The organism is Pseudomonas sp. GNP014, assembly GCF_054344005.1.
Genome location: NZ_JBTGUS010000001.1, coordinates 2,999,534 through 3,055,446, shown reverse-complemented (window position 1 = coordinate 3,055,446; position 55,913 = coordinate 2,999,534). Strand labels below are relative to the sequence as shown.

The window sequence follows — 55,913 nt, the reverse complement described above, 5'->3', positions numbered from 1 at the left end:
CCCGTTGTGAGCGAACAGGCCGTGCCACTGGTCGTAGCCAATGCCCGGATTCGCTGCAAGGTATCCGATCAGGAAAATGAAATAAGCCGCGAGAACAACCGCAGACACACGTTGCGCCATCCAGTCATAGAGGCCCGAACGCGAAAGGTTCGTAACGCTGGTTACCATATCCAAACTCCTGCCAGAACGATCAGCACCACGGAAATGGCGATGATGATTTTCGAGCCCAGGCGGCCGCCTTCCAGCGTCTCACCGATGCCCATATCCATGATCAAGTGGCGCACACCGGCTACCAGGTGATACAGCAGAGCGGACAGGAGGCCCCATGCTACGAACTTGGCCAGCGGGCTGGTCAAGCATGCCTTCACTTCGGCAAAACCTTCCTCGGAACCCAGGGATTTGCCCAATGCATAAAGCATGAAGCCGAGGCCCAGGAAGAGGATGATGCCGGAAACACGGTGAAGAAACGACGTAACGCCGGTGATGGGGAGTTTGATGGTCCTTAGGTCTAGGTTTACAGGTCGTTGGCTTTTCACGGCTTTTTTTTCACACTGAAGAGCCCCTAACAATCAGGGCAAAGTTGTTGGGGAGTGCACTGGTCAGGTAACCACCACCCAGGGATGCGACCCCCAATAAAGCAGGCCCAAAAGCCCTTGGCGGTCGGTGGCCGAGTATAGACAGTTAGGCTACTAATGACAACGCAATCACCTACCCCAAATAGCTGATTGCACAAGTCGTATAAAAGGCGTAAATGGCAGTCAATTTCGAGGAAAAAGTACGCTTAAAGCCTTCTGGAGCAAGACTTTAGGCAAATTGACATTCGAATTTATCTCACTATAGTGGTGCGGGCCCTGCGTGGGGGGTCTGTCTGATGGTTCAAGCATAAATAGGAGGCCACATGGCTGACAAAAAAGCGCAGTTGATCATCGAGGGCGCAGCCCCCGTCGAGCTGCCCATTTTAACCGGCACCGTTGGTCCCGATGTAATCGATGTTCGGGGCCTGACGGCCACGGGCCGCTTCACTTTCGACCCAGGCTTCATGTCGACCGCCTCGTGCGAGTCGAAGATCACCTATATCGACGGCGACAACGGCATTCTGTTGCACCGCGGCTACCCGATCGAACAACTGGCTGAAAAGTCGGACTACCTGGAAACCTGCTACCTGCTGCTCAATGGCGAACTGCCAACCGCAGAACAGAAGGCCCAGTTCGTCAGCACCGTGAAAAACCACACCATGGTTCACGAGCAGTTGAAAACCTTCTTCAACGGTTTCCGTCGCGACGCCCACCCGATGGCCGTCATGTGCGGTGTAGTCGGCGCCCTCTCGGCCTTCTACCACGACTCCCTGGACATCAATAACCCGCAGCATCGTGAAATCTCCGCGATCCGTCTGGTTGCCAAGATGCCGACCCTGGCAGCGATGGTTTACAAGTACTCCATGGGGCAACCCATGATGTACCCGCGCAACGACCTGACGTACGCGGAAAACTTCCTGCACATGATGTTCAACACCCCGTGCGAGATCAAACCGATCAGCCCGGTGCTCGCCAAGGCCATGGACCGGATCTTCATCCTCCACGCCGACCACGAGCAGAACGCCTCGACTTCCACCGTGCGTCTGGCCGGCTCCTCGGGTGCCAACCCGTTCGCCTGTATCGCCGCCGGTATCGCCGCACTGTGGGGCCCTGCCCACGGCGGTGCGAACGAAGCCGTATTGACCATGCTCGACGAAATTGGTGATGTGTCCAACATCGACAAGTTCATCGCCAAGGCCAAGGACAAGAACGATCCGTTCAAGCTGATGGGCTTCGGTCACCGCGTTTACAAGAACCGCGACCCTCGCGCGACTGTAATGAAGCAGACCTGCGACGAAGTACTGAAGGAACTGGGCATCAACAACGATCCGCAACTCGAACTGGCCATGCGCCTGGAAGAGATCGCGCTGACCGACCCGTACTTCATCGAGCGCTCGCTGTATCCGAACGTCGACTTCTACTCGGGGATCATCCTCAAGGCGATCGGCATTCCGACCAGCATGTTCACCGTGATCTTTGCACTGGCACGTACTGTCGGCTGGATCTCCCACTGGAAAGAAATGCTCTCCAGCCCGTACAAGATTGGCCGTCCGCGCCAGCTGTACACCGGCTACGAGTCGCGTGACATTACCAAGCTGGAAGACCGCAAATAAGGCTTGTCTTGCGATAACGTCTTGAAGTTGTACCGGGAACGGCCTCTATTTATATAGGGGCCGTTTTTGTTTGTTTGGTCTCAGCGGCCTGCGGTCCGACTGTGACTGTGGTTAGGGGGCATATCCGTTTCTGCGGGTGTTGCCGCTGGCGGTTTCGCTCTTACAGCGAGTCACTTTTTCCAAACGCCGGAATGCCGGCCCAGCGAAAAAATAACCCAAAAGGCTTTGCCCCGACGTACGGCACCTCGCTGAGGCTCAGTGTTCCCTCGCTAAGGTGTCCATCCGGGGGCATCGCCTACGGTTTGCTTCGCTGCACCTCCTCTCGATGTATGCGGCTTCGCCGCACGGCGCTGCGCGCCTACCCCCGGATGAACACCTTCGCTCGGCCTGCCGATGGGGCAAAAGATCAAAAGCCAAAGCCAGATCAAGAGCCCCTCACCCTAGCCCTCTCCCGGAGGGAGAGGGGACTGACCGTGGTGTTTGGGGGAGCTGCGCCGACGTGCGATACCGCGTTGAACTCAGGCTCTAAAAAGCAAACAAATCAGCCCCCTCCCATGAGGAAAAGGAGACTGACCGAGGTGTTTGGGAGAGCTACTTCGATGTGAAATACCGAGTCGAACTCAGATTTTGACAAGCCCAAAAATCGGCTCCCTCTCCCTCGGGAGAGGGCTGGGGTGAGGGGCAGTTCCAACACAAATCCAAAGCCGAGCACGCTGCGCTCCTCACCACTCAATAGGCCGAGTGTCAGCTCGCCTGCTTTTGATCTTGATCTGTAAGGCGACATCGGAAGGCTGAGTGGAGGGATTGATCCGGGGGTGGGAGCGCAGCGACCGTTTGGCGAAGCCAAACACAGCGAGAGGAGGTGCAGCGAAGCAAACCGGAGGCGCTGCGCCCGGATCGATCCCGGAGCGAAGGAACCCCGAGCCCCAGCGAGCGGGCCGTACGTAGGAGCAAGCGTTTTTTGCTTACTTTTTTTGGCGTTTGAAAAAAAGTGAGTCGCCGTAAGGGCGAAACCCTAAGAAGCCGTTACCGCAGCAATGGATATGTACACAGCTCGAGCCGATAACCGCCCACAAAAAATGCCCCGATCTCTCAACCGGGGCATTCAGCACAACATTACAAAACCATCAAACCATCAATGCGAAACCGCCCCACTCGCCCCCAACCCAGTCTGCGAACGCACAAACTGCGGGAAGAACAGCGCCCGCTCGTTATCCGCAGCCGCCGACTTGTCGGTAATCGAGAAGAACCAGATCCCGATGAAAGCAATGATCATCGAAAACAGCGCCGGATACTCGTAAGGGAAAATCGCCTTCTCGTGATGCAGAATCTGCACCCAGATGGTCGGGCCAAGCACCATCAGGCCTACCGCACTGATCAGCCCCAGCCAGCCGCCAATCATCGCACCGCGGGTAGTCAGCTTCTTCCAGTACATCGAAAGCAGCAGCACCGGGAAGTTGCAGCTCGCCGCGATGGAGAACGCCAGGCCGACCATGAACGCAATGTTCTGGCTTTCGAACAGGATGCCCAGGCCGATGGCCAGCACGCCCAGTGCGATAGTGGTGATCTTCGAGACGCGGATTTCATCCTTGTCGTTGGCCTTGCCCTTCTTGATCACGCTGGCATACAGGTCGTGAGACACCGCAGAAGCACCGGCCAGGGTCAGACCGGCCACCACCGCCAGAATGGTCGCAAACGCTACCGCCGAGATGAAGCCGAGGAAGATACTGCCGCCCACCGCGTCCGCCAGGTGCACCGCCGCCATATTGTTGCCGCCGAGCAGAGCGCCCGCCGCATCTTTGAAGGTCGGGTTGGTGCTGACCAAAAGGATTGCGCCGAAGCCGATGATGAAGGTCAGGATGTAGAAGTAGCCAATGAAGCCAGTGGCGTACAGCACGCTCTTACGGGCTTCTTTTGCGTCGCTGACGGTGAAGAAGCGCATCAGGATGTGCGGCAGGCCAGCGGTACCGAACATCAGTGCCAGGCCGAGGGAGAACGCCGATACCGGATCCTTCACCAGACCGCCCGGACTCATGATCGCTTCACCTTTGGGGTGAACCTTAATCGCCTCGGAGAACAGCATGTTGAAGTCGAAGTTGACGTGCTTCATCACCATCAGCGCCATGAACGAAGCACCGGAGAGCAACAGCACCGCCTTGATGATCTGCACCCAGGTGGTCGCCAGCATGCCGCCGAACAGCACGTACAGGCACATCAGGATACCGACCAGAATCACCGCGACGTAGTAGTCGAGACCGAACAGCAGCTGAATCAGCTTGCCGGCACCGACCATCTGCGCGATCAGGTAGAACGCCACCACCACCAGCGAACCGCAAGCGGACAGCGTGCGGATCTGGGTTTGCCCGAGGCGGTAGGACGCTACGTCGGCAAAGGTGTATTTGCCCAGGTTACGCAGGCGCTCGGCGATCAGGAACAGAATGATCGGCCAGCCCACCAGAAAGCCGATCGAGTAGATCAGGCCATCGTAGCCGGAGGTGAACACCAGCGCGGAAATCCCCAGGAAGGATGCCGCCGACATATAGTCACCGGCAATCGCCAGACCGTTCTGGAAACCGGTGATCTTGCCGCCAGCAGCATAGTAGTCAGCCGCCGACTTGTTGCGCTTGGAAGCCCAGTAGGTGATGCACAGCGTTGCCCCGACGAACACCACGAACATGGCGATTGCCGAAACGTTGAGCGGTTGTTTGTGAACTTCGCCGGTCAAGGCATCGGCAGCCCATACGGCCGGAGCGAAGGCTGCGATGCTCAGAAGAGCCAGTAGACGCCGGATCATTGCTGAGCCTCCTTGAGAATCGCATTGTTCAGGTCGTCGAACTCGCCATTGGCGCGGCGCACGTAGATAGCGGTGAGGATGAATGCAGAAAGAATGAGTCCGACACCGATTGGAATTCCCCAGGTAATCGAGGATTCCGGACTGAGTTTCGCGCCCAGAACATGCGGCCCGTAAGCGATCAACAGGATGAAGCCAGAGTAAAGCCCGAGCATGATCGCCGAGAGTATCCAGGCGAACTTTTCCCTTTTTCGCACCAGCTCCTTGAATCGGGGACTGTTTTGAATCGAGAGGTAAATGCTGTCGTTCATTGTTTTTATCCTCGCAGCACAAATTATTGTTGGAACATAGCTAATGTATGCGGCTGCGAGCGCGGTAACAGACGACCTTAGTAGTAGAACGCCATGACGTAATCGCCATTCTTGAGCACACGTAAAAAACTGTGGGAGCTGGCTTGCCAGCGATGGCGTCGTGTCAGCCAACTATTAGTCAACTGACAGACCGCTATCGCGGGCAAGCCCGCTCCCACAGGGTTCGTGGTGAAAGATGCTATTTCGGGTTATTTAGTCCAGTCAGCCACGCGATCCGGGTGCTTGGCGACCCAATCCTTGGCCGCCGCTTCAGGTTTGGCACCGTCCTGAATCGCCAGCATCACTTCGCCGATCTCGTCTTTCGACGCCCACTGGAAGTTTTTCAGGAACTTGGCCACTTCCGGAGCTTTGGTGGCGAGTTCCTTACTGCCGATGCTGTTCACGGTTTCAGCCGCGCCGTACACGCCTTTCGGGTCGTCGAGGAAGCGCAGTTTCCACTTGGCGAACATCCAGTGCGGCACCCAACCGGTAACCGCAATCGACTCGTTCTTCTTCTCGGCACGGGTCAGCTCGGCAATCATGCCGGCGCCGGAACTGGCCTTGAGGGTGTAACCGGTCAGGTCGTAATCCTTGATCGCCTGATCCGTCTTGAGCATCACGCCGGAACCGGCGTCGATGCCAACAATACGTTTTTTGAAGCTGTCGTCGGTTTTCAGGTCTTCGATGGATTTGGCTTTCACGTATTCCGGCACGATCAGGCCGATTTTCGCGTCCTTGAAGTTCGGGCCGTAATCGACCACCTGGTCCTTGTTCTTCGTCCAGTATTCACCGTGGGTCACTGGCAGCCAGGCCGAGAGCATGGCGTCGAGTTTGCCGGTGGCCACGCCTTGCCACATGATCCCGGTGGCGACGGCTTGCAGTTTCACGTCGTAGCCGAGTTTCTGCTTGATCACTTCGGCCGCCACGTGGGTGGTCGCGACGCTGTCGGACCAGCCGTCAACGTAACCGATGTTAAGGGTCTGTTTTTCAGCGCTGGCGAATGTGGAACTCATCGCAAGCACCAGAGCGGCACCTGCGCCTAAAAGTCGTCGCATCTTCATCGTTACTTCCCCGAAATGCTGCGCCCGACGGATGCCGGGCATCGTCAACGTATTGTTATGGTGCACAGCGCCCCCATCACGCCTGACCGCAAACTCGCCCGACCGTCAGTGGAGTACTGACGCTTTCGATCATCGGCCTGACGCCCGCAGCGACCTGCTCTGTCAGCGACCTCAATACACCGAGAAACGACATCAGAAAGCCATTAATTGCAGCTGAATAAATGACGCCAGATAATCCGCCCGAACTTTGCATGGCAAATCATGCCGGCCACCAACGCGTGGATAAATGCAGGTAACATGCGTCGCTTTGCAGCCACTCGGCCTGACCATGTCCGCGACGTCCCGCTTCCCGTTTATTCCTTATCTCTTCGCTTGCCTGCTCGGCCTGCTGGCCCTTGGCGGCTTCTGGTACAACCTCGGCAAGCCGGTGATCCTCCCGGACGCCGCGACCCCGACGCATAAATTGCAGTGCGCCTCATACACGCCTTTCGACAAGGATCAGTCGCCGTTCGACGTGCCGTTCAAACTGCGTCCGGAACGCATGGATGCCGACCTTGCCCTGCTGGCGACGCGCTTCGAATGCATCCGCACCTATTCGATGACCGGCCTCGAAGCCCTGCCGGAACTGGCGCGCAAGCACGGTTTGAAGTTGATGATCGGCGCCTGGGTCAACAGCAACCCGGTGGACACCGAAAAAGAAGTCGATCTGCTGATCAAGTCGGCCAACGCCAACCCTGACGTGGTCAACGCAGTGATCGTCGGCAACGAAGCCTTGCTGCGCAAGGAAGTCACCGGCGCACAATTGACCAAACTGATCAACAAAGTCAAAAGCCAGGTCAAGCAACCGGTCACGTATGCCGATGTCTGGGAGTTCTGGCTCAAGCACCCGGAAGTCGCGCCGGCGGTGGATTTCCTGACCATTCACCTGCTGCCGTACTGGGAAGACGACCCGTCGAACATCGACGTCGCCCTGCAACACGTGGCGGATGTGCGTCAGGTGTTCGGCAACAAGTTTGCGCCCAAGGACGTGATGATCGGCGAGACCGGCTGGCCCAGCGAAGGCCGCCAGCGCGAGACCGCCCTGCCGAGCCGAGTCAATGAAGCCAAGTTCATTCGTGGTTTTGTCGCGATGGCCGAAAAGGAAGGCTGGCACTACAACCTGATCGAAGCGTTCGACCAGCCATGGAAGCGTGGCAGCGAAGGCGCGGTTGGCGGTTACTGGGGTCTGTTCGACGCGGATCGTCAGGACAAAGGCGTACTCGCCGGGCCGGTGACCAATGTGCCGTACTGGAAGGAATGGCTGGGCCTCGGCGGGCTGATTTTCCTCGGTACGCTGCTGCTCGGCGGCCGGGTGCGCAGCACGCAATCGGCATTGATCCTGCCGCTGCTCGGTGCGGTGGCTGCCTGCTCGATCGGCGCCTGGGGCGATCTGGCGCGGGTGACCACACGGTTTGCCAGCGAATGGCTGTGGGTCGGCTTGCTGACCGTGTTGAATCTGTCGGTGCTGGTGCACGCTGCGTTGACCTTGAGCGCCCGCCAGGGCTGGCGTGAACGCGCGTTCAATTGGCTGGAGCGCCGCGCCGGGTGGCTGGTCGCTGTGGCCGGTTTTGCCGCTGCGGTGATGATGCTGGAGATGGTGTTCGACGCACGTTATCGCAGCTTCGCTAGCATGGCGTTCATTCTGCCGGCGCTGGTGTACGTGTGCCGCCCGGTCAGTGTGCCGCGCCGGGAAATCGCCCTGCTGACCTTCATCATCGGCGCAGGGATTGCCCCGCAGCTGTATGAAGAGGGATTGTTGAATCAGCAGGCGTGGGGCTGGGCGCTGGTCAGTGGCTTGATGGTGGCGGCGCTTTGGCGTTGCCTGCGGGTTCGCAAGGGCTGATCTTCAGCGTCTGAACCGGCCTCATCGCTGGCAAGCCAGCTCCCACAGGTTTTCGGGGCGTACACACATGCTGTGTTCACCCACGCCCTTGTGGGAGCGGGCTTGCCCGCGATGACTGACTGTCAGGCGCTACGGGTCGCCCGGACCAGGCGCAACCCGGCAATCACCAGCGCAAACACCGCCAACGTGGTGTTGTACAACGCCAGCGCCGGCAGGCCGAACGCCAGCGCGAGCACCGCCAGCCACCACCCTGCCCGCCCGGGCAACACAAACCCCAGCAACGCCGCAACCAGCGCGGTCCAGCCCAACACCTTGAAGTGAATCATCAGCCCCAGGTTCGAGCGCACCGTACATTCCCAGCGGCTTGCCTCGTCGACGCAGATGCCGACCCACCGTCCATCCTCCATGAAGCCGTAACGCGCGCCATAGCTGGCAGCCAGCCACAACGGCAACAGGACGAGCAACAGCACCACGGGCAAGCGGCGAGACATGAAACACTCCAATCTACGGAAATCGGCGGCCAGCTTAATCGGACTTGTACCGTTGGCAAGTACTAACAACTGTTAACTGTTCATTCGACCGCTGCAAAGTGTATCGTCCAGCTACTATTACTCCGAATTCTGCCTGTTTGGTGCCGAGGCATGGCACTTTGGCGCAAGCCCGGTGGTCATAGCCTGCGAACTTCATTCGGCACCTTCCTTTAAGGGATCCAGTCATGCTCCGTTCCTTGCGCTTCGCCGCGCTGTTCAGCGGCCTTATTCTGAGTGCGTCCGCACTGGCGGTGGATATCGATGCCGCCAGTTATGGCTATCCCCTGACCAACCCGTTCGAGGCAACCATCGCCACGACGCCACCGGACCTGCGCCCGGAATTGCCGTCCAACGACGACATCAACCAGTCCGACCACAGCATCACCTTGCGCCCGGAGCGGGCCTTCATCCTCCCGGACAACTTCTGGGCGGTGAAGAAGCTCACCTACCGCATCGCCGAGCAGGACAAACCGGCGCCGCTGATCTTCCTGATCGCCGGCACCGGCGCACGCTATGACAGCACGCTCAACGAATACTTGAAGAAGCTCTACTACAAGGCCGGCTATCACGTCGTGCAGTTGTCCTCGCCGACCAGTTTCGATTTCATCAGTGCCGCTTCACGCTTCGCCACGCCCGGTATCACCAAGGAAGACGCCGAAGACATGTACCGGGTGATGCAGGCCGTACGCGCGCAGCACCCGAAACTGCCGGTCACCGAGTATTACCTGACCGGCTACAGCCTCGGCGCCCTCGATGCCGCGTTTGTCGCGCACCTGGACGAAACCCGGCGCAGCTTCAACTTCAAGAAAGTCCTGCTGCTCAACCCGCCAGTCAACCTCTACACCTCGATCAGCAACCTCGACAAGCTGGTTCAGACCGAAGTGAAAGGCATCAACAACAGCACCACGTTCTATGAACTGGTACTGGGCAAGCTGACCCGTTACTTCCAGCAGAAAGGCTACATCGACCTCAACGACGCCCTGCTCTATGACTTCCAGCAGTCCAAGCAGCACCTGACCAACGAGCAGATGGCGATGCTGATCGGCACGTCGTTCCGCTTCTCGGCCGCCGACATCGCCTTTACTTCGGACCTGATCAACCGTCGTGGCCTGATCACCCCGCCGAAATTCCCGATCACCGAAGGCACCAGCCTCACGCCGTTCCTCAAGCGTGCGCTGCAATGCGACTTCGATTGCTACCTGACCGAACAGGTGATTCCAATGTGGCGCGCGCGCACCGACGGCGGCAGCCTGCTGCAACTGATCGACCAGGTCAGCCTGTATGCGCTCAAGGATTACCTGCACGACAGCCCGAAAATCGCCGTGATGCACAACGCCGACGACGTGATCCTCGGCCCGGGCGACCTGGGCTTCCTGCGCAAGACGTTCGGCGATCGCCTGACCGTTTATCCACTGGGCGGCCATTGCGGCAACCTTAACTACCGCGTCAACAGCGACGCCATGCTGGAGTTTTTCCGTGGCTAAATATCTCCTGCTGATTGCAGCGCTCCTCAGCGCAGGCGTGGCCCAGGCCGACAACAGCAAAGCCAACGCGCCGGTGGTGGTCGACAGCGACGGCTTCAAGGAGCCGTTGTCCAAACTCAAGTTCAACCCGGGTCTGGACCAGCGTGAGTTCGAGCGCTCGACGCTCAACGCGCTCAACGTGTATGACCCGCTGGAGTCGTGGAACCGTCGCGTCTACCACTTCAACTACCGCTTCGACCAATGGGTGTTCCTGCCGGTGGTCGACGGTTACCGTTACGTGACCCCTGGCTTCCTGCGCACCGGGGTCAGCAACTTCTTCAACAACCTCGGCGACGTGCCGAACCTGGTCAACAGCCTGCTGCAGTTCAAGGGCAAGCGTTCGATGGAAACCACCGCACGCCTGTTGCTCAACACCACCATCGGCATTGCCGGCCTGTGGGACCCGGCGACCGCCATGGGCCTGCCGCGCCAGAGCGAAGACTTCGGCCAGACCCTGGGCTTCTACGGTGTACCGGGCGGCGCCTACTTCGTGCTGCCAATTCTCGGCCCGTCGAACATCCGCGATACCGCCGGGCTCGCGGTGGACTACACCGCCGAATCGGCGATCAACTATCTGAACGTCTCGGAAGTCAGCTCCAACCATCCTGAGGTCTGGGCCCTGCGCGCCGTCGACAAGCGCTACCAGACCAACTTCCGCTACGGCCAGATGAACTCGCCGTTCGAGTACGAGAAAGTGCGCTACGTGTACACCGAGTCACGCAAGTTGCAGATTGCCGAGTAAAAACGGCTGCCACAAAACAGTGTGGGAGCGAGCTTGCTCGCGAATGCGGTAGTCCAGTCAACGTTTAAGTCGACTGATACTCCGCTTTCGCGAGCAAGCTCGCTCCCACATTTGTTTTGTGTCGCTGGTTAGCTCTTCAAGGCGCGCCAGATTTTGCCGACCACCGAAACCACCGCCAGCACCACCGCGCCCGCGATGATCCCCGCCACACCGTTGAGCAGCACCGGCACCGCAAACCCGGCACCGCCCGCCGCTGCGCCAACACCTTCAATCCAGTGATGCACCACAGGAATGCCGTGGGTGAGGATGCCACCGCCGACCAGAAACATCGCCGCCGTACCGATCACCGACAGGCCTTTCATCATGTACGGCGCGGCGCGCAGGATCGCGTTGCCGATGCTTTTTGCTGCCGAGCCGGATTTCTGCGTCAGCCACAGGCCCAGGTCGTCGAGTTTGACGATGCCGGCCACCAGACCGTAAACGCCAACGGTCATGACAATCGCGATGCCGGACATCACGATCACTTGCTGGGTCAACGAGGCATCGGCCACGGTACCGAGGGTGATGGCGATGATTTCCGCCGAGAGGATGAAGTCGGTGCGGATCGCGCCTTTGATCTTGTCCTTCTCGTAGGCCACCAGATCGGTGGTCGGGTCAGCGACCGCCTCGGTGAGTTGCGCATGCTCGGCGTCATCTTCGGCCTTGCTGTGCAGGAACTTGTGCGCGAGCTTTTCAAAACCCTCAAAACACAGATAGGCGCCGCCAACCATCAGCAGCGGCGTCACCAGCCACGGCACGAACGCACTGATCGCCAGCGCCGACGGCACCAGAATCAACTTGTTGAGGAACGAACCCTTGGCCACCGCCCAGACCACTGGAATTTCCCGCTCGGCGCGCACCCCGGAGACCTGCTGGGCATTGAGCGCCAGATCGTCGCCGAGCACCCCGGCGGTCTTCTTCGCGGCCATCTTGCTCATCAACGCCACGTCATCCAGAACGGTGGCAATATCGTCGATCAGCACCAGCAAACTGCTTCCTGCCATGAATCTTGTTTCCTTATGTGAATAATGCCGTGCAGCATACCGCGACTGCAGGCCACACGGGCATTCTTGAGCCACGCGCGAGGCCGGTGCTACCATGCGCAACCGCCAGAACAGGCAAGGAACCACCGGGTTTATGAGCACAATCCGCGAGCGCAACAAAGAACTGATCCTGCGTGCCGCCAGCGAGGAATTCGCCGACAAGGGCTTCGCGGCGACCAAAACCAGCGACATCGCCGCCAAGGCAGGATTGCCCAAACCCAACGTCTACTACTACTTCAAGTCCAAGGAAAACCTCTACCGCGAGGTGCTGGAAAGCATCATCGTGCCGATCCTGCAGGCTTCGACCCCGTTCAACCCGGACGGCGTGCCGAGCGAAGTGCTCAGCGGCTACATCCGCTCGAAGATCCGCATCTCCCGCGACCTGCCCTTTGCCTCGAAAGTGTTCGCCAGCGAAATCATGCACGGCGCCCCGCACTTGAGCGCCGACCTGGTCGAGCAACTCAACGGCCAGGCCAAGCACAACATCGACTGCATCCAGACCTGGATCGACCGCGGCCAGATCGCCCCGATCGACCCCAACCACCTGATGTTCAGCATCTGGGCCGCGACCCAGACCTACGCCGACTTCGACTGGCAGATCTCTGCGGTCACCGGCAAGGACAAGCTCGACGAGGCGGATTATGAAGCGGCAGCGCAGACGATTATCCGATTGGTGTTGAAGGGGTGTGAGCCGGATCAGTAAGACTGCGGTGACTGCTTCGCGAGCAGGCTCGCTCCTACAGGGATTTGTGAACGCCACAAATCCAATGTGGGAGCGAGCTTGCTCGCGAATGGAGCGACTCGGTTAGCCTGTCAGACCCAAATCGCATCCCACAGCGGATAGTCGCCAAACTTTTGTACTAAACCTGCCCGCAATGGGTTAGCCACGACATAACGTGCCATTTTCACCAAATCGTCTTCCCGCCTGATCGCGCGATCATGAAATCCCTGCTGCCATAAACGGCCCTTTCTACCCGCATGCATATTCACCGCCCGCGCGCTCAGGGATTTGGTCCTTTGCATCAGCTCACTAAGTGAACCCCGCTTCAAGTCAATCAACCAATGGAAATGATCGGGCATGACCACCCACGCCAACGAGTCAGCAAAGTCCTGATCCTGGGCGCTGCGAAATTGGTCAACGACCAACCTGCCCAACGCAAAATCGTGGAAAACAGGTTCGCGATATAGGGTATTGGTAGTCAGCAGATAAATTCGGTTGGGCTCGTCGTAACGACCAAAGCGCAAGCGATGTGAAGCGGACAGTTTCGGCATTCCTTTGCCCCTTTCAAGCGATGACCTGAAAGGTTAGATCTGCAAACGGGGAGGAATCGTCAAGACTGTTAGCCAGATGTGTCCGTTGAATCGCCTTCGCGAGCAAGCTCGCTCCCACAGGGGATTTGAGGTGTTCACACTTTATGTGTCAGAACACAAACCTGTGGAAGCGAGCTTGCTCGCAAAGACTTTTGGTCAGCCGCTAAAGATCAAGCAGCCACCCCAGCATCCGCCTTCAACTCCAGCGCCTCCACTGCCCTGATCGCCACCTGCTCATCAATATCCGACAGATCGCCGCTGATGCCGATCGCTCCCAGCACGTTCCCCGCCTGATCCCGAACCAACACCCCGCCCGGGGCCGGGACGACGCTGCCCTGGCCCATGCTGTTGAGTGCGGCGATAAAGGCCGGGCGTTGTTGGGCGTCCAGCGCCAGCAGGCGTGAGCCCTTGCCCAAGGCGATAGCGCCCCAGGCTTTGCCGATGGCGATCTGCGGGCGCAGCAGACTGGCGCCGTCTTCGCGTTGCAGGGTGATCAGGTGGCCGCCGGTATCGAGTACCGCAATGGTCAGCGGCGCAGCGTTGATAGCGCGCCCGGCGCTGATGGCTTCGTTGACCAGGTTGACTGCGACTTTCAAGGTTAAAGCGCTCATGGTGCCGTCCTCATTTTGTTATTGGGAAAGTCGGGGGGCTGCGGTTTTGTGCCGCAGCTCGATGCAACAAATAGAACACAATGAGTTATTTTTTTGTATACAATAATTCTCGAAAAGCGCCACATGCGACGAAAAGCCACAGTAGATACGGCTTCCGACGAATGAAACAGGCGCTTGAGAAAATGGATTGACCTGCGCCGTCCGCCGTGAATACACTCTGCGCAAAGCCACTTGTATACAATTACAAAACGTAAAGAGGCACAAAACCATGAGCAAAATGAGAGCAATCGAAGCCGCCGTTCTGGTGATGCGCCGTGAAGGGGTTGATACCGCCTTTGGCATTCCCGGCGCTGCGATCAACCCGCTGTACTCCGCCTTGCAGAAAGTCGGTGGCATCGATCACGTCCTCGCTCGCCACGTCGAAGGCGCGTCGCACATGGCCGAGGGTTACACCCGCACCAAGGCCGGCAACATCGGCGTGTGCATCGGCACTTCCGGCCCTGCCGGTACCGACATGGTCACCGGGCTCTACAGCGCCTCGGCCGACTCGATCCCCATCCTCTGCATTACCGGCCAGGCACCCCGCGCCCGTATGCACAAGGAAGACTTCCAGGCGGTCGACATCACCAGCATCGTCAAGCCCGTCACCAAGTGGGCGACCACCGTTCTGGAGCCGGGCCAGGTGCCTTACGCGTTCCAGAAAGCTTTCTATGAAATGCGCTCCGGCCGTCCAGGCCCAGTGCTGATCGACCTGCCGTTCGACGTGCAGATGGCCGAGATCGAATTCGACATCGACGCTTACCAGCCGCTGCCGCTGGCCAAGCCGACTGCGACCCGCGTTCAGGTTGAAAAAGCTTTGGCGTTGCTGGATCAGGCCGAGCGTCCATTGCTGGTGGCCGGTGGCGGCATCATCAACGCCGATGCCAGCGATCTGCTGGTTGAATTCGCTGAACTGACCGGGATCCCGGTGATCCCGACTCTGATGGGCTGGGGCACCATCCCGGACGATCACCCGCTGATGGTCGGCATGGTCGGTCTGCAGACGTCGCACCGTTACGGCAACGCGACGATGCTGAAATCCGACGTGGTACTGGGCATCGGTAACCGCTGGGCCAACCGTCACACCGGTTCGGTCGATGTGTACACCGAAGGTCGCAAGTTCATTCACGTCGACATCGAAGGCACGCAGATCGGCCGCGTGTTCACCCCGGACCTGGGCATCGTGTCCGACGCTGCTGCCGCGCTGACCGTGTTCATCGAAGTGGCGCGTGAATGGCAAGCCGCCGGCAAGCTGAAAAACCGCTCTGCCTGGCTGCAGGATTGCCAGCAGCGCAAGTCCAGCCTGCACCGCAAGACCCACTTCGACAACGTGCCGGTCAAGCCGCAGCGCGTTTACGAAGAGATGAACCAGGTGTTCGGCAAAGACACCTGCTACGTCAGCACCATTGGTCTGTCGCAGATTGCCGGCGCGCAGTTCCTGCACGTCTACAAGCCGCGTCACTGGATCAACTGCGGTCAGGCCGGCCCGTTGGGCTGGACCATTCCGGCAGCACTGGGCGTGGTCAAGGCCGATCCGAGCCGTAAAGTCGTGGCCCTGTCGGGGGACTATGACTTCCAGTTCATGATCGAGGAGCTGGCAGTCGGCGCTCAGTTCAAACTGCCGTACATCCACGTTGTGGTGAACAACTCGTACTTGGGCCTGATCCGCCAGGCCCAGCGCGGGTTCGAAATGGACTACTGCGTGCAGCTGTCCTTCGATAACCTGAACGCGCCGGAACTCAACGGTTACGGGGTTGACCACATCGCAGTCGCCGAAGGCCTGGGCTGCAAGGCGCTGCGTGTGTTCGAACCCTCGGAAATCGCCCCTGCCCTGCGCAAGGCCGAACAGATGATCGAAGAGTTCAAGGTGCCGGTGATCGTCGAAATCATCCTGGAGCGTGTGACCAACATCTCCATGGGGACCGAGATCAACGCCGTCAATGAATTCGAAGACTTGGCGCTGGTCGGCAACGATGCGCCAACGGCGATTTCGCTGCTCGACTAAACGTAATTGGCCCCCTCTTCCTCCGGGAGAGGACTGGGGTGAGGGAAAGGTTTTGCGGTGATCGCAAAATTCGGATTCCCCTCACCCTAACCCTCTCCCCCAGGAGAGGGGACTTGATCGCGTTCAGTCTGATCAACCGTGTCACATGCGTTTTTAGGAGACCACCATGCCGCGTTTCGCAGCCAACCTGTCCATGCTGTTCACCGAACAGGATTTCCTTGCCCGTTTCGACGCCGCCGCCAAGGCCGGTTTCAGTGGTGTGGAATACCTGTTCCCGTACGACTTCAGCTCCGCCGAAATCAAGGCCAGGCTCGACGCCAACGGTCTGACCCAAGTGCTGTTCAACCTGCCGGCCGGTGACTGGGCCAAGGGCGAGCGCGGTATCGCCTGCCTGCCGGACCGGGTTGAAGAATTCCGCGCCGGTGTCGATCTGGCGATCGCCTACGCGCAAGTGCTGGGCAACACTCAGGTCAACTGCCTGGCCGGTATCCGCCCGCAAGGCGTCGACGATGCCACCGTGGAAAGAACCTTCGTCGCCAACCTGAAATACGCCGCCGACAAGTTGCAGGCAGCGGGCATCAAACTGGTGATGGAAGCGATCAACACCCGCGACATTCCGGGCTTCTACCTGAACAACACGGCGCAAGCCCTGTCGATCCGCGAGCAGGTCGGCGGCGCCAATCTGTTCCTGCAATACGACATCTACCACATGCAAATCATGGAGGGCGATCTGGCCCGCACCCTGCAATCGCACCTGGGCGAGATCAACCACGTGCAGCTCGCGGACAACCCGGGGCGCAACGAGCCGGGCACTGGCGAGATCAACTACCGCTTCCTGTTCGAACACCTCGATCGCATCGGCTATCAGGGTTGGGTGGGTTGCGAGTACAAGCCGCTGACCACCACTGAAGCGGGCCTCGGCTGGCTGAAAACCCACAACGCAATCTGATTGACCACGCATAGCCCATGTGGCGAGGGGATTTAGCGAATCGTCGCACCGCCCCGTTCGGCTGCGCAGCAGTCGTAATAGCTACACCCGCGCATTGCAAAAAATCTGGGGCAGCTTCGCTGCCCATCGGGGATAAATCCCCTCGCCACAAAAGCTCACCGACTCGGTGTTGGGAGCAAGACAAAAACAAGAGGATTTTCTCATGGCTAAAATCGGATTTATCGGCACCGGCATCATGGGCCACCCAATGGCGGCGAACCTGCAGAAAGCCGGTCACAGCCTGTTCCTGTCGGCGCACCACGACGCCGCGCCTGCCGATCTGGTGGCTGCGGGCGCCGTCGCCCTGGCCAACCCGCGCGAAGTGGCGCAGGAAGCTGAATTCATCATCGTCATGGTGCCGGACACCCCGCAGGTCGATGACGTGCTGTTCCGCGCCGACGGCGTCGCGGCAGGCATCGGCAAAGGCAAAGTGGTGATCGACATGAGCTCGATCTCGCCGACCGCCACCAAAGCCTTCGCGGCAAAGATCAACGAAAAAGGCGCGCAGTACCTCGACGCCCCGGTATCCGGTGGTGAAGTCGGCGCCAAGGCCGCGACCCTGAGCATCATGGTCGGCGGCGATGCCGATGCCTTCGATCGCGCCCTGCCGCTGTTCCAGGCCATGGGCAAGAACATCACCCTGGTCGGCGGCAATGGCGACGGTCAGACCGCGAAAGTGGCGAACCAGATCATCGTCGCACTGAACATCCAGGCCGTGGCCGAAGCGCTGTTGTTCGCCGCGAAAAACGGTGCCGATCCAGCCAAGGTGCGTGAAGCGCTGATGGGCGGTTTCGCGTCCTCGAAGATCCTCGAAGTGCACGGCGAGCGCATGATCAAAGGCACCTTCGACCCAGGCTTCCGCATCAGCCTGCACCAGAAGGACCTGAACCTGGCCCTGCAAGGTGCCAAGGAACTGAACATCAACCTGCCAAACACCGCCAACGCCCAGCAAGTGTTCAGCACCTGCGCGGCCATCGGTGGCAGCAACTGGGACCACTCGGCGCTGATCAAGGGTCTGGAACACATGGCCAACTTCTCGATTCGCGACAACAAATAAGCCACTGCCCCACCGCTTAAAACCTGTGGGAGCGAGCTTGCTCGCGAAGAGGGCGTGTCAGTCGACATGGATATTGACTGATCCATCGCTTTCGCGAGCAAGCTCGCTCCCACAGGGATCTCTACCGCCCTTTCGAATAACAAGAATTCCGGGAGCCCGCCATGTCGGTCGATCCGCAACAACTGCTGCGCGAGCTGTTTGCCACAGCCATCGACGCGGCCCATCCGAACCAGGTCCTCGAAGCTCATCTGCCTGCCGATCGCACTGGCCGAGTCATCGTCATCGGCGCCGGCAAAGCGGCCGCCGCGATGGCGCAAGTGGTCGAGCGCTGTTGGCAGGGTGACGTCTCGGGCCTCGTGGTGACCCGTTACGGTCACGGCGCCCCGTGCGAAAAAATCGAAGTGGTCGAAGCCGCGCATCCGGTGCCGGACGCTGCCGGTCTGGCCGTGGCCAAACGCGTGCTGGAACTGGTCAGTAACCTGACCGAAGACGACCGTGTGATCTTCCTGCTCTCCGGTGGCGGCTCTGCCCTCCTCGCCTTGCCGGCCGAAGGCATCACCCTCGCCGACAAGCAGTCGATCAACAAAGCCCTGCTCAAATCCGGCGCAACCATCGGCGAGATGAACTGCGTGCGCAAGCACCTCTCGGCGATCAAGGGCGGGCGTCTGGGCAAGGCCTGCTGGCCAGCCACGGTGTATACCTATGCGATTTCCGATGTGCCGGGCGACCTCGCCACGGTCATCGCGTCCGGCCCGACCGTGGCCGATCCAAGCACCTCTGCCGAAGCACTGGCGATCATCAAACGCTACGGCATCGAGATTCCCGCTTCCGTGCGTAACTGGCTGCAAAGCCCTGAGTCGGAAACGGTCAAACCCGGCGATCCGAGTCTGGCGCGCAGCCACTTCCAGTTGATCGCCCGCCCTCAGCAATCGCTGGATGCCGCTGCGGTGAAATGCCGCCAGGCCGGTTTCAGTACGCTGATCCTCGGCGACCTCGAAGGCGAGTCGCGCGAAGTGGCCAAGGTCCACGCCGGCATCGCCCGCCAGATCATCAACCACGGCCAGCCATTGGCGGCGCCGTGCGTGATTCTCTCCGGCGGCGAAACCACCGTGACCGTGCGCGGCAATGGCCGTGGCGGACGCAACGCCGAATTCCTCCTCAGCCTCACCGACAGCCTCAAGGGCCAACCCGGCGTCTACGCCCTGGCCGGTGACACCGACGGCATCGACGGCTCGGAAGACAACGCTGGCGCGATCATGACCCCGGACAGCTACGCCCGCGCCGCCGCCCTCGGTTTGAGCGCCAGCGACGAGCTGGATAACAACAACGGTTACGGCTACTTCGAGGCGCTCGATGCGCTGATTGTCACCGAGCCGACCCGCACCAACGTCAACGACTTCCGCGCCATTCTGATCCTCGAGAGCTCTAAATCATGACGCCTGATAAAAAGGTCAAAATCCTCGCCACCCTCGGCCCTGCCGTCGATGGCATCGAAGACATCCGTGAGCTGGTCGAGGCCGGGGTCAATATCTTCCGCCTGAACTTCAGCCACGGCGATCACGCCGACCACGCCAAGCGCTATCAGTGGATCCGCGAAGTCGAGCGCCAGCTCAACTATCCGCTGGGTATTCTGATGGACCTGCAAGGGCCAAAACTGCGCGTCGGCAAATTCGCGGAGGGCAAAGTGCAGCTGCATCGCGGCCAGGCGTTCCGCCTCGATCTGGACGCCACGCCCGGTGACGAACGCCGAGTGAATCTGCCGCACCCGGAGATCATCGCCGCGCTCGAAGCCGGTATGGATCTGCTGCTCGATGACGGCAAACTGCGCCTGCGGGTGGTCAGCAAATACACCGACGCGATCGACACCACCGTGCTCAACGGCGGTGAGCTCTCCGACCGCAAAGGCGTGAACGTGCCGCAAGCGGTGCTCGACCTGAGCCCGCTGACCGCCAAGGATCGCCGCGACCTGAGCTTCGGCCTCGAGCTGGGGGTGGACTGGGTGGCACTGTCGTTCGTGCAACGTCCGCAGGACATCATCGAAGCCCGCGAACTGATCGGTGACAAGGCCTTTTTGATGGCGAAAATCGAGAAGCCGTCGGCGGTTGAGCAACTGCGTGAAATCGCCGAGCTGAGCGATGCGATCATGGTCGCCCGTGGTGACCTTGGCGTGGAAGTGCCGGCGGAAAGCGTGCCGCAGATCCAGAAAAACATCATCAGCACCTGCCGCGAACTGGGTAAACCGGTAGTGGTGGCGACGCAGATGCTGGAGTCGATGCGCTTCTCCCCGGCGCCGACCCGCGCCGAGGTCACCGACGTCGCCAACGCCGTGGCCGAGGGTGCCGATGCGGTGATGTTGTCGGCGGAAACCGCGTCCGGTGAATACCCGCTGGAAGCCGTGCAGATGATGAGCAAGATCATCCGTCAGGTGGAAAACGGCCCGGACTATCAGACGCAGCTCGACGTCAGCCGACCAAAGGCTGAAGCGACCGTATCCGACGCGATCAGCTGTGCGATCCGCCGCATCAGCAACGTGCTGCCGGTGGCGGTGCTGGTCAACTACAGCGAGTCGGGCGCATCGACCCTGCGTGCGGCCCGGGAACGGCCGAAAGCGCCGATCCTCAACCTGACGCCAAACCTGCAGACCGCACGCCGCTTGAGTGTCGCGTGGGGGATTCACTCGGTGGTCAACGATCGCCTGCGTCAGGTCGACGAAGTCTGCTCGACCGCGCTTGAGATCGCCCAGGCCCAAGGCATGGCCGAGCGCGGCGACACGCTGCTGATCACCGCTGGTGTGCCATTCGGGCAGCCGGGCTCGACTAACTCGCTGCGTATCGAAACCTTGATCTAAAGAAAGCTACACAACCTGTGGCGAGGGGATTTATCCCCGTTCGGCTGCGCAGCAGTCGTCGCTTTTAGGGGTGTGACGGTTTCCACAGAGAAACCGCATTCTCCGATGGGGGCCGCTTCGCAGCCCGACGGGGATAAATCCCCTCGCCACAGTGACTTGCAAGACCTTTTGATTTTCCAACTGCCCAGATTTTCTCGACATGCCTGCCAATCATTTCAACACCCACTGCCCCGACTGGGCCGAGGCTTTGCTCAACGGTTTCAGTCAGATATTCCTCCAGCGCCATCCGCTGTGCGGCCTGTTGTGCCTGTTGGCGATCCTGCTGACGGCACCGGTGCTGTTCGCCGGCGCGCTGCTCGGTGCCGTCGCCGGGTTGCTCACTGCACAGCGGCGCAACTACGCCAAGGCGGATCGCCAGGCCGGATTGTTCAGTTACAACGGCGTGCTGCTCGGTTTGTTGCTAAGCCTGTATTTCCCCTGGTCGCCGCTGCTGCCGCCACTGATTCTGGCGGCTGGCGGCCTGAGCGCGATGCTCACTCAGCAGTGGCTCAAACATGTGTACCGCAGCCGGTCGATACCGGCCTACACCTCGCCGTTCGTGGCGATGAGCTGGATGTTGCTCCTGTTCGCCGAACCGTCCGCGCCAATGGCACACATCGAGATGAACACGCTGAACCTGCTCGCCGCTGAACTGCGTGGATTGGGTCAGGTGATGTTCCTCGGTCATCCGCTGGCCGGCGCATTGGTCGCCGCCGGTCTGCTGGTCGCGGATCGCCGTGCGTTTGCCTGGGCGCTATTGGCTTCAGCCATCGGCCTCGGTTCCAGTCTGCTGCACCATGAAACCCACGCGGCGTTGCTCGGCCTCGGCAGCTACAACGCCGTGCTCGCCGCCCTCGCCTTCAGTGGTCAGCGCCAACAACCGTGGTTGCCGCTGCTCGGTATCGTGCTGGCATTGCTGGTGACGCCGCTGTTCGCCGCCATCGGCCTGGCGACGCTGACGGCGCCGTTCATCCTCGCCGGCTGGCTGATCCGCGCCGGGATCCAGGTGCTCGGCAAAGCGGCCGTGGACGGCACGCCTTGCGTACAGGGGGAGAATCAACCTAGGCTGCGCTGATCTTTAATTCAGGCGTTATCCATGGACAGCAACAACAGTTGGCGTGAACGGCTTTACGTCATGATTTTCCAGAGTGACACCCTCGCCGGGCGGCGCTTCGACGGCACCTTGCTGTTGATCATCCTCGCCAGCCTGGTGGTGGTGATGCTCGACAGTATCGACAGCATTCACCAGAACTACGCCGATGTGCTGGCCTACATCGAGTGGGGCTTCACCATCATTTTTCTCGGGGAGTACATCCTGCGGTTGTACTGCTCACCGAAACCGTTGCGCTACGCCTTCAGTTTCTACGGCCTGGTGGATCTGCTGGCGATCGTGCCGGGGATTCTCGCGCTGTACTACAGCGATGCGCAGTACCTGCTGATCATCCGGATCATTCGCATGCTGCGGATCTTCCGCGTGCTCAAACTCAGCCCGTACCTCAAGCAAGCCAACTACCTGATGTCGGCGCTGCGTGGCAGCAAGCAGAAGATCGTGGTGTTTCTGGTCAGCGTCTGCACTCTGGTGACAGTGTTCGGCACCCTGATGTACGTGATCGAAGGCCCGGAACACGGCTTCACCAGCATCCCCAAGGGCATCTATTGGGCTATCGTGACCCTGACCACCGTCGGCTTCGGCGACATTGTGCCGAAGACCCCGTTGGGCCAGGTGATTTCGTCGCTGGTGATGATCACCGGTTACTCGATCATCGCCGTGCCGACCGGGATTTTCACCGCAGAGCTGGCCAACGCCATGCGCGGCGAACAGCTGCAACACGACTGCCCGGTGTGCAAGAAAAACAGCCATGAACATGGCGCGGCGTTCTGCTCCCGTTGCGGCAATGCACTGTTCAAGAAAATGGAATAAGCACAGAGCTTTTTAATCTTTAAGCGACTATGCGTGCCCCGTTATAGTCGCTGGCAAAACGGTATCACCCCCGACCGCTATCACCGACACAACAAGGAATGCGCAGTGAAAAAACTCTTTGGCGCCTCACTTCTCGCCGCCGGTCTTGCCTTTGGCAGTGTGGCGCAAGCCGCACCGCCCCTGCTCAACGTCTCCTACGACGTGATGCGCGATTTCTACAAGGACTACAACACTGCCTTTCAGAAACACTGGCAAGCCGAGCACAACGAGAACATCACCGTGCAGATGTCTTTCGGTGGCTCGAGCAAACAGGCACGTTCGGTGATTGATGGCTTGCCGGCTGACGTCATCACCATGAACATGGCGACCGACATCAATGCCCTCGCCGACAACGGCAAACTGGTCCCGGAAAACTGGGTCACCCGCCTGCCGAACAACAGTGCGCCGTTCACCTCGGCCACCGTGTTTATCGTGCGCAAAGGTAACCCGAAAGCCCTGAAAGACTGGCCGGACCTGCTCAAGGACGGCGTGCAGGTAATCGTGCCGAACCCGAAAACCTCCGGTAATGGCCGCTACACCTACCTGTCGGCCTGGGGCTACGTGCTGAAGAACGGCGGAGACGAGAACAAGGCCAAGGACTTCGTCGGCAAGCTGTTCAAACAGGCGCCGGTGCTCGACACCGGTGGCCGCGCCGCGACCACGACGTTCATGACCAACCAGATCGGCGACGTGCTGGTGACCTTCGAGAACGAAGCGGAAATGATCGCCCGCGAGTTTGGTCGCGATCAGTTCGAAGTGATCTACCCGAGCGTCTCTGCCGAAGCCGAACCACCCGTGTCGGTGGTCGACAAAGTGGTCGACAAGAAAGGCACCCGCGCTGCGGCGGATGAATACCTGAAGTACCTGTGGTCGCCGGAAGGCCAGGAAATTGCCGCCGCCAACTACCTGCGTCCACGGGACCCGGCGGTGCTGGCGAAATACACTGACCGCTTCCCGAAAGTCGATTTCCTCTCGGTCGAGAAGACCTTCGGTGACTGGCGATCGGTGCAGAAGACCCACTTCAATGATGGTGGGGTTTTTGACCAGATTTATACCGGCCAGTAAGGCTTGAGTGACAACGAAAAAGGCGATCCTCTGCGGTCGCCTTTTTTTGTGGAAGCCTGCCCCTCACCCCAGCCCTCTCCCGGAGGGAGAGGGGGCCGACCGAGGTGTCTGGCGTCAGACATCGACCTGAAATATCGAGTCGATTATGCGGTCGCCCAAGCAGTTTCAGCTCGGTGCACCTCTCAAGCATCCCCCAATCAGTTTCAGGTCGGTGCACCTTTCAAGCATCCCCCAATCAGTCCCCTCTCCCTCTGGGAGAGGGTTAGGGTGAGGGGCTTTTACATCGGTGGAGTGACGCCATCCTTGCCGGCGGAAATCGATTGCGCGGTCAGCGTGCCATCCGCGCCCTGGGTCACGAAGGTGACAATCTTCACCCCGACCTTGAGCAAACTGCGATCCCCCGGCGTCAGATTGACGATCGGCACATCCTCCGGCACCAGGATCTTCTGCTGCCCGCCCTTGTAATTGACGGTCAGCACCCGCCCATTACTCACCACCAGATCACCGACGCTGCCATTGGTCATGCTGCTGCCCCTGGCCAGGTCGAACGGCCGATGGCCGTCACCACTGCCGGCCAGTTCCGGCGGGAATACGTGCACTTCAAGGGCCTTGAGCGTGCCATCCTCCTGGGGCATGGCCGCCGAACCGATGTAGCTGCCGGGTTTGATGTCTTCGATATTCGCCAGCGTGACGGCGCGGACCTTGGTGTCGGCGGTCAACTGGATGACCACGTTTTCGCCGCTGTTGACGTGGACTTTCAGCGCCTCGGCGCTGACCCCGGTGATCTCGCCGCGCACACCGATACGCATCCCCGGTGCGTCCGCGGCCTGTACGCTGGCCGTGCCAAGCAGGCTGATCAAGGCAATGGTTACGGTGTGGCGAAGCCTCTGACGAAACATTGCAATCCTCCGGTCATGAATGTTGAACAAGCCGCTGCAAACATAAGCACGCTATCGAAGAAGATGTAAGTGAATGTATCATCGCCTTTCAACGGTCGGACGCAAAGTCCACCGATGGATGCCCCCTGACAGAAGCCAGTCATTCCGCAACGGAATAATTGATATCAACCGAAGGCTTCTTCTGCGCACCCGGTTTGTCCCTTAGCCTCACCGCATCCCCTTTCGCCGGATCGAGAAATCTTATGACCGCCACTACACACGCAATGACCCGAGGCATGGTGCTGCTGTTCGCCTTTTGCTGCGGCGCCATCGTCGCCAACATCTACTACGCACAGCCAATCATCGGCCTGATCGCCCCGGACATCGGCCTGTCCGACACCATGGCCAGCTTCATCGTCTCGCTCACGCAGATCGGTTATGCGCTGGGCCTGTTCTTTCTGGTGCCGCTCGGCGACCTGCTGGAAAACCGCCGGTTGATGATCATCACCACCGTGGTGGCGATTGCCAGCCTGCTCGGCGCGGCATTCACCAGTCAGCCGAATGTGTTCCTGCTGATTTCATTGCTGGTGGGCTTCAGTTCGGTGTCGGTGCAGATCCTGATTCCCCTCGCCGCGCATCTGGCGCCGGAAGAATCCCGTGGCCGGGTGGTCGGCGGGATCATGGGGGGGCTGCTGCTGGGTATCCTGCTGGCGCGGCCGGTGTCGAGCGTCGTGGCTGACCATTTCGGCTGGCGCGCGATGTTCATGATTGCTGCCGCGTTGATGGCGGCGATCAGCGTGGTGCTGGCGTTGACCGTACCCAAGCGTCAGCCGGATCACAGCGCTTCTTATGGCCAGTTGATCGGTTCGTTGTGGACCCTGCTGCGCCAGCAACCGGTGTTGCGTCAGCGCGCGTTTTATCAGGGCTGCATGTTCGCCACGTTCAGCCTGTTCTGGACGGCGGTGCCGCTGGAACTGGCGCGCAACCATGGTCTGTCGCAAAGCGAAATCGCGATCTTCGCCCTGGTCGGTGCCATCGGGGCCATCGCCGCCCCCATCAGCGGACGCCTCGCGGATGCTGGCCACACTCGCATCGCCTCGCTGCTGGCCATGCTGTTCGCCAGCCTGAGCTTTCTGCCGGCCTTCATTCACCCGGCCTACAGCGTGATCGGCCTGGCCGTCACCGGCGTGGTACTCGACTTCTGCGTGCAGATGAACATGGTCCTCGGCCAGCGCGCTGTCTATTCGCTGGACGCCAAAAGCCGCGGTCGCCTGAACGCCCTGTACATGACCAGCATCTTCATCGGCGGCGCCTTCGGCTCCTCGGTCGCCAGTGCGGTGTACGAACATGGCGGCTGGTTGTGGATCGTGATTGTCGGCAGCGTGTTCCCGCTGCTGGCGCTGTTGCGGTTTCTGAGTGTCTCGCAGCGTGGTGCATTGGCAACGGCGTAAGACGTCAACGCATCGCGAGCAGGCTCGCTCCCACAGGTTGCTCACTGGACCTGTGGGAGCGATGACGCTTAATACCGAACCAGTTTCTCCATCGCCGCATCCGCCAGAAAGGAGGAGCGGCTTTTGACGTTGTGCTCACGCACATAGCGATCAATGCGTTGGATGACATAGCCCGGCAACGTCACGTTGACCTTCTCGGTTTTGCCCAGGTAGGGCGAGATATCCAGCTCCAGCATGCCCCAGCCCATGTCGGCAAACTCCGGATTATTGCGATGGGCCGCTGCCGACGTCGGCATGGGAATCGACTCGCCGTCCGCCGCCATCTCCTGTAGCAGGATGTGAGCGATTTCGACGGCGGCGTTGTAGGCGTCCTCGAAGGTATCCCCAGCCGTGGCCGCGCCGGGAATGTCGGGTATCTGAATACCGATGGCGGTGTTGTCGTCACCCCATTCGATGCAGATCGGATATTGCATTATGGATCTCCCTTGTCGCTGGCTGGCGGGGTGTATCGGTGCCTGAAGATGTGATGACTGCCGGTAACCCGATCCAGCGTCCAGCCTGCCTCCTCCAGCTCCTTGATCAATAGCCTGCTCTGCACCCACCGCCTCCTTGCCTCGGCCTGCTAAAAGCAACCCTGGAGTTATTTTTACTCAAGCCCAGAAATCTACGGAGTGACGTCCGGTTGTTTTACCGAATGTGATGATCGGCCCCATTCCCCCCAGGCATGAGTGCTATGCCACGCGCCTGTGTTCCACTGCCCTCGCCTCACGGTCAATCTTGAATCCAGCCACTACCGGCGCTCCTACAGGACTTTCGACCATGACCCTGCAAGCAAGACTCGACGCGTTCAAAGCCGACTTCAAGGCCGGCAAGCCCCCTTACAACGCCCCCGCCGACATTCACCCGGTGATGGAGCGCGCCACCGCCGAGCTGATCGCCTCCGGCGCGGCAAACCGTGCCCTGAAAGTCGGTGACATGGCGCCGCTGTTCACCCTGAAAGACCCCGAAGGCCATCCCGTATCGTCGGCGGATCTACTGGCGCAAGGGCCATTGGTGTTGACGTTCTATCGCGGTGTCTGGTGCCCGTACTGCAACCTGGAATTGCAGGCGTTGCAGGCCTTTCTCCCGTCGATTCAGCATGCCGGCGCCAGTCTGCTGGCCATTTCGCCGCAGATCGCGGCCAACAGCCGCAAGTCGCAACGCATCAACCAATTGCAATTCCCGATCCTCAGCGACCCGCGCAATGACGTCGCGGCGGCGTTCGGCCTGCGTTTCGAATTACCGGACTACCTGATCGAGCTGTACAAGAACCTGCGCAACGACCTGCCGACCTTCAACGATGATCCAGCGTGGACATTGCCGATGCCGGCCCGTTTTGTGATCGGTCAGAATGGCGTGATTCGTTACGCCGAGGTCAACCCGGATTACACTCAGCGTCCCGAGCCTGAAGCGATGCTGGATGCATTGCGCGGCTGATCCGATCCCCTGTGCCCAGGAGTTGCCATGACCCGACGTACCTTCCTCATCACCGGCGCCAGCAAAGGCATAGGCCGGGCGCTGGCCGAGCATCTGGACCGTGCCGGCCATCGGGTGGTGGGGATTGCCCGCCAGCCTGACCTGAGCTTTCCGGGCATCCTGTTTCCACTGGATCTGAGTGATCGCAAGCTGACCGGCGAGGTACTGGCGGAACTGGCACGCACCTATGAATTCGACGGGCTGGTGAACAACGTCGGGCTGGTACGACCGCAGGCCTTGGGCGACATTGATCTGGACGCGTTCGACGAGGTCATGCGGCTCAATCTGCATTCGGCGTTGCAGGCGACTCAGGCGCTGTTGCCGGGGATGCGCACGCGGGGCTGGGGTCGGGTGGTGAACATCTCCAGCCTGACGGTGCTGGGCATTACTCAGCGTACAGCCTATGCCGCAGCGAAAGCAGCGCTGGTCAGCTTTACCCGTTCGTGGGCGCTGGAACTGGCGCAGACCGGCATCACCGTGAACGCCGTCGCGCCCGGACCGACCGAGACCGAGCTGTTCCGCGCCAACAATCCGCCCGGCAGCGAAGGCGAAGCGCGCTATCTGGCCGGGGTGCCGATGGGCCGCCTGGGGCAGCCGGAGGAGATCGCCGCGGCGATCGCGTTTCTGTTGTCCGAGCAAAGCGGGTTCATCACCGGGCAGACATTGTTTGTCGATGGCGGCGCCTCTGTGGGCAAAGCCGCGTTCTGAGCAACACCTTATTGCCCGGTGGGGTTACGACAATTTTCAGACTTGCACAGGAATACCGATGGACCGTCTCGCCGCCATGGAAACCTTCGTCTGCGTCGTTGAAACCGGCTCGTTTTCCGCCGCTGCCCGGCGCTTGAATATCGGCCAGCCGGCTGTGTCGAAGACCATCGCTCTGCTGGAAAAGCGCCTGGCCGTCAGCCTGTTGCTGCGCTCGACCCGCGGCCTGACCCCGACCGAAGCCGGGCTGGCCTATTTCGAGCGGGCCAAACGTGCCATCGACGAAGCCGACGAGGCCGACAACGCCGCCCGTGGCAGTGCAGGCGGTTTGAGCGGCAACTTGCGCATCAGCGCGGCGGTGACCTTCGGCCGTCTGCACATCGTTCCGCACTTAGGGGCGTTTCTCGATCAGCACCCGCAACTGAACATCGACCTGATGCTCGACGATCGCAACATCAACCTCGTCGAGGAAGGCATCGACGTCGCCCTGCGCATGGGCGCATTGACCGATTCGGGCCTGACCGCGCGCAAGATCGCCGATTGCCGCCGCATGGTGCTCGGCACCCCGACGTACTTCGCCAGACACGGCGAACCGAACTGCCCTGCCGATTTGAGTAAACACCAGGCCGTCGTCTACAACCTCGGCGGCGGCAACACCTGGCAGTTCGCCAAAGGCGCGGAACGACAATCGGTCATTATCAGTGGTCGCCTGCGCGTCAGCGCGGCCGAGGGCGTGCGCGAAGCCGTGCTGGCCGATCAGGGTCTGACGCTCGCCTCCGAATGGATGTTCGCCCCGGAACTGGCCAGCGGCGCGGTGAAGACCGTCATGCCCGACTGGACCCTGCCCGACATGGATTTATGGGCGGTGTTTGCGACGGGAAGGATGGCGAGCGCCAAGGCGCGGGCGTTTGTCGAGTATGTGCAAGGGTTGCTGGCTAGCGAACATTAGCGCCCAGCGTTTCGTTTATTCGAATAAGGTCCCGACATCCCTCCTTTGCGAATGCCGGAACACCCCGTGTCGATCATCACCCATCCGCGGATTCGGCTACGGCCAGCGCTGCCGCTCAACAGCAACGATCACACTTGAAATTTCCAGCGCTGGATGTCGAACCTTTTCTCAATCTGCTGCAGCGCCAAGGCCTGATTCAATGGTGCAGGCATTGCGCAAGTTCGGCGCAATGCTCTGAAGACTCGCCCCCGAAACGCGGACAAAAAAAACGGCGATCCAAAGATCGCCGTTTTTTCATTACTGCCCGAACTGTTTGCCCAATCCCGGCGGCACGCCGTGGATGTTGGTGTCTTCCCACGGACCGTTGGGGCTGATCGAGCGGCTCCAGCCGTTGTTCCAGCGGTAGTAGGTGCGCTGGCGGTAGAAAGTGTTGGGCTGGTCGTCGAGGACATAGACGCCGAGCTTCTGATCCCAGTGGCTATTGCCACCCGGTGGCGGGGCGAAGCTGGCCGAGGTGCGTGGCACCGGTTTGGACGGTTTGGCCGGGATGCTTTTGCCAGGGGTTGGCGAGGTGGACGGGGTCGGGCTCGGCTGGGACGGCGGAATCGGCGGCAGATTGGTGGTCGGTTCCGGTCGTTGCACCGCACATGCACTCAAGCCCAGGGCCAGTGTGAGGACTGTGATTCGGGCGATGGTGTGCATGGCGGTGCTTTCCTGTTGTGTCCGGCTATTTGTCCGGGCTGTCGATGATCAGTTTTTGTAGCGCGGTGGTGCTGCTGGCCAGAGGCCCGATGCGACCGACCCACTCACCAGCCGTTGGCTGGCCGGCGCGTGAGATGCGCGCAACCAGTTGGACTTCAGGGAAGTTCGACAGTTTCAACTGCGGCATCATCGCGTCGGCATCGCCCAGTTCGACAGTCACCGGCAGATCCGCCACAGTCAGGCGTTTGGCCGCCAGCGGTGCCGGCGGGCCGGAGGTGGCGCGGGCAAAGATGAACACGCTGTCGCCCGGCTGCACTTTGCTTCTGAGTTCACTGGAAAGATCGACGCTGACTTTCAACAGTGCGGCTTTCGCGGCTACCGGTGCCTGAGCGACTTTGCCGCCGCTGGCTTCCAGACGCTCGGCGGCACGTTTGATCCCGCCTTGCAGCGCGGCGCGGGAGTTGTCGTCCGGCGGCAGTTGCGCCAGCAGACGATTCCAGTAATCGATCGCCTCCTGATAACGCTCGCCCTCGAACGCGGCAATACCGAGCAGGCCAAGGCTGGTGACCTCTTTCGGATCGGCCTTCAGTGCTTCGTCCGTCAGCGCCTGGATCTTCGCCGACCACTTTTTACCGTCGGCGAAATATTGCGCCTGGGCCCACTGGCCGAGCAGTTCCGGCTGACGCCCGGCGAGGTTGGCGGCCCGCTCGAACATCTTCGCCGCGTCCGCCGGACGCTCCTGAGCCATGTAGGTACGACCGAGGAAATACAGGCCCTCGGCAGAATCCGGTTGCGCCGCGACAGCACGCTCCAGACGCTGGGTCATTTCTTCCATCGACTGCGGCGCCTGGGCGAACTCGCGGGTCAGTTCGACCTTGTCGGCAGCGCCAAAATGCAGGTACAGACCCAGGCCCAGTACCGGCACCAGGACGGCGGCCAGCAGCGGCAACGGTTTGCCCAGTTTCGACACACGTGGCGCGGCAACGCCTTCGGTATCGGCGAGCAGTTCACGGGCAGCCTCGGCGCGCCCGCTGTCCATTTGCCCGGCATCGAGTACGCCTTCGGCCTGCTGCGATTGCAACTCGGCCACGCGTTCCTGATACAACGCGACGTTCAGGGCAGTGCGATCCTCTTCACGCTGGGCGCGACGCTCACGCAGAACCGGGATCAACAGAAAACTCAGGGCGACCAGAAGCAACAGCCCTGCGGCAAGCCAGAAATCAATCATTCTTGGTTTTTATCCAACAGTTGGTCGAGACGCTGACGCTCTTCGGTGGACAGCGATGTCGGGGTCTCGGCGCGCTGGCCGCGACGACGCCGGACAATCACCGCGATCACCACGAAACCGCCAAGCAGCAGCCCGGCCGGGCCGAACCACAGCAGTGCGGTCTTGGCGTTGAGTGCCGGTTTGTAACGGACGAAATCACCGTAGCGGTCGACCATGAAGTCGATGATCTGCTGGTTGTCCTTGCCCTCGCCGAGCATGCGGAAAATCTCTTTGCGCAGGTCGGCGGCAATCGGTGCGTTGGAGTCGGCAATGTCCTGGTTCTGGCACTTGGGGCAGCGCAGCTCCTTGGTCAACTCACGGAAACGCTCGCGATCACCTTCCTTGGCGAACTCATAAGTGTCGATCGCGGCGTGAGCCATGCCGGCCAGACTCAGGCCCAGTACCACGGCGGCTAAAAAGCGCTTCATGGCTTGGCCTCATCGACCAGCGCCTGATACCTGGCGGCGAGTTTTTCGCGCCAGACCTGCTCGTCGATCACGCCGACGTACTTGTCGCGGATGATGCCCTTGGCGTCGATGAAGAAGGTTTCCGGGGCGCCGTAGACGCCGAGGTTCAGACCCAGCGAGCCTTCGTCGTCACGGATGTCCAGAACGTACGGGTTGTGGAATTCGGCCAGCCACTTCAAGGCATCGGCGTTGGTGTCCTTGTAGTTGATGCCGTAGATCACCACGCCGCGCTCGGCGAGTTTATTCAACACCGGGTGCTCGACCCGGCAGGAAATGCACCAGGTGCCCCAGACGTTGACCAGGGCAGGTTTGCCGAGAATGTCAGCCTTGGTCAGGGTCTTGTCGCCCTGCACGTTCGGCAGGCTGAATTCCGGGAATGGCTTGTTGATCATCGCCGACGGCAACTCCGCCGGATCGAGGTACAGACCGCGATACAGAAACACCGCCACCAGCAGGAAAATCGCCAGTGGCACCAGCATCAACCAACGTCTCATGCAGCCGCTCCCGTCATGCCCAGTGCTTCACGCACCTTGGCTTTCACCTTGACCCGATAACGCCGATCCAGCGCCGCCAGCAATCCGCCCAGACCGGTGAGCAGGCCACCGAACCAGATCCAGCGCACGAACGGTTTGACGTGAACCCGCACCGCCCACGCGCCGTTTTCCAGCGGTTCGCCGAGTGCGACGTAGAGATCGCGAGTGAAACCGGCGTCGATCCCGGCCTCGGTCATCATCGAACTCTGCACCGTGTACAGGCGTTTTTCCGGGTGCAGCACGCTGACTTCCTTACCGTCGCGGATGATCCGGATAGTGCCTCTGTCGGAGGTGAAGTTCGGCCCTTCGAAGTGTTTGGCGCCTTCGAAGATGAAGTGATAACCGGCCAGGTCCATCGACTCGCCCGGCGCCAGACGCAGATCGCGTTCAGCACTGTTCTGGCTCGACAACACCACACCGAGGGCGCATACGGCGATGCCGAGGTGAGCGATCTGCATGCCCCAGTAGCTGCGGGTCAGGGCTGGCAGGCCTTTGATCAGGCCTTTATGGCGGGTCTTGTCGAAGATGTCGCGCACGCCGGCCAGCAGCACCCACGCGGCGAGCAGGAAGGTCGCGATCACCGCCCAGTTGAAATCGCCGTAAGCGATACCGGCCACCACGGCCAACGCGACGCTGCCGAGCAACACCGGGGTCAGCATGTTCGCCAGCCATTTCACCGGGGTGTCTTTCCAGCGGACGATCACACCGACGGCCATCACCACCATCAGCAACGCCATCAGCGGGATGAACAACGCATTGAAGTACGGTGGGCCGACCGACAGCTTGGCACCGCTCAGGGCATCGAGAATCAGCGGATACAGGGTGCCAAGCAGGATCATCGACGCCGCTACCACCAACACCAGGTTGTTGCCCAGCAACAGGGTTTCCCGCGACCACAGGTTGAAACCGACCTGACTCTTCACCACCGGGGCGCGCAACGCGAACAGCGTCAGCGAACCACCGACCACGAACAGCAGGAAAATCAGGATGAATACGCCGCGCTCCGGATCGGAAGCGAACGCGTGCACCGAGGTCAGCACGCCCGAGCGGACAAGGAAAGTGCCGAGCAGACTGAGGGAGAACGCGGCAATCGCCAGCAACACCGTCCAGCTCTTGAACACGCCACGCTTTTCCGTGACTGCCAGGGAGTGAATCAGCGCGGTGCCGACCAGCCATGGCATGAACGAGGCGTTTTCCACCGGGTCCCAGAACCACCAGCCGCCCCAGCCGAGTTCGTAGTAAGCCCACCACGAACCAAGGGTGATGCCGATGCCGAGGAAGGCCCACGCGACGATGGTCCACGGACGCGACCAACGCGCCCACGCCGCATCAAGGCGACCGCCCATCAACGCCGCGATGGCAAAAGCGAACGCCACCGAAAAGCCGACATACCCCATGTACAACATCGGCGGGTGAACGATCAGGCCAATGTCTTGCAACAGTGGATTGAGGTCAGCGCCATTGCTCGGCATTTGCGGCAGGATGCGTTTGAACGGGTTGGACGTGAGGATGAGGAACAGCAGGAAGCCGGTGCTGATCATGCCCATCACCGCCAGAACGCGGGCGAGCATGACTTGCGGCAACTGCCGCGAGAACACCGACACGGCAAAGGTCCAGCCGCCGAGGATCAACGCCCACAACAGCAACGAACCTTCGTGGGCGCCCCACACTGCGCTGAATTTGTAATACCACGGTAAAGCGGTATTGGAGTTGTTGGCGACATAGGCGACGGAGAAGTCATCGGTCATGAACGCGTAGGTCAGAATGCCAAACGCAAACAGCAAAAACGCAAACTGGCCCCACGCCGCCGGCTGGGCCAGGCTCATCCAGAAACGGTCGCCACGCCAGGCACCGACCAATGGCACCACGGCCTGCACCAGCGCAAAACACAGCGCCAGAATCATCGCCAGATGGCCGAGCTCGGGAATAAACAGTGCGGACGTCATCGATCAACCCTCCTTCGCTGGGGTCGGCGCGGATTGACCACTGTCTTTCAACGCTTTGGTCACTTCCGGCGGCATGTACTTCTCGTCGTGCTTGGCCAGCACTTCATCGGCCACCACCACACCGTCGGCATTGAGCTTGCCGAGGGCGACGATGCCCTGCCCTTCGCGGAACAGGTCCGGGAGGATCCCGCGGTAGGTGATGGTCACGGCTTTGTTGAAGTCGGTGACGACGAATTTGACGTCCAGCGAGTCCGGCGAACGTTGCAGCGAGCCCTTCTCGACCATGCCGCCGGCGCGGATGCGCGTGTCATGCGGCGCTTCGCCGTTGGCGATCTGGGTCGGCGTGTAAAACAGGTTGATGTTTTCCTGCAGGGCGCTCAGGGCCAGGCCGACGGCAGCGCCGACCCCGACCAGGATCGCCAGAATGATGATCAGACGTTTTTTGCGCAGCGGATTCACTTGCCGTTCTCCCGGCGCAGACGACGCGCCTCTTGTTGCAGATACCGCTTGCGGGCCAGGACCGGCGCCGCCACGTTGAAGGCCAGCACCACCAGACAGATGCCATAGGCCGACCAGACATACAGGCCATGATGGCCCATGGCGAGGAAGTCACCGAATGAAGCAAAACTCATCGCGCGGCCTCCAGACTGTTCTGCACTTCTTCTTTCACCCAACTGGCGCGGGCTTCGCGCTTGAGCACTTCAAGGCGCATGCGCAGCAACAGCACGGCGCCGAAGAAACAGTAGAAACCCAGCACGGTCAGCAACAGCGGCAGCCACATCTCTGCCGGCATCGCCGGTTTTTCGGTGAGGGTGAAGGTCGCGCCCTGGTGCAGGGTGTTCCACCACTCCACCGAGTACTTGATGATCGGGATGTTGATCACGCCGACGATGGCCAGCACCGCGCAGGCCTTGGCGGCGCTTTCGCGGTTGCTGATGGCATTGCCCAGCGCGATCACCCCGAAGTACAGGAACAGCAGAATCAGCATCGAAGTCAGGCGCGCGTCCCACACCCACCACGACCCCCACGTCGGTTTGCCCCAGATTGCCCCGGTGACCAGCGCCACAGCGGTCATCCACGCGCCGATCGGCGCGGCGCATTGCAGGGCGACGTCGGCCAGTTTCATCTTCCACACCAGCCCCACCACACCGCACACCGCCAGCATCACGTAGATCGACTGCGCGAGCATCGCCGCAGGCACGTGGATGTAGATGATGCGAAAGCTGTTGCCCTGCTGATAGTCCGGCGGCGCGAAGGCCAGGCCCCAGACGACGCCGACGCCGATCAGCAGCAACGCTGCAATGCTCAACCAAGGCAGGAACTTGCTGCTGATGCCGTAGAACCACTTGGGCGAGCCGAGCTTGTGAAACCAGGTCCAGTTCATACTGTTTCCATCACGGGTGCCGCTCATCGGTGTGAGCTGGCAAGGGTCATTCTTTAAAAAAAGTGGTCAATTTTTGACCAGACCTCATTATTATTCGCCGACGCTGATCTTCAGGCCAGCAGCTATTGCAAAGGGTGTCAGGGTGATCGCCAGGGCGGTCAGGCTACCCAGCCAGAGCAGATACCCGGTCGCCGGCATGCCTTGCAGCGCGGCCTGCAAGGCGCCACTGCCAAGGATCAACACCGGGATGTACAGCGGCAGAATCAACAGCGCCAGCAACAGGCCGCCGCGTTTCAAACCGACCGTCAGCGCTGCGCCCACCGCGCCGAGCAGGCTCAGCACCGGTGTACCCAGCAGCAACGACAACAGCAACACCGGCAGGCAGGCGACCGGCAAACCGAGCATCAACGCCAGCAGCGGCGAGAGCAGAACCAGTGCCAACCCCGAAAAAAGCCAGTGTGCCAGCACCTTGGCCAGTACCAGAAGAGGCAGCGGGTGCGACGAAAGGACCCACTGTTCAAGGGACCCGTCTTCGAAATCACTGCGGAACAGCCCGTCCAGCGAGAGCAGCACCGATAACAGCGCGGCCACCCAGACTAACCCGGGGGACAGGTTTTGCAACACTTGAGTTTCCGGGCCGACGGCCAGCGGGAACAGCGCGATGACGATGGCGAAGAAAATCAGCGGATTGGCCAGCTCCGCCGGACGGCGGAACAGCAGGCGCGATTCACGGGCAACCAGCAGGCCGAACACACTCATACTGCCCAGTTCCCCAGATCGAGATCACGATAGCCGGCCGGCATCCGGCTCAGCGTGTGGTGCGTGGTCAGGACCACGAGGCCGCCGCGTTCGCAATGCCCGGCCAGATGTTCTTCGAGCTGCGCCACGCCCTGCTTGTCGAGGGCGGTGAACGGCTCATCGAGAATCCACAGTGGCGGGCTGTCCAGATACAGCCGCGCCAACGCCACGCGACGTTGCTGTCCGGCGGACAACGTGTGGCAGGGAACATCTTCGAAACCGCGCAATCCTACGGCTGCCAGCGCTTGCCAGATCGCGTCGCGCTCGGCGGGATGATGCAGGGCACAGAGCCACGAGAGGTTTTCTTCCGGGGTGAGCAAATCCTTGATCCCGGCGGCATGGCCGATCCACAGCAGGTTGCGCGCCAGTTCGCCGCGTTGTGCGGTCAGCGGCTGGCCATTGAGCAGGACCTGACCGTCGGTCGGCTGCATCAGCCCGGCGAGCAAACGCAACAGACTGGTTTTACCGCTGCCGTTGGGCCCGCTGATCTGCACCATATCGCCACTGGCCAGTCTCAATTCGAGATTTTCGAAGAGCAGCCTGAGATCGCGTTCACACGCGAGGGCAACGGTTTGCAGGACAGGACTGGTCAAGGGATCACGGGCCTTATACGGTTCAAGTCGGCTCTGGCGCGGCCGTTAAAGAGGTGCAGCATAGATGCATTGACGGCTCGATCTAGAGAGCTGGGTCAAACAATTGCTATGTTTTTTGAACGAAGCGCAAGACGGGCGGCATTATACATGCCGTGCCTTACTCTCAAGAGTGCATTTTCCTCAGGTTGTGTCCGCGTATGACAGGCGAAATGAACATCCTCCCGCTCCCGCCCGCCACCCGGGCGACCGTTCGCCCGCAGGTCGGTGAGCTGCTCAAGCTGCTGACCCCGGTCGAAGGCCTGATCGGCGCCGGGCAAAGCGCCAAGGCCGAGGTGTTGTCGCTCAAGCAAGCGGACCAGACCTTTCAGTTGCTGCTCAAGGTGACGCTGGACAGCGGCCGTCAGACCACCGTGCAAGCGACCAGCAATCTGCCGCTGCCCCAAGGCACCAGTCTGGCGATCACTCAGCCCTCGGCGGGCAATCTGGCGATTACTGTGCAACAAGCCATTGCCAGCAGCGTCGCCGCCCTCACCCGCATCGACACCGCGCAATTGCCGGTCGGCACACTGCTGCAAGGCAAAGTGCTGACCTCGCAGGCGCTGCCGCAAACGCCGGGGCAAGTGGCGGTGTTTCGCTCCTTGGTCAGTTTGCTCAACACCGCACAGAGCGGCAGCACCCTGACCATCGACAGCCCGCAGCCGCTGCGCATCGGCACTTTGCTGTCGGCATTGGTCGAAGACTCACACACCCTGAAATTCCTGCCGATGAGCAGTCGTCAGGAACAACTGGCCGTGAGTCAGCAACTGCTCGGCCAGCAAAGCCGTCAGGCCTCCCTGACGGGGTTGCTGAACGCCTTGCAAAATCTGCCGAGCGATACCGATCAAACATCACAGGATCTGCGCGCCGTGGTCGACAAACTGCTCGCCAGCCTCCCCGATGTACAACAACTGAGTACCGCCAAAGGCGTGGCACTGGCCTTGGCCAACAGCGGCGTGTTCCTCGAAGGCAAACTGCTGACCGGGCAGAACCCGACGCTGGCACCGGACATGAAAGCCGACCTGCTCAAGCTGATCGCACAACTGACCCCGGGCCTGCCGGGCAACAGCAGTTTCAACGCGATCATCGCCGCCAACACCCTGGCGCAAGCGCTGCCGAGTTTCGTTCGCAACGCCCTCGGCATGCTTAGCCAGGTCAGCGCGAAACCGGTGCCAAGCAGCTTCCCGCTGCCCGAGCGTTTGCTGCAAAGCCTGGAAGGCGAAGGCGATCTGGAACAGTTGCTGCGCCTCGCCGCTGCCGCCGTTTCGCGCCTGCAAAGCCATCAGTTGTCGAGCCTGGAGCAGACCGGCGTTACCGACGACGGGCGCCTGCTCAGCACCTGGCAACTGGAAATTCCCATGCGCAACCTGCAGGACATCGTGCCGTTGCAGGTCAAGTTTCAGCGTGAAGAAGCGCCGGAAAGAGAACCGCAACCGAACGAACGTCGCGATGAGCGCGAACCCCGGCAACAACTGTGGCGCGTTGATCTGGCGTTCGACATTGAACCGCTCGGGCCAATGCAGATTCAGGCGCAATTGATCAGCGGCAGCCTGTCGAGCCAGCTCTGGGTCGAGCGGCCGTACACCGCCGACCTGATCGAAAACAACTTGTTCGCCCTGCGTCAGCGTCTGCTCGATTGCGGGCTGAATGTCGGCGACCTCGACTGCCACCTCGGCGCCCCGCCGCAAGGCAACCAAACCCGTCTCGAACACCGCTGGGTCGACGAAACCGCATGAACGATTCCACCGCACCACGCCAGGCCATCGCCCTCAAATACGACGGCAACCACGCCCCGACCCTCACCGCCAAGGGTGACGAAGAGCTGGCCGAAGAAATCCTGCGTATTGCTCGCGACTACGAAGTGCCAATCTACGAGAACGCCGAGCTGGTGCGCTTGTTGGCACGAATGGAATTGGGCGACAGCATTCCCGAAGAGCTCTACCGGACAATTGCCGAGATCATCGCGTTTGCGTGGAATCTGAAGGGGAAATTCCCCGAGGGACATGACCCGCAGGCGCCGATGGTCGAGAAGGACGTCACCGAACGCGGGGATGATTACTGATCCCCTTCATTCCAGTTACTGAAATAATTCCGACAGCGCCAAACAGCTCATCCAGCTGATTAAATCAACACTGGATGAGCTTTCTGCCATTAACGCCTCCGGCAAATCTATTGTTTTACACAATAGACGGTGCCGTATTGAATTGCCGACCCGAAAGCTTCTTTCGCCTGTTTTTCTGCATCCTTCAAAGAACTTGCAGTGAAATCACCGCGAGCAGTTCCCCCCGTATTTCCTTGCGCAGTGCATTTATATTTCGCTTCCTCTGCACTGGCACCTAAAGAAAACAATGCAGCAACCGGAATAGCCAAGCTGAAAAAAATTACATTTTTAGATAAGTTCATAAGTCGTGCCCCTTAGTCCATAGAGAAGAATCAACCACCCTCGGATCATCAGAGATCTTTGCCGACTTGACACCTGTCAGATCTGACAGTCTTTTAGAGATGTTAGAAATACACTTACTTCGTAACCGTTATATCTGACTTATTTCGCATTCAATGAAGAATTACTCCCAAAAGAATGGATAAATTTGAGCCTTGAAAGCAAAAGATCGCAGCCTTCGGCAGCTCCTACAGGAAAACACATTCCAATGTGGGAACCTCCGAAGGCTGCGATCTTTTGATCTTGCTTGCCGCTTGAAGCTTGAAGCTTCTAGCTGCTCTTATGCAGCTTGCTCATCAACTCCGCCTCAGCCTGGGTCAACCCGCAGGACTGAGTCAGTTCATCGACGCTCGCGCCCATGCCCACCAGTTTCGCCGCTTGGGCGAATGACAGGCTCGACGGATCGCGCTGCTCAAGCGCAACGATTTTGTCCGGCAAAGGACCGACCACCGAGCGCAACTCATGCAGGGCGTCGCCCATGCGCACGTTGCCGTTCTGGTAATCGTCGACACGTTTGGCCAGTTCCTTGATGCGCTGATCACGCAGCGCATCGCCCTGAGCCTGTTGCGCAGCGATCACCCGCTGCGCCTTGATGTACGCCAGAAACATCGCCAGCGTGCCTGCCCAGAAGAGGAACAGGACAATGACTGCAACCTCAAGAATCAATCAGATGTTCTCCAGATCCGACCATTCTTCTTCGCTCATCATCTTGTCGAGTTCGACGAGGATGAGGAGTTCGTTGTTCTTGTTGCACACGCCCTGGATGAACTTGGCCGACTCTTCGTTACCGACGTTCGGTGCGGTCTCGATTTCCGACTGACGCAGGTAAACCACTTCAGCAACGCTGTCGACCATGATGCCGACGACTTGCTTGTCGGCTTCGATGATGACGATACGGGTGTTGTCGCTGATCTCGCCGCTGTTCAGGCCGAAGCGCTGACGGGTGTCGATCACGGTGACCACGTTACCGCGCAGGTTGATGATGCCCAGCACGTAGCTCGGCGCGCCCGGCACCGGAGCGATCTCGGTGTAGCGCAACACTTCCTGAACGCGCATCACGTTGATGCCGTAGGTTTCGTTGTCCAGTTTGAAGGTCACCCATTGCAGGATCGGATCTTCAGAACCTTTTGCATTCGTCGCCTGACTACTCATACCCTGACCCCTCGAAAAAACCGCTCTGGGCGGTGTGTGTTCTGTGTGGCGGCATTCAACAATGCCGTCGCCTGATTGTTATGTCGGCTGCTACGTCGGTTTATGTAGCGGCTTGTGGCCGCCGAGGTGCTTTGCCCCACCGCTGGCGATCAACTCGGCCAGTGCGGAAACGTCAAGCAATGCACACATGTGCTCAATCACGGTGCCGGCGAGCCATGGCCGCTGACCCCGGTGACTTCTCCATTTGATTTCATTCGGGTCCAGACGCAACGAGCGGCTGACCTGATGCACCGCCAGCCCCCACTCGTAACCTTGTACCGAAATCACGTACTGCAGGCCCTGACGGAAGTCATCGCGATAGCGATCCGGCATGACCCAGCGTGCGGTGTCCAACACTTTCAGGTTGCCGGCCTGGCTCGGCAGGATCCCGAGGAACCATTCCGGCTGGCCGAACAGTGGCGTCAGCTCGTGGCCGGCCAGCGAATAAATCGAGCCGAGGCACACCAGCGGCACGGCCAGGGTCAACCCGGCAACGTCGAACAGCAGGCATTCGAACGCTTCCGAAGCCCAGGCCGGGCGGCCATCGGTTTCCACCGGTGGCGGCGTATTGCTCGGCGGCAGATGCACTTCTACCAGCGGCGGGACCAGGGTCTGCTCGACCGGCGTACGCGCAACTGGAGCCGGAGCCGGCTCGACCACCGCCGGTTCCGGCGTGGTTTTCAGCAATTGGGTTTGCAGCAGGGGCGCGAGCGTCGAAACCGCTGCGCGCACCGGCTCAGCCTCTTCAAGCAACGTGACGGGGGCCTTGGCCACCGGGGCGGCGGCAGGCGCAGCAAGCGGTGCGGCAGGCTTGGCCGCTTTCAGGGCATCACGCGCCTGTTCTTCCAGTACCGCGGCCTGGAACTCGTCCAGTGCCTCGGTGCTTTCGATCACCTCGACCGGCGCCTCAACTGGCAGCAACTCGTCAGGAATCTCCTGCAGCAAGCCATCCAGATAGGATTGCAACGCCAGTTGCGGACGCGACGTCAATTTGATCGGCCGATTCATGCTCAAGCCACCTGCGGAACAAGTTGTTGCGCCAACAGATGCTTGAGCAGCGCGCGGTAAGCCAGCACGCCACGGCTCTTGCCGTCGAATTGCGAAGGCGTGACACCGGCCCGGCTGGCGTCGCGCAGACGGGTATCGACCGGGATATAACCCTGCCAGATCTCGTCGGGGAATTTGTCACGCAGCACGCGCAAGGTGTGCATCGAGGCTTGCGTACGGCGGTCGAACAGGGTCGGCACGATGCTGAACGGCAGCGCCTGTTTGCGCGAGCGGTTGATCATCGCCAGGGTGTTGACCATGCGCTCCAGACCTTTGACGGCCAGGTGTTCGGTCTGCACCGGGATCACCAGTTGCTGGCTCGCGGCCAAGGCGTTGACCATCAGCACGCCGAGCAACGGCGGGCTGTCGATCACTGCGTAATCAAAGTCCTGCCACAACTGCGCCAGACTCTTGGCGATCACCAGGCCCAGACCACTCTGCCCCGGCGACTGACGCTCAAGGGTCGCGAGCGCGGTGCTCGATGGCAGCAGGGAAATGCGCTCGTCACTGGTCGACAACAGCAACTGCCCCGGCAGGCCTTGCGGCACGCTGCCCTTGTGCAGAAACAGGTCGTAATTGCTGTGTTCCAGGCTGTCGGGGTCGTAGCCGAAATAGCTGGTCATCGAGCCGTGCGGGTCGAGGTCGACCACAACCACGCGCTTGCCCGCCTCCGCCAGCAATCCGGCTAAAGCGATGGAAGATGTGGTTTTACCGACACCACCCTTTTGATTGGCGACTGCCCAGACTCTCATTCGGTTCGTCTCCTCCCGGTCGAGATGCTCGACCGAGACATAGCTCAGCGTATTAATGCGGGTGACGGAGAATTGACGGCACTCTCGCGTCCCGGCGTCTTGACCGGGGTCGGTGCAGTTTGTGTGCCAGCGCGCTTCAACGCCGCGTCCGGTTGTGCATTGGCGGTACCGGTGCCGGTCAGACTGCGGCGCACATCCAGATTGCGCGACACCACCAACACCACGCGCCGGTTCTTTGCGCGGCCTTCGGCGGTGGCGTTATTGGCCACCGGCTGGAACTCGCCATACCCCACCGATGCCAGACGCCCGGGGTTCACCCCCTGCATCGCCAGCATGCGCACGATGCTCGCCGAACGCGCCGAGGACAGTTCCCAGTTGGTCGGGTACTGCGCGGTGCGGATCGGCTGATCGTCGGTGAAGCCTTCGACGTGGATCGGGTTGTCGAACGGTTTGAGGATCGCCGCGACCTTGTCGATGATGTTGAACGCGATGTCGCTCGGCATCGCGTCGCCGCTGCCAAACAACAGGCTGGAGTTGAGTTCGATCTCGACCCACAACTCGTTGCCGCGCACGGTCATCTGGTTGGAAGCGATCAGGTCGCCGAATGCGGCGCTGATATCATCGGCGATGCTTTTCAGCGGATCACTGGCCCCGGCGATCCCGGCGTCGACTTGCTCGGCGTCCTTGACCAGCGGCTTGGCCGGGGTCACGGTTTTCGGTCGTTCGTCACCGATCGGGATCGGCTTGAGCGAGCGGTCGGAGTCGGTGAAGACCCCGATCAGCGCCTCGGAAATGACCTTGTATTTGCCTTCGTTGATCGACGAGATCGAGTACATCACCACGAAGAAAGCGAACAGCAGCGTGATGAAATCCGCGTAGGACACGAGCCAGCGCTCGTGGTTAACGTGTTCTTCCTGATGCCTGCGGCGAGCCATAGTCCATTACCCCCATCAATCCATGAAGCCCTGAAGCTTCAGCTCGATAGAGCGTGGGTTTTCACCTTCGGCGATCGACAGAATTCCTTCCAGCAACATTTCGCGATAACGCGACTGCCGCAACGCGATTGACTTGAGCTTGGCCGCCACCGGCAGCAACACCAGGTTGGCACTGGCCACGCCGTAGATGGTCGCGACGAAGGCCACGGCGATGCCGCTGCCCAGTTGCGTCGGATCGGCGAGGTTGCCCATCACGTGAATCAGGCCCATCACCGCGCCGATGATACCGATGGTCGGCGCATAGCCGCCCATGCTCTCAAAGACTTTCGCCGCTTCGATATCGCGGGCTTCCTGGGTGTAGAAATCCACTTCAAGAATGCTGCGGATGGCTTCCGGCTCGGCGCCGTCGACCAGCAGTTGCAAGCCCTTGCGCGAGTAGTTGTCCGGCTCGGCATCGGCCACGCCTTCCAGGCCGAGCAGGCCTTCCTTGCGCGCAGTGAGACTCCAGTTGACCACGCGGTCGATGCCGCCGGCCAGGTCCACGCGTGGCGGAAACAGAATCCACGCCAGGATCTGCATGGCGCGCTTGAAGGCGCTCATCGGCGATTGCAGCAACGCGGCACCGATGGTGCCACCAAGGACGATCAGCGCCGCCGGGCCGTTGGCCAGCGCGCCGAGGTGACCGCCTTCCAGGTAGTTGCCGCCGATGATGGCGACGAACGCCATGATGATCCCGATAAGGCTTAGAACATCCATCAGATACACGCCTCGACGATGTGCTTGCCGATGTCGTCCAGGCCGTAGACCGCGTCAGCCAGGTCGGCTTTGACGATGGCCATCGGCATGCCGTAGATCACGCAGCTTGCCTCATCTTGCGCCCAGACCGAGCTGCCGCCTTGCTTGAGCAGACGCGCGCCTTCACGGCCGTCGGCGCCCATGCCGGTCAAGACGACCGCCAGAACTTTGTCACCGTAGGACTTGGCCGCGGAACCGAAGGTGATGTCCACGCACGGCTTGTAGTTCAGACGCTCGTCGCCCGGGAGGATTTTCACCGCACCACGGCCGTCGATCATCATCTGCTTGCCACCCGGTGCCAGCAGCGCCAGGCCCGGACGCAGGATGTCGCCATCCTCGGCTTCCTTGACGCTGATGCGGCACAGCTTGTCCAGACGCTCGGCAAACGCCTTGGTGAACGCCGCCGGCATGTGCTGGATCAGCACGATCGGTGCCGGGAAGTTCGCCGGCAACTGGGTCAGCACCCGTTGCAGGGCAACCGGGCCACCGGTCGAAGTACCGATGGCGACCAATTTGTAGGCTTTGCGTTTCGGTGCCGGCGACGAAGCGCTGGCGGCCGGAGCGCGCGCCGGAGCAGGCGCCGGTGCCGGGCGAGCCGGAGCACTGGTGCCGTGGCTGCTGAAGCTCGATGCCGCCGGAGCTGGCGCAGGCGTCGGTGCAGCGGCCGGAGCCGGCGCACTGTAGGCACTGAAACGACGATTACTGCGCGAGATGCTATGGACCTTCTCGCACAGCAGTTGCTTGACCTTCTCCGGGTTACGCGAGATGTCTTCAAAATTCTTCGGCAGGAAATCCACCGCGCCGGCGTCCAGCGCATCCAGGGTTACCCGGGCGCCTTCGTGGGTCAGCGAGGAGAACATCAACACCGGGGTCGGGCAGCGCTGCATGATGTGCCGCACTGCCGTGATGCCATCCATCATCGGCATCTCGTAGTCCATGGTGATCACGTCCGGCTTGAGCGCCAGGGCCTGATCAATCGCCTCTTTACCGTTGGTTGCGGTGCCGACCACCTGAATGCTCGGATCCGCTGAAAGAATTTCCGAGACGCGGCGGCGGAAAAAACCCGAATCGTCCACCACCAGGACTTTGACTGCCATAAACACTCCATTAGGTGCAGCGGGACGTTGTCGCCCCGCTGCCCCGGATTCAAATACGCCGTGCGGCGTAACGCTTGAGCATGCTAGGAACATCGAGGATCAGCGCGATGCGGCCGTCACCGGTGATGGTGGCGCCGGACATGCCCGGAGTGCCCTGCAGCATTTTGCCCAATGGCTTGATGACCACTTCTTCCTGGCCGACCAGTTGATCGACGACGAAGCCGATCCGCTGGGTGCCCACCGAAAGGATCACCACATGGCCTTCGCGCTGCTCTTCGTGAGCGGCGGAGCTGACCAGCCAGCGCTTGAGGTAGAACAACGGCAACGCCTTGTCCCGCACGATCACCACTTCCTGACCGTCGACGACGTTGGTGGTCGACAGGTCGAGGTGGAAGATTTCGTTGACGTTGACCAGCGGGAACGCGAACGCCTGATTGCCAAGCATCACCATCAGCGTCGGCATGATCGCCAGGGTCAGCGGCACCTTGATGACGATCTTCGAACCCTGGCCCTTGGTCGAGTAGATGTTGATCGAACCGTTGAGCTGGGAAATCTTGGTCTTCACCACGTCCATGCCGACACCGCGGCCGGACACATCGGAGATCTCGGTCTTGGTCGAGAAACCCGGGGCGAAGATCAGGTTGTAGCACTCGGTATCGCTCAGGCGATCGGCCGCGTCCTTGTCCATCACACCGCGTTTTACCGCGATCGAACGCAGGACGTTCGGGTCCATGCCCTTGCCGTCGTCGGAGATCGACAACAGGATGTGGTCGCCTTCCTGCTCGGCCGCCAGCACCACGCGACCGCCACGGGCCTTGCCCGACGCTTCGCGTTCTTCCGGCGACTCGATGCCGTGGTCGACAGCGTTGCGCACCAAGTGGACCAGCGGGTCGGCCAGGGCCTCGACAAGGTTTTTGTCGAGGTCGGTTTCTTCACCCACCAGTTCCAGGTTGATCTCTTTCTTGAGCTGACGCGCGAGGTCGCGAACCAGACGCGGGAAGCGCCCGAAGACCTTCTTGATCGGCTGCATCCGGGTCTTCATCACCGCGGTCTGCAAGTCAGCCGTGACCACGTCGAGGTTCGACACGGCCTTGGACATGGCTTCGTCGCCGCTGTTGAGACCCAGGCGCACCAGGCGGTTACGCACCAGCACCAGCTCGCCGACCATGTTCATGATTTCGTCGAGACGCGCGGTGTCGACTCGCACGGTGGTCTCGGCTTCGCTCGCCGGTTTTTCCGGTGGCGGAGTTGCTGGAGCACGAGCCGGCGCCGGTGCAGCAGCGGCAGCCGGTTTTGGCGTTTCAGCTTTTGGCTCAGGCTTGGCAGCGGCCTTCGGCGCGGCGGCCGGAGCCGCTGCAGCCTTGGCGGCAGGCGCGGCGACTGTCGACGCGGAGCCGGCCGTCGCAGCGCTTGCATCGAACTTGCCTTTGCCGTGCAGCTCGTCGAGCAGCGATTCGAACTCGTGATCGCTGATCAGGTCGCTGCCGGCAGCAGCGGCTACCGGTGCGGCAGGTGCCGCCGGTGCCGAGGCGATCGCCGACTCCAGCGCTTCCACGGCGAAGTTGCCCTTGCCGTGCAACTGATCAAGCAGTGCTTCGAATTCGTCGTCGGTGATGTCCGAGCTGTCGCCCGCCGCTGGGGCCGCAGGCGCTGCCGTCGGTGCAACGGCGTCAGGTGCGAACTGGCCTTTGCCGTGCAACTGATCGAGCAGCGACTCGAACTCGGCATCGGTGATTTCATCGCTGGCGGCCGCTTCGGCAGTTTGCACCGGCGCAGCAACGACCGGGGCTTCGGCTTCGGCCTTGACGGCGTTCAGCGAGTCCAGCAGTTGTTCGAATTCGTTATCGGTGATGTCGCCCGAATCGCCGGAATCGCCTTCGACGACCAGTTCTTCGATCATCTCGGCCACCGGTGAAGCCGGGGCTTCATCGGCCGTTTGCGGCTCGGCCAGACGCGCCAGCGCGGCCAGCAGTTCCGGGGTGGCGGCGGTGATCGGGGCACGTTCACGGACTTCGCTGAACATGCTGTTCACCGCGTCCAGTGCTTCGAGCACCACGTCCATCAGTTCGGCATCAACGCGGCGTTCACCCTTGCGCAGGATGTCGAACACGTTTTCGGCGATGTGACAGCACTCCACCAGCTCGTTGAGCTGAAGGAAGCCGGCGCCCCCTTTTACAGTATGGAAACCGCGAAAAATTGCGTTGAGCAGATCTGCATCATCCGGGCGGCTTTCCAGCTCAACCAGTTGTTCGGACAGTTGCTCAAGAATCTCGCCGGCCTCAACCAGGAAATCCTGAAGGATCTCTTCATCGGCGCCGAAGCTCATTAATGGGGTGCTCCTACAGGTCTAAAAACCTAAAACTCAAAATCCAAGGCTGGATAGCAAATCGTCCACATCGTCCTGACCGGACACAACGTCTTCTCGTTTATCGGCATGAATCTGCGGACCTTCACCCTGCGAGAGATGTTTTTGTGGATCTTTTTCTGCAAGCATCGCGGCGCGGTCATGTTCGATGCCCGCAAAGCGGTCCACCTGACTGGCCATGAGCACGAGTTTGAGCAAATTGCTTTCGACTTCGGTGACCAGTTGGGTCACGCGCTTGATCACCTGACCGGTCAGGTCCTGGTAATCCTGGGCCAGCAGGATGTCGTTGAGGTTGCTCGACACCGCACGGTTGTCCGTGCTGCTGCGCGACAGAAAACCGTCGACCCGACGCGCCAGTTCGCGGAACTCTTCAGCCCCGACCTCGCGACGCATGAAGCGACCCCAATCGGTGCTCAGGGCCTGGGCTTCGTCAGCCAGGCCATTGACCACCGGGGTGGCGCTTTCCACCAGATCCATGGTGCGGTTGGCCGCGGCTTCAGTCAGCTTGACCACATAGCCCAGGCGTTCGGTGGCGTCGGTGATTTGCGACACTTCCTCGGCCTGCGGCATGTGCGGATCAATCTGGAAGTTGACGATCGCACTGTGCAGTTCGCGCGTGAGCTTGCCCACTTCCTGATACAGGCCGCGGTCACGGGTCTGATTGAGCTCATGGATCAGTTGCACAGCGTCGCCGAACCTGCCTTTTTCAAGGCTCTCGACCAGTTCGACCGCGTGTTTTTTCAGGGTCGACTCGAAATCGCCCTGTGAAGATTCGTTATGCTCCATAGCTCCCCCGCGCGTTCATCAGCCGATGCGTTCGAAAATCTTCTCGATTTTTTCTTTCAGCGCCTGAGCCGTGAAAGGTTTGACCACGTAGCCGTTCACACCGGCCTGGGCCGCTTCGATGATCTGCTCACGCTTGGCTTCTGCCGTCACCATCAGCACCGGCAGGTGCTTGAGTTTTTCATCGGCACGCACGTGGCGCAGCAGGTCGATACCGGTCATGCCCGGCATGTTCCAGTCCGTTACCAGAAAGTCGATGCTTCCGCTGTTGAGCACCGGAATGGCAGTGGTGCCATCGTCGGCCTCGACGGTGTTGGTGAACCCCAGATCACGCAGCAGGTTCTTGATGATCCGCCGCATCGTTGAGAAGTCATCAACGATGAGGATTTTCATGTTCTTGTCCAATTCGACCTCCAAGCAGTCTTAAACGCGCCCAGCACCTGGACGCGCCATTTCAATCAATCCGGCGTAGCACTCGAAGACTGTCTGGAGCACAACAGAGCAAGACCGGTGCCGTTCATCACCGCACCAGCCTCGTTCGCAGTGTCCCCACACTGCCTTCAGCGCGCTCGCCACTCCCCCAAACGCCCCCGCAAGCGGGCCGCGCACTGGCTGTGTAACTGGCTGACCCGCGACTCACTGACGCCAAGGACTTCACCGATTTCCTTGAGGTTCAGCTCTTCGTCGTAGTACAGCGCCAACACCAGTCGCTCACGCTCCGGCAAATTGGCAATCGCGTCCGCCAGTGCGGCCTGGAAACGTTCATCTTCCAGATCGCGTGACGGCTCAAGATGAGCACTGGCGCCATCCTCGTGCAGCCCTTCGTGTTCGCCGTCCTGCAACAGGTCGTCGAAACTGAACAGGCGGCTGCCCAGGGTGTCATTCAAAATCCCGTAGTAATCGTCGAGACTCAATTGGAGTTCGGCCGCAACCTCGTGATCTTTAGCATCACGGCCGGTTTTAGCTTCAATTGCCCGAATTGCGTCGCTGACCATACGGGTGTTGCGGTGAACCGAGCGTGGCGCCCAGTCCCCTTTACGGACTTCATCGAGCATCGCGCCGCGGATTCGAATGCCCGCGTACGTTTCGAAACTGGCGCCTTTGCTGGCGTCGTATTTGGTCGAGACTTCGAGCAGACCGATCATGCCGGCCTGAATCAGGTCTTCGACCTGCACACTGGCCGGCAAGCGTGCCAGCAAGTGGTAGGCAATGCGTTTGACCAGTGGCGCGTAACGCTCGATCAACTCGTATTGCGCGTCGCGTGCCGACTTCTTGTAGTAATTCATACCGCTGGCGGTCATAGCACTGGTCCTGCCGTTTGCTGCACGAGGCGCTCGACGAAAAATTCCAGGTGGCCGCGCGGGTTCGCCGGCAGCGGCCAGGTGTCGACCTTCTGGGCGATGGCCTTGAACGCCAGGGCGCACTTGGAACGCGGAAAGGCTTCATAGACCGCACGCTGCTTCTGCACCGCCTTACGCACGCTTTCGTCGTAAGGCACGGCGCCGACGTATTGTAGGGCCACGTCAAGGAAGCGATCCGTGACCTTGGTCAACTTGGCGAACAGGTTGCGCCCTTCCTGCGGGCTCTGGGCCATGTTGGCCAGCACGCGGAAGCGGTTCATGCCGTAATCGCGGTTGAGCAGTTTGATAAGCGCGTAGGCGTCGGTAATGGACGTCGGCTCGTCGCAGACCACCAGCAACACTTCCTGCGCGGCGCGTACAAAACTGACTACCGAGTCACCAATACCCGCAGCGGTGTCGATCACCAGCACGTCGAGATTGTCGCCGATGTCGCTGAACGCCTGAATCAGGCCGGCGTGCTGCGCCGGGCTCAGGTGCACCATGCTCTGGGTGCCGGAAGCGGCCGGCACGATGCGGATCCCGCCGGGGCCCTGCAACAGGACGTCGCGCAGCTCGCAGCGGCCTTCGATCACGTCGGCCAAAGTACGTTTGGGGGTCAGTCCCAGCAGAACGTCGACGTTCGCCAGCCCCAGGTCGGCGTCCAGCAGCATGACCCGACGGCCAAGCTCTGCCAGCGCCAGAGACAAGTTCACTGACACGTTAGTCTTGCCGACGCCACCTTTGCCGCCGGTCACCGCGATCACCTGTACGGGATGCATGCTGCCCATGTTATTTCTTTACCTTGTCTTGCATAGACGGAGGCCACATTACTGGCTGCGCGTTCACAACCGGAACAATGCATGGCAGGCCATCGATGTAGGTACAAAAACTGTTCATGAATACCTCAGCCTACCTGCTTGGTCGGGCTGTGATAGATATCAGCGAACATGTCAGCCATGGCTTCTTCGCTGGGTTCTTCCTGCATTTGCACGCTGACGGCGCGGCTGACCAGTTGATGACGGCGCGGCAGATGCAGATCATCCGGAATCCGTGGGCCATCGGTCAGGTACGCGACCGGCAATTCATGACTGATCGCCAGGCTCAACACTTCGCCAAGGCTGGCCGTTTCATCCAGTTTAGTCAGGATGCACCCGGCAAGCCCGCAACGCTTGTAACTGTGATAAGCGGCGGTTAGAACCTGTTTCTGGCTGGTGGTTGCCAGCACCAGATAATTTTTTGAACGGATACCGCGCCCGGCCAGACTTTCCAGCTGCATGCGCAGGGCCGGATCGCTGGCTTGCAGGCCGGCAGTATCAATCAGCACCACGCGTTTGCGCAGCAACGGATCCAGCGCCTGCACCAGCGACTGGCCCGGATCAACGTGCGTCACCGGCACATTGAGAATCCGCCCGAGGGTCTTGAGCTGTTCCTGTGCACCGATGCGGAAGCTGTCCATGCTCACCAGCGCCACGTTGTGCGCGCCGTATTTGAGCACATAACGCGCGGCCAGTTTGGCCAGCGTGGTGGTCTTGCCCATGCCGGCCGGGCCGACCATCGCAATCACCCCGCCCTCTTCCAGCGGCTCGACTTCCGGCACGGCAATCATCCGCGCCAGATGCGCGAGCAACATGCGCCAGGCCTGACGCGGCTCTTCGATATCGGTGATCATCGACAGCAGATCGCGCGACAGCGGGCCGGACAGGCCGATGCGCTGCAGACGGCGATACAGATTGGCCTGCGCCGGGCGGCTGCCTTGCAGCTGATTCCAGGCCAGGGTGCCAAGCTGCACTTCCATCAGTTCGCGCAGGCTGTTCAATTCGAAGCGCATCGAGTCCAGCGCACGCGGGTCGACACCGCCGGAGGACTGCGCAGGTGCCGGGGCCGGACGCGCCGGAGCGGTGTAGGCCGGCTCGCTCAACGGTTCGGCAGCAGTCAGCGGCAGGCCGGCCGTCAACGGCAGCCCGGCGAACAACTGGCGATTGGTATTGCCGTCGGCTTCGCCACGCAGGCTCAGTTCGGCCTGGGCGGTGACGATGCGCGATTGGGTCTTGCGCAGCTCGTCTTCGAGTTCCATGTTCGGAACCCGAGGCGCCAGCGCCGACAATTTGTAATCCAGCGCCGCCGTCAGCTCGACGCCGCCGGCAATGCGGCGGTTGCCAATGATGGCGGCATCAGCGCCCAGCTCATCACGAACCAGCTTCATGGCCTGACGCATATCGGCGGCGAAAAAACGCTTAACTTGCATAAACCACTACCTCAGCCGTTGGGCCCTACTGTCGCAACGATGGTCACTTGCTTGTTGTCCGGAATTTCCTGGTAGGCCAGCACATGCAATCCAGGGACTGCCAGGCGACCAAAGCGCGAGAGCATCGCGCGTATCGGGCCGGCTACCAAGAGGATCACCGGCTGACCTTGCATTTCCTGACGCTGCGCCGCTTCGATCAACGAACGCTGCAGCTTCTCGGCCATGCTCGGCTCCAGCAGAACGCCCTCTTCCGAGCCTTGTCCTGCCTTCTGCAGACTATTGAGCAATATTTGTTCCAACCTTGGCTCCAGGGTGATCACAGGCAGCTCGGACTCAGTGCCTACAATGCTTTGGACGATGGCGCGAGAAACGCCAACCCGGACCGCAGCCACCAATGCGGCGGTATCTTGACTCTTGGCAGCGTTGTTGGCGATGGCTTCGGCGATGCTGCGGATATCGCGCACCGGCACGTGTTCGGCCAACAGCGCCTGCAGCACCTTGAGCAGTTGCGACAGCGACACCACACCCGGCACCAGCTCCTCAGCCAGTTTCGGCGAGCTTTTGGCCAGCAATTGCATGAGTTGCTGCACTTCTTCGTGGCCAATCAGCTCACTGGAGTGCTTGTACAGAATCTGGTTCAAGTGAGTCGCGACCACGGTACTGGCATCGACCACGGTGTAACCGAGCGATTGTGCCTGCGCACGCTGGCTGATCTCGATCCACACCGCCTCCAGGCCAAAAGCCGGATCTTTGGCGTTGATCCCGTTGAGCGTGCCGTAGACCTGCCCCGGGTTGATCGCCAGTTCGCGATCGGGATAGATCTCGGCTTCGGCGAGGATCACACCCATCAGGGTCAGGCGATAAGCGCTCGGGGCCAGGTCGAGGTTGTCGCGAATATGCACGGTCGGCATCAGGAAGCCCAGATCCTGCGAGAGCTTCTTGCGCACGCCCTTGATTCGCGCCAGCAATTGCCCACCCTGATTGCGGTCGACCAGCGGAATCAGGCGATAGCCGACTTCCAGGCCGATCATGTCGATTGGTGTCACGTCGTCCCAGCCCAGCTCTTTGGTTTCCATGGCGCGGGCCGGCGACGGCAGCAGCTCCTGCTGGCGCTTGACCTCTTGCAGAGCCTGCACCTTGGCGACGTTCTGCTTCTTCCAGAACAGGTACGCGCCACCGGCAGCCAGCGCGGCCATGCTCAGGAACGAGAAATGCGGCATGCCCGGCACCAGGCCCATGACCGCCATCAGGCCCGCCGCCACCGCCAGCGCTTTGGGCGAGGCGAACATCTGACGATTGATCTGCTTGCCCATGTCTTCCGAACCGGAAGCACGGGTCACCATGATCGCCGCCGCTGTCGATAACAACAGTGATGGCAATTGCGCCACCAAACCGTCACCGATGGTCAGCAAGGCGTAAACCTTGCCGGCGTCGGCAAAACTCATGTTGTGCTGGAAGATACCAACGGCCATGCCGCCGATCAGGTTGATGAACAGAATCAGCAGGCCGGCGATGGCGTCACCCCGGACGAACTTGCTGGCACCGTCCATCGAACCGTAGAACTCGGCTTCCTGAGCAACTTCGGATCGCCGGGCCTTGGCCTGGTTCTGGTCGATCAGGCCGGCGTTGAGGTCGGCGTCGATCGCCATTTGTTTGCCGGGCATTGCGTCGAGGGTGAAGCGTGCGCTCACCTCGGAAATCCGCCCGGCACCCTTCGTCACCACGACGAAGTTGATGATCATGAGGATCGCGAACACCACGATACCGACCACGTAGTTACCGCCGATCACCACCTCACCGAAGGCCTGGATCACCTTGCCGGCGGCGGCGTGGCCGTCCTGACCGTGGAGCATCACCACCCGCGTCGACGCCACGTTCAGCGCCAGCCGCAGCAGCGTCGCCACCAGCAGAATGGTCGGGAACACCGCGAAATCCAGCGGCCGCAATGCATAGACGCAGACCAGCAGGACGACGATCGACAGGGCAATGTTGAAGGTGAAGAACACGTCGAGCAGGAACGGCGGCACCGGCAACATCATCATCGCCAGCATGACCAGCAGCAACAATGGCACGCCCAGATTGCCTCGACTGAGGTCGGCAACATTCGAGCGAGCAGTGTTGAATAACTGAGAGCGATCCACCGGTTTTCCCCGTTCCTTTAAAGCAAACTTTTGACGCCCAGAGCGGGCTCACGGCGGGTACTGCAAGAAGCTTTCCAACTTTTGCCAAGGATTGAAACAGAGAGGAAGGTGAACGCGACCCATGTAGGCCTTCGCCTGCTCGCGATGAGGATTTTCCAGTCAATACATTCAAACCAGACAGACCGCTATCGCGAGCAGGCGAAGGCCTACAGGGGACCGCATTCCAGATGTCAGATTGAAATGCCTTCCAAACTGTGGGAGCGAGCTTGCTCGCGAAGGGGCCCTTATGTTCGGCGCAAATTTCTTCATTAAACGAAGATGTTTAAAAGACACCTTCAGACACGTCTTACAGGCTACACATCCTTGCGCCATTGCCTACAGCTACGCCAGAATCCGCCGGCTTGTGCGCTTTGGGGTCGGGTTCTATTGTGGTCCGGTCGCTGACGAATCAGCGATCGGGTTTAGCGACTCGAACTCAAGTCAAAGGTGCATCAGCGTTCCAGGCTTCGTTGCGGATCTGTATTTTCGCGATTTCGTCATGGTGGCTGTATGCGGGAGACCTTCGGGTCTACCGGTTGCCTTTGACCGGTTCGCTAACCTGCGTACAGCCGCCACCCCTCCTGTTTAGCGACAGGATTTGGCGGCTCCACCTCAAAGGAGCTTCACCATGATCAAACCAACACCCAACCCGCCCGAAACCGACGCCACCTCCCCCTACGAATCCCTCGACTCAAAAAAACTCCACGAAGCCGCCGACCGCGCCCTCGATCACTACCTATGCCCACCTGGCTCCACCCCACTGCCACGCAGAAGCCGCGGGATGTACGCCGTCACCGCCGACTTCAAAAACGAGGAACTGCTGGTCGATGCCAGCGACACACTCGCTTCAGCCAGAACCATCGCCCATGACGCCGCCGCCCTGTTGCCGGTAGCGCAGCGCCGGACGCTGCTGGGAATTGCGCAACTGATCATGCTGAGTGAGCTGGCGGTGAACCGCGCGCTGGATAATCTGCAATTACCCCAATAGCAGGGATCTGTGACAAGGACCGAGCAAGGCGTTGTGGCCGCTGGCGCCTTCGCGGGCAAGCCCGCTCCCACAGGGGACGGTGTTGCCCACAAACCTGTGTTTACACGCACAACCTGCGGGAGCAGGCTTGCCCGCGATGACGGCCTCACAGCCAGCACAAGTCTTAATGCATAAAAAACCGCCGCCCCGTTCAACCGGGACGGCGGTTTTCTTGTTTCATCACAGCACACTCAGAAATCGCGCCGTAAATCCGGCGGAATCGGCAAACCTTCCCGCTGTTTAGTACAAAACATCGCAGCCCTCACCGGCTTTTGCAGAAATCAGGGAGCCGCCAAAGGCAGCGATCTTGTGCTTTTCAAGCGCCACCCCACCTGCCGCTCGTCGCCACCTGTCAGATCTGACAGGTGCGCTTTCCCCCACAACGCGCTCTGATAACTCCTGCCCGCCCACCGTCCAGGA

General features: G+C 60.6%; 57 protein-coding genes and 1 pseudogene (1 of these 58 cut by a window edge). 21 read left to right on the top strand and 37 right to left on the bottom strand.

The annotated features are described in order from the left end of the window. Together sdhD and sdhC are read right to left on the bottom strand one after the other, a co-directional pair. Positions 1-168 carry the start of a succinate dehydrogenase, hydrophobic membrane anchor protein gene (gene sdhD, locus ACXX9E_RS13765; RefSeq protein WP_007919900.1) on the bottom strand. 201 nt of this gene lie to the left of the window's left edge, so only the first 168 of its 369 coding nucleotides appear in the window; it begins with the start codon at positions 166-168; its stop codon lies off the left edge, out of view. Next, a complete protein-coding gene (sdhC, locus tag ACXX9E_RS13760; RefSeq protein WP_045122948.1) occupies positions 162-536 on the bottom strand; it encodes a succinate dehydrogenase, cytochrome b556 subunit in 375 nt (124 codons plus the stop codon). The genes sdhD and sdhC overlap by 7 nt, the downstream gene beginning before the upstream one ends. A 362-nt stretch (positions 537-898) precedes the next feature. On the opposite strand from sdhC, the gene gltA reads away from it, so the two are divergent. After that, positions 899-2,188, top strand: coding sequence for a citrate synthase (gltA, locus tag ACXX9E_RS13755; protein WP_003222994.1), 1,290 nt, complete (start codon positions 899-901; stop codon positions 2,186-2,188). Between the two features lie 1,135 nt (positions 2,189-3,323). On the opposite strand, the gene ACXX9E_RS13750 is transcribed toward gltA, so the two are convergent. The 3 genes from ACXX9E_RS13750 to ACXX9E_RS13740 form a co-directional block, all read right to left on the bottom strand. Continuing rightward, positions 3,324-4,982 carry a cation acetate symporter gene (locus tag ACXX9E_RS13750; RefSeq protein WP_447808724.1) on the bottom strand — a complete coding sequence of 553 codons (1,659 nt, stop codon included), beginning with the start codon at positions 4,980-4,982 and terminating at the stop codon, positions 3,324-3,326. Next, entirely contained in the window at positions 4,979-5,290 is a 312-nt protein-coding gene (locus ACXX9E_RS13745) for a DUF485 domain-containing protein (RefSeq protein WP_123465858.1), read from the bottom strand. The genes ACXX9E_RS13750 and ACXX9E_RS13745 overlap by 4 nt, the downstream gene beginning before the upstream one ends. Positions 5,291-5,538: 248 nt before the next feature. After that, positions 5,539-6,390 carry a glycine betaine ABC transporter substrate-binding protein gene (locus tag ACXX9E_RS13740; protein ID WP_186748444.1) on the bottom strand — a complete coding sequence of 284 codons (852 nt, stop codon included), beginning with the start codon at positions 6,388-6,390 and terminating at the stop codon, positions 5,539-5,541. 286 nt (positions 6,391-6,676) lie between these two features. Here ACXX9E_RS13740 and ACXX9E_RS13735 point away from each other — a divergent pair, with 286 nt between their 5' ends. Continuing rightward, entirely contained in the window at positions 6,677-8,272 is a 1,596-nt protein-coding gene (locus ACXX9E_RS13735; RefSeq protein ID WP_458555556.1) for a glycoside hydrolase family 17 protein, read from the top strand. A gap of 122 nt (positions 8,273-8,394) precedes the next feature. On the opposite strand, the gene ACXX9E_RS13730 is transcribed toward ACXX9E_RS13735, so the two are convergent. After that, the gene (locus ACXX9E_RS13730; RefSeq protein ID WP_222833393.1) at positions 8,395-8,763 is read right to left on the bottom strand and encodes a hypothetical protein; all 369 of its coding nucleotides are present in this window, start codon (positions 8,761-8,763) and stop codon (positions 8,395-8,397) included. 224 nt (positions 8,764-8,987) lie between these two features. Here ACXX9E_RS13730 and mlaY point away from each other — a divergent pair, with 224 nt between their 5' ends. Continuing rightward, positions 8,988-10,286 (top strand): lipid asymmetry maintenance lipase MlaY, encoded by a 1,299-nt coding sequence (gene mlaY, locus ACXX9E_RS13725; protein WP_186748447.1) that lies wholly within the window; start codon positions 8,988-8,990, stop codon positions 10,284-10,286. Next, positions 10,279-11,067 (top strand): MlaA family lipoprotein, encoded by a 789-nt coding sequence (locus tag ACXX9E_RS13720; RefSeq protein WP_123465849.1) that lies wholly within the window; start codon positions 10,279-10,281, stop codon positions 11,065-11,067. The genes mlaY and ACXX9E_RS13720 overlap by 8 nt, the downstream gene beginning before the upstream one ends. Positions 11,068-11,195: 128 nt before the next feature. On the opposite strand, the gene ACXX9E_RS13715 is transcribed toward ACXX9E_RS13720, so the two are convergent. Beyond that, a complete protein-coding gene (locus ACXX9E_RS13715; RefSeq protein ID WP_128614998.1) occupies positions 11,196-12,110 on the bottom strand; it encodes a DUF808 domain-containing protein in 915 nt (304 codons plus the stop codon). 133 nt (positions 12,111-12,243) lie between these two features. Between ACXX9E_RS13715 and ACXX9E_RS13710 the strand changes: the two genes are divergently transcribed. Further along, positions 12,244-12,852, top strand: a complete 609-nt coding sequence (locus ACXX9E_RS13710; protein ID WP_128614997.1) for a TetR/AcrR family transcriptional regulator — start codon at positions 12,244-12,246, stop codon at positions 12,850-12,852. A gap of 110 nt (positions 12,853-12,962) precedes the next feature. Here ACXX9E_RS13710 and ACXX9E_RS13705 read toward each other — a convergent pair whose 3' ends face one another. Together ACXX9E_RS13705 and ACXX9E_RS13700 are read right to left on the bottom strand one after the other, a co-directional pair. Next, positions 12,963-13,421 carry an REP-associated tyrosine transposase gene (locus ACXX9E_RS13705; RefSeq protein ID WP_458555555.1) on the bottom strand — a complete coding sequence of 153 codons (459 nt, stop codon included), beginning with the start codon at positions 13,419-13,421 and terminating at the stop codon, positions 12,963-12,965. Positions 13,422-13,630: 209 nt separating this feature from the next. Then, entirely contained in the window at positions 13,631-14,071 is a 441-nt protein-coding gene (locus ACXX9E_RS13700) for a GlcG/HbpS family heme-binding protein (protein WP_267805793.1), read from the bottom strand. 268 nt (positions 14,072-14,339) lie between these two features. Between ACXX9E_RS13700 and gcl the strand changes: the two genes are divergently transcribed. The 8 genes from gcl (at position 14,340) to ACXX9E_RS13660 (ending at position 24,072) form a co-directional block, all read left to right on the top strand. Continuing rightward, entirely contained in the window at positions 14,340-16,115 is a 1,776-nt protein-coding gene (gene gcl / locus ACXX9E_RS13695) for a glyoxylate carboligase (RefSeq protein WP_123465839.1), read from the top strand. A 166-nt stretch (positions 16,116-16,281) separates the two neighbouring features. After that, the gene (gene hyi, locus ACXX9E_RS13690) at positions 16,282-17,064 is read left to right on the top strand and encodes a hydroxypyruvate isomerase (RefSeq protein ID WP_458555554.1); all 783 of its coding nucleotides are present in this window, start codon (positions 16,282-16,284) and stop codon (positions 17,062-17,064) included. 202 nt (positions 17,065-17,266) lie between these two features. Next, positions 17,267-18,160, top strand: a complete 894-nt coding sequence (locus ACXX9E_RS13685) for a 2-hydroxy-3-oxopropionate reductase (protein ID WP_458555553.1) — start codon at positions 17,267-17,269, stop codon at positions 18,158-18,160. A gap of 161 nt (positions 18,161-18,321) precedes the next feature. Continuing rightward, on the top strand, positions 18,322-19,596 hold the full coding sequence (locus ACXX9E_RS13680) for a glycerate kinase type-2 family protein (protein WP_123465833.1): 1,275 nt from the start codon (positions 18,322-18,324) through the stop codon (positions 19,594-19,596). After that, a complete protein-coding gene (pyk, locus tag ACXX9E_RS13675; protein WP_222833397.1) occupies positions 19,593-21,008 on the top strand; it encodes a pyruvate kinase in 1,416 nt (471 codons plus the stop codon). Before ACXX9E_RS13680 ends, pyk begins: the two co-directional genes overlap by 4 nt. Before the next feature lie 199 nt (positions 21,009-21,207). After that, positions 21,208-22,122, top strand: a complete 915-nt coding sequence (locus tag ACXX9E_RS13670) for an urea transporter (RefSeq protein ID WP_186748451.1) — start codon at positions 21,208-21,210, stop codon at positions 22,120-22,122. Positions 22,123-22,143: 21 nt separating this feature from the next. Then, positions 22,144-22,968, top strand: a complete 825-nt coding sequence (locus ACXX9E_RS13665; RefSeq protein ID WP_267805796.1) for an ion transporter — start codon at positions 22,144-22,146, stop codon at positions 22,966-22,968. 105 nt (positions 22,969-23,073) lie between these two features. Next, positions 23,074-24,072, top strand: a complete 999-nt coding sequence (locus tag ACXX9E_RS13660) for a sulfate ABC transporter substrate-binding protein (protein ID WP_123465824.1) — start codon at positions 23,074-23,076, stop codon at positions 24,070-24,072. Positions 24,073-24,350: 278 nt separating this feature from the next. Here ACXX9E_RS13660 and ACXX9E_RS13655 read toward each other — a convergent pair whose 3' ends face one another. Next, positions 24,351-24,971 (bottom strand): DUF5666 domain-containing protein, encoded by a 621-nt coding sequence (locus ACXX9E_RS13655; protein ID WP_123465822.1) that lies wholly within the window; start codon positions 24,969-24,971, stop codon positions 24,351-24,353. Between the two features lie 242 nt (positions 24,972-25,213). Between ACXX9E_RS13655 and ACXX9E_RS13650 the strand changes: the two genes are divergently transcribed. Then, complete coding sequence (locus ACXX9E_RS13650; protein WP_128615909.1) at positions 25,214-26,401, top strand: MFS transporter; 1,188 nt, start codon at positions 25,214-25,216, stop codon at positions 26,399-26,401. A gap of 68 nt (positions 26,402-26,469) precedes the next feature. Here ACXX9E_RS13650 and ACXX9E_RS13645 read toward each other — a convergent pair whose 3' ends face one another. Together ACXX9E_RS13645 and ACXX9E_RS13640 are read right to left on the bottom strand one after the other, a co-directional pair. Continuing rightward, the gene (locus tag ACXX9E_RS13645; protein WP_458555552.1) at positions 26,470-26,874 is read right to left on the bottom strand and encodes a type II toxin-antitoxin system HicB family antitoxin; all 405 of its coding nucleotides are present in this window, start codon (positions 26,872-26,874) and stop codon (positions 26,470-26,472) included. Positions 26,875-26,900: 26 nt separating this feature from the next. After that, positions 26,901-26,999: pseudogene (locus ACXX9E_RS13640) on the bottom strand (type II toxin-antitoxin system HicA family toxin); the annotation flags it as partial. Between the two features lie 221 nt (positions 27,000-27,220). Here ACXX9E_RS13640 and ACXX9E_RS13635 point away from each other — a divergent pair. The 4 genes from ACXX9E_RS13635 to ACXX9E_RS29840 are packed head-to-tail and all read left to right on the top strand — an operon-like array spanning position 27,221 to position 29,944. Continuing rightward, positions 27,221-27,877 carry a peroxiredoxin-like family protein gene (locus ACXX9E_RS13635; RefSeq protein WP_222833399.1) on the top strand — a complete coding sequence of 219 codons (657 nt, stop codon included), beginning with the start codon at positions 27,221-27,223 and terminating at the stop codon, positions 27,875-27,877. A 27-nt stretch (positions 27,878-27,904) separates the two neighbouring features. Next, the gene (locus ACXX9E_RS13630; protein WP_123465816.1) at positions 27,905-28,624 is read left to right on the top strand and encodes an SDR family oxidoreductase; all 720 of its coding nucleotides are present in this window, start codon (positions 27,905-27,907) and stop codon (positions 28,622-28,624) included. A gap of 58 nt (positions 28,625-28,682) precedes the next feature. Then, positions 28,683-29,570 (top strand): LysR family transcriptional regulator, encoded by an 888-nt coding sequence (locus ACXX9E_RS13625; RefSeq protein WP_458555551.1) that lies wholly within the window; start codon positions 28,683-28,685, stop codon positions 29,568-29,570. A gap of 17 nt (positions 29,571-29,587) precedes the next feature. Then, positions 29,588-29,944, top strand: coding sequence for a VapC50 family PIN domain-containing toxin (locus tag ACXX9E_RS29840; protein ID WP_505357993.1), 357 nt, complete (start codon positions 29,588-29,590; stop codon positions 29,942-29,944). On the opposite strand, the gene ACXX9E_RS13620 is transcribed toward ACXX9E_RS29840, so the two are convergent. The 10 genes from ACXX9E_RS13620 to ccmA form a co-directional block, all read right to left on the bottom strand. Then, a complete protein-coding gene (locus tag ACXX9E_RS13620) occupies positions 29,868-30,272 on the bottom strand; it encodes a hypothetical protein (protein ID WP_128615814.1) in 405 nt (134 codons plus the stop codon). The two genes, ACXX9E_RS29840 and ACXX9E_RS13620, sit on opposite strands and share 77 nt — an antisense overlap. 25 nt (positions 30,273-30,297) lie before the next feature. Continuing rightward, positions 30,298-31,500 (bottom strand): c-type cytochrome biogenesis protein CcmI, encoded by a 1,203-nt coding sequence (gene ccmI, locus ACXX9E_RS13615; RefSeq protein WP_458555550.1) that lies wholly within the window; start codon positions 31,498-31,500, stop codon positions 30,298-30,300. Next, positions 31,497-31,967, bottom strand: a complete 471-nt coding sequence (locus ACXX9E_RS13610) for a cytochrome c-type biogenesis protein (protein WP_123465809.1) — start codon at positions 31,965-31,967, stop codon at positions 31,497-31,499. Before ACXX9E_RS13610 ends, ccmI begins: the two co-directional genes overlap by 4 nt. Further along, positions 31,964-32,500: a DsbE family thiol:disulfide interchange protein gene (locus ACXX9E_RS13605; RefSeq protein ID WP_128615812.1), complete on the bottom strand. Its 537-nt coding sequence runs from the start codon at positions 32,498-32,500 to the stop codon at positions 31,964-31,966. The genes ACXX9E_RS13610 and ACXX9E_RS13605 overlap by 4 nt, the downstream gene beginning before the upstream one ends. Next, on the bottom strand, positions 32,497-34,485 hold the full coding sequence (locus tag ACXX9E_RS13600) for a heme lyase CcmF/NrfE family subunit (RefSeq protein ID WP_123465807.1): 1,989 nt from the start codon (positions 34,483-34,485) through the stop codon (positions 32,497-32,499). Before ACXX9E_RS13600 ends, ACXX9E_RS13605 begins: the two co-directional genes overlap by 4 nt. 3 nt (positions 34,486-34,488) lie before the next feature. Further along, positions 34,489-34,944, bottom strand: coding sequence for a cytochrome c maturation protein CcmE (gene ccmE / locus ACXX9E_RS13595; RefSeq protein ID WP_064586605.1), 456 nt, complete (start codon positions 34,942-34,944; stop codon positions 34,489-34,491). Then, on the bottom strand, positions 34,941-35,117 hold the full coding sequence (gene ccmD / locus ACXX9E_RS13590) for a heme exporter protein CcmD (protein WP_123465805.1): 177 nt from the start codon (positions 35,115-35,117) through the stop codon (positions 34,941-34,943). Before ccmD ends, ccmE begins: the two co-directional genes overlap by 4 nt. Then, positions 35,114-35,869, bottom strand: coding sequence for a heme ABC transporter permease (locus ACXX9E_RS13585; protein WP_458555549.1), 756 nt, complete (start codon positions 35,867-35,869; stop codon positions 35,114-35,116). Before ACXX9E_RS13585 ends, ccmD begins: the two co-directional genes overlap by 4 nt. A gap of 90 nt (positions 35,870-35,959) precedes the next feature. Beyond that, a complete protein-coding gene (gene ccmB, locus ACXX9E_RS13580; RefSeq protein WP_034151525.1) occupies positions 35,960-36,628 on the bottom strand; it encodes a heme exporter protein CcmB in 669 nt (222 codons plus the stop codon). Continuing rightward, a complete protein-coding gene (ccmA, locus tag ACXX9E_RS13575) occupies positions 36,625-37,260 on the bottom strand; it encodes a cytochrome c biogenesis heme-transporting ATPase CcmA (protein WP_458555548.1) in 636 nt (211 codons plus the stop codon). The genes ccmB and ccmA overlap by 4 nt, the downstream gene beginning before the upstream one ends. Before the next feature lie 197 nt (positions 37,261-37,457). On the opposite strand from ccmA, the gene fliK reads away from it, so the two are divergent. Both fliK and ACXX9E_RS13565 read left to right on the top strand, forming a co-directional pair. After that, complete coding sequence (gene fliK, locus ACXX9E_RS13570; RefSeq protein WP_458555547.1) at positions 37,458-39,032, top strand: flagellar hook-length control protein FliK; 1,575 nt, start codon at positions 37,458-37,460, stop codon at positions 39,030-39,032. Beyond that, positions 39,029-39,358: an EscU/YscU/HrcU family type III secretion system export apparatus switch protein gene (locus ACXX9E_RS13565; protein ID WP_267805806.1), complete on the top strand. Its 330-nt coding sequence runs from the start codon at positions 39,029-39,031 to the stop codon at positions 39,356-39,358. Before fliK ends, ACXX9E_RS13565 begins: the two co-directional genes overlap by 4 nt. A gap of 107 nt (positions 39,359-39,465) precedes the next feature. Here ACXX9E_RS13565 and ACXX9E_RS13560 read toward each other — a convergent pair whose 3' ends face one another. The 15 genes from ACXX9E_RS13560 to flhA form a co-directional block, all read right to left on the bottom strand. After that, a complete protein-coding gene (locus ACXX9E_RS13560; RefSeq protein ID WP_458555546.1) occupies positions 39,466-39,699 on the bottom strand; it encodes a hypothetical protein in 234 nt (77 codons plus the stop codon). A 307-nt stretch (positions 39,700-40,006) separates the two neighbouring features. After that, a complete protein-coding gene (locus tag ACXX9E_RS13555; RefSeq protein ID WP_458555545.1) occupies positions 40,007-40,402 on the bottom strand; it encodes a DUF2802 domain-containing protein in 396 nt (131 codons plus the stop codon). Continuing rightward, positions 40,403-40,888, bottom strand: a complete 486-nt coding sequence (locus ACXX9E_RS13550; protein ID WP_007919980.1) for a chemotaxis protein CheW — start codon at positions 40,886-40,888, stop codon at positions 40,403-40,405. A gap of 90 nt (positions 40,889-40,978) precedes the next feature. Beyond that, a complete protein-coding gene (locus ACXX9E_RS13545) occupies positions 40,979-41,935 on the bottom strand; it encodes a CheW domain-containing protein (protein WP_123465793.1) in 957 nt (318 codons plus the stop codon). Positions 41,936-41,937: 2 nt separating this feature from the next. Continuing rightward, the gene (locus ACXX9E_RS13540) at positions 41,938-42,726 is read right to left on the bottom strand and encodes a ParA family protein (RefSeq protein ID WP_008077691.1); all 789 of its coding nucleotides are present in this window, start codon (positions 42,724-42,726) and stop codon (positions 41,938-41,940) included. Positions 42,727-42,770: 44 nt separating this feature from the next. Then, positions 42,771-43,661 carry a flagellar motor protein MotD gene (gene motD / locus ACXX9E_RS13535; protein WP_064586597.1) on the bottom strand — a complete coding sequence of 297 codons (891 nt, stop codon included), beginning with the start codon at positions 43,659-43,661 and terminating at the stop codon, positions 42,771-42,773. 15 nt (positions 43,662-43,676) lie between these two features. Then, positions 43,677-44,417, bottom strand: a complete 741-nt coding sequence (locus ACXX9E_RS13530; RefSeq protein ID WP_003222929.1) for a flagellar motor protein — start codon at positions 44,415-44,417, stop codon at positions 43,677-43,679. Continuing rightward, complete coding sequence (locus ACXX9E_RS13525) at positions 44,417-45,553, bottom strand: protein-glutamate methylesterase/protein-glutamine glutaminase (protein ID WP_458555544.1); 1,137 nt, start codon at positions 45,551-45,553, stop codon at positions 44,417-44,419. The genes ACXX9E_RS13530 and ACXX9E_RS13525 overlap by 1 nt, the downstream gene beginning before the upstream one ends. Positions 45,554-45,602: 49 nt before the next feature. Then, positions 45,603-47,879, bottom strand: a complete 2,277-nt coding sequence (locus ACXX9E_RS13520; protein ID WP_222833409.1) for a chemotaxis protein CheA — start codon at positions 47,877-47,879, stop codon at positions 45,603-45,605. Between the two features lie 36 nt (positions 47,880-47,915). Further along, positions 47,916-48,704, bottom strand: a complete 789-nt coding sequence (locus tag ACXX9E_RS13515; protein ID WP_095190695.1) for a protein phosphatase CheZ — start codon at positions 48,702-48,704, stop codon at positions 47,916-47,918. Between the two features lie 18 nt (positions 48,705-48,722). Next, a complete protein-coding gene (locus tag ACXX9E_RS13510) occupies positions 48,723-49,094 on the bottom strand; it encodes a chemotaxis response regulator CheY (RefSeq protein WP_003183998.1) in 372 nt (123 codons plus the stop codon). 167 nt (positions 49,095-49,261) lie between these two features. Continuing rightward, positions 49,262-50,002, bottom strand: a complete 741-nt coding sequence (gene fliA / locus ACXX9E_RS13505) for an RNA polymerase sigma factor FliA (protein ID WP_003222919.1) — start codon at positions 50,000-50,002, stop codon at positions 49,262-49,264. Then, positions 49,999-50,829: a flagellar synthesis regulator FleN gene (gene fleN / locus ACXX9E_RS13500; RefSeq protein WP_003222917.1), complete on the bottom strand. Its 831-nt coding sequence runs from the start codon at positions 50,827-50,829 to the stop codon at positions 49,999-50,001. The genes fliA and fleN overlap by 4 nt, the downstream gene beginning before the upstream one ends. 116 nt (positions 50,830-50,945) lie before the next feature. Then, on the bottom strand, positions 50,946-52,286 hold the full coding sequence (gene flhF / locus ACXX9E_RS13495; protein ID WP_458555543.1) for a flagellar biosynthesis GTPase FlhF: 1,341 nt from the start codon (positions 52,284-52,286) through the stop codon (positions 50,946-50,948). A gap of 11 nt (positions 52,287-52,297) precedes the next feature. Beyond that, entirely contained in the window at positions 52,298-54,427 is a 2,130-nt protein-coding gene (flhA, locus tag ACXX9E_RS13490; RefSeq protein ID WP_123465785.1) for a flagellar biosynthesis protein FlhA, read from the bottom strand. A 667-nt stretch (positions 54,428-55,094) separates the two neighbouring features. Here flhA and ACXX9E_RS13485 point away from each other — a divergent pair. Further along, positions 55,095-55,454, top strand: coding sequence for a DUF6124 family protein (locus tag ACXX9E_RS13485; protein ID WP_186748458.1), 360 nt, complete (start codon positions 55,095-55,097; stop codon positions 55,452-55,454). Positions 55,455-55,913 lie beyond the last annotated feature (459 nt).

What these genes read in the sequence shown, in the direction of transcription:
- fleN (WP_003222917.1), bottom strand. Translation starts at nt 50,829, where the DNA reads ATGGGCAGCATGCATCCCGTACAGGTGATCGCGGTGACCGGCGGCAAA.
- flhF (WP_458555543.1), bottom strand. Translation starts at nt 52,286, where the DNA reads ATGCAAGTTAAGCGTTTTTTCGCCGCCGATATGCGTCAGGCCATGAAG.
- ACXX9E_RS13680 (WP_123465833.1), top strand. Translation starts at nt 18,322, where the DNA reads ATGTCGGTCGATCCGCAACAACTGCTGCGCGAGCTGTTTGCCACAGCC.
- ACXX9E_RS13620 (WP_128615814.1), bottom strand. Translation starts at nt 30,272, where the DNA reads ATGCACACCATCGCCCGAATCACAGTCCTCACACTGGCCCTGGGCTTG.
- ACXX9E_RS13700 (WP_267805793.1), bottom strand. Translation starts at nt 14,071, where the DNA reads ATGAGCGCTTTAACCTTGAAAGTCGCAGTCAACCTGGTCAACGAAGCC.
- ACXX9E_RS13585 (WP_458555549.1), bottom strand. Translation starts at nt 35,869, where the DNA reads ATGAACTGGACCTGGTTTCACAAGCTCGGCTCGCCCAAGTGGTTCTAC.
- fliK (WP_458555547.1), top strand. Translation starts at nt 37,458, where the DNA reads ATGACAGGCGAAATGAACATCCTCCCGCTCCCGCCCGCCACCCGGGCG.
- ACXX9E_RS13665 (WP_267805796.1), top strand. Translation starts at nt 22,144, where the DNA reads ATGGACAGCAACAACAGTTGGCGTGAACGGCTTTACGTCATGATTTTC.
- ACXX9E_RS13735 (WP_458555556.1), top strand. Translation starts at nt 6,677, where the DNA reads ATGCAGGTAACATGCGTCGCTTTGCAGCCACTCGGCCTGACCATGTCC.
- ccmD (WP_123465805.1), bottom strand. Translation starts at nt 35,117, where the DNA reads ATGAGTTTTGCTTCATTCGGTGACTTCCTCGCCATGGGCCATCATGGC.
- gltA (WP_003222994.1), top strand. Translation starts at nt 899, where the DNA reads ATGGCTGACAAAAAAGCGCAGTTGATCATCGAGGGCGCAGCCCCCGTC.
- ccmI (WP_458555550.1), bottom strand. Translation starts at nt 31,500, where the DNA reads ATGATTGATTTCTGGCTTGCCGCAGGGCTGTTGCTTCTGGTCGCCCTG.
- mlaY (WP_186748447.1), top strand. Translation starts at nt 8,988, where the DNA reads ATGCTCCGTTCCTTGCGCTTCGCCGCGCTGTTCAGCGGCCTTATTCTG.
- ccmB (WP_034151525.1), bottom strand. Translation starts at nt 36,628, where the DNA reads ATGAGTGTGTTCGGCCTGCTGGTTGCCCGTGAATCGCGCCTGCTGTTC.
- ACXX9E_RS13540 (WP_008077691.1), bottom strand. Translation starts at nt 42,726, where the DNA reads ATGAGAGTCTGGGCAGTCGCCAATCAAAAGGGTGGTGTCGGTAAAACC.
- fliA (WP_003222919.1), bottom strand. Translation starts at nt 50,002, where the DNA reads ATGACCGCCAGCGGTATGAATTACTACAAGAAGTCGGCACGCGACGCG.
- ACXX9E_RS13485 (WP_186748458.1), top strand. Translation starts at nt 55,095, where the DNA reads ATGATCAAACCAACACCCAACCCGCCCGAAACCGACGCCACCTCCCCC.
- pyk (WP_222833397.1), top strand. Translation starts at nt 19,593, where the DNA reads ATGACGCCTGATAAAAAGGTCAAAATCCTCGCCACCCTCGGCCCTGCC.
- ACXX9E_RS13610 (WP_123465809.1), bottom strand. Translation starts at nt 31,967, where the DNA reads ATGAAGCGCTTTTTAGCCGCCGTGGTACTGGGCCTGAGTCTGGCCGGC.
- ACXX9E_RS13650 (WP_128615909.1), top strand. Translation starts at nt 25,214, where the DNA reads ATGACCGCCACTACACACGCAATGACCCGAGGCATGGTGCTGCTGTTC.
- ACXX9E_RS13565 (WP_267805806.1), top strand. Translation starts at nt 39,029, where the DNA reads ATGAACGATTCCACCGCACCACGCCAGGCCATCGCCCTCAAATACGAC.
- ACXX9E_RS13515 (WP_095190695.1), bottom strand. Translation starts at nt 48,704, where the DNA reads ATGGAGCATAACGAATCTTCACAGGGCGATTTCGAGTCGACCCTGAAA.
- ACXX9E_RS13715 (WP_128614998.1), bottom strand. Translation starts at nt 12,110, where the DNA reads ATGGCAGGAAGCAGTTTGCTGGTGCTGATCGACGATATTGCCACCGTT.
- ACXX9E_RS13745 (WP_123465858.1), bottom strand. Translation starts at nt 5,290, where the DNA reads ATGAACGACAGCATTTACCTCTCGATTCAAAACAGTCCCCGATTCAAG.
- ACXX9E_RS13705 (WP_458555555.1), bottom strand. Translation starts at nt 13,421, where the DNA reads ATGCCGAAACTGTCCGCTTCACATCGCTTGCGCTTTGGTCGTTACGAC.
- ACXX9E_RS13510 (WP_003183998.1), bottom strand. Translation starts at nt 49,094, where the DNA reads ATGAAAATCCTCATCGTTGATGACTTCTCAACGATGCGGCGGATCATC.
- ACXX9E_RS13645 (WP_458555552.1), bottom strand. Translation starts at nt 26,874, where the DNA reads ATGCAATATCCGATCTGCATCGAATGGGGTGACGACAACACCGCCATC.
- ACXX9E_RS13530 (WP_003222929.1), bottom strand. Translation starts at nt 44,417, where the DNA reads ATGGATGTTCTAAGCCTTATCGGGATCATCATGGCGTTCGTCGCCATC.
- ACXX9E_RS13630 (WP_123465816.1), top strand. Translation starts at nt 27,905, where the DNA reads ATGACCCGACGTACCTTCCTCATCACCGGCGCCAGCAAAGGCATAGGC.
- ACXX9E_RS13520 (WP_222833409.1), bottom strand. Translation starts at nt 47,879, where the DNA reads ATGAGCTTCGGCGCCGATGAAGAGATCCTTCAGGATTTCCTGGTTGAG.
- ACXX9E_RS13670 (WP_186748451.1), top strand. Translation starts at nt 21,208, where the DNA reads ATGCCTGCCAATCATTTCAACACCCACTGCCCCGACTGGGCCGAGGCT.
- ACXX9E_RS13750 (WP_447808724.1), bottom strand. Translation starts at nt 4,982, where the DNA reads ATGATCCGGCGTCTACTGGCTCTTCTGAGCATCGCAGCCTTCGCTCCG.
- ACXX9E_RS13740 (WP_186748444.1), bottom strand. Translation starts at nt 6,390, where the DNA reads ATGAAGATGCGACGACTTTTAGGCGCAGGTGCCGCTCTGGTGCTTGCG.
- ACXX9E_RS13625 (WP_458555551.1), top strand. Translation starts at nt 28,683, where the DNA reads ATGGACCGTCTCGCCGCCATGGAAACCTTCGTCTGCGTCGTTGAAACC.
- hyi (WP_458555554.1), top strand. Translation starts at nt 16,282, where the DNA reads ATGCCGCGTTTCGCAGCCAACCTGTCCATGCTGTTCACCGAACAGGAT.
- ACXX9E_RS13685 (WP_458555553.1), top strand. Translation starts at nt 17,267, where the DNA reads ATGGCTAAAATCGGATTTATCGGCACCGGCATCATGGGCCACCCAATG.
- gcl (WP_123465839.1), top strand. Translation starts at nt 14,340, where the DNA reads ATGAGCAAAATGAGAGCAATCGAAGCCGCCGTTCTGGTGATGCGCCGT.
- motD (WP_064586597.1), bottom strand. Translation starts at nt 43,661, where the DNA reads ATGGCTCGCCGCAGGCATCAGGAAGAACACGTTAACCACGAGCGCTGG.
- ACXX9E_RS13605 (WP_128615812.1), bottom strand. Translation starts at nt 32,500, where the DNA reads ATGAGACGTTGGTTGATGCTGGTGCCACTGGCGATTTTCCTGCTGGTG.
- ACXX9E_RS13635 (WP_222833399.1), top strand. Translation starts at nt 27,221, where the DNA reads ATGACCCTGCAAGCAAGACTCGACGCGTTCAAAGCCGACTTCAAGGCC.
- ACXX9E_RS13730 (WP_222833393.1), bottom strand. Translation starts at nt 8,763, where the DNA reads ATGTCTCGCCGCTTGCCCGTGGTGCTGTTGCTCGTCCTGTTGCCGTTG.
- ACXX9E_RS13710 (WP_128614997.1), top strand. Translation starts at nt 12,244, where the DNA reads ATGAGCACAATCCGCGAGCGCAACAAAGAACTGATCCTGCGTGCCGCC.
- ACXX9E_RS13545 (WP_123465793.1), bottom strand. Translation starts at nt 41,935, where the DNA reads ATGAATCGGCCGATCAAATTGACGTCGCGTCCGCAACTGGCGTTGCAA.
- ACXX9E_RS13600 (WP_123465807.1), bottom strand. Translation starts at nt 34,485, where the DNA reads ATGACGTCCGCACTGTTTATTCCCGAGCTCGGCCATCTGGCGATGATT.
- ACXX9E_RS13550 (WP_007919980.1), bottom strand. Translation starts at nt 40,888, where the DNA reads ATGAGTAGTCAGGCGACGAATGCAAAAGGTTCTGAAGATCCGATCCTG.
- ACXX9E_RS13525 (WP_458555544.1), bottom strand. Translation starts at nt 45,553, where the DNA reads ATGGCAGTCAAAGTCCTGGTGGTGGACGATTCGGGTTTTTTCCGCCGC.
- ACXX9E_RS13560 (WP_458555546.1), bottom strand. Translation starts at nt 39,699, where the DNA reads ATGAACTTATCTAAAAATGTAATTTTTTTCAGCTTGGCTATTCCGGTT.
- ACXX9E_RS13655 (WP_123465822.1), bottom strand. Translation starts at nt 24,971, where the DNA reads ATGTTTCGTCAGAGGCTTCGCCACACCGTAACCATTGCCTTGATCAGC.